Source organism: Cellulosilyticum ruminicola JCM 14822 (assembly GCF_001311925.1).
Lineage (GTDB): Bacteria > Bacillota > Clostridia > Lachnospirales > Cellulosilyticaceae > Cellulosilyticum > Cellulosilyticum ruminicola.
Genome location: NZ_BBCG01000008.1, coordinates 1 through 57,671, shown reverse-complemented (window position 1 = coordinate 57,671; position 57,671 = coordinate 1). Strand labels below are relative to the sequence as shown.

61 protein-coding genes, 1 pseudogene, 1 riboswitch and 1 other annotated feature (1 of these 64 running past the window's edge) are annotated in these 57,671 nt (G+C 32.3%); of the genes and pseudogenes, 16 read left to right on the top strand and 46 right to left on the bottom strand.

Annotated elements, in window-relative coordinates:
- Positions 1 to 816 carry the 5' portion of a S66 family peptidase gene (locus tag JCM14822_RS04495; protein ID WP_054740067.1) on the bottom strand. It extends 69 nt beyond the left edge of the window, so the window shows 816 of its 885 coding nt (coding positions 1-816); its start codon is at positions 814 to 816; its stop codon lies beyond the left edge, outside the window.
- Positions 817 to 938: 122 nt separating this feature from the next.
- Between JCM14822_RS04495 and JCM14822_RS19970 the strand changes: the two genes are divergently transcribed.
- The gene (locus tag JCM14822_RS19970; RefSeq protein ID WP_157047623.1) at positions 939 to 1,598 is read left to right on the top strand and encodes a hypothetical protein; all 660 of its coding nucleotides are present in this window, start codon (positions 939 to 941) and stop codon (positions 1,596 to 1,598) included.
- A gap of 57 nt (positions 1,599 to 1,655) precedes the next feature.
- Here the strand turns inward: JCM14822_RS19970 and JCM14822_RS04490 are convergent, their stop codons facing one another.
- The 19 genes from JCM14822_RS04490 to JCM14822_RS04405 form a co-directional block, all read right to left on the bottom strand.
- Positions 1,656 to 3,386, bottom strand: a complete 1,731-nt coding sequence (locus tag JCM14822_RS04490; protein WP_054740065.1) for an ABC transporter ATP-binding protein — start codon at positions 3,384 to 3,386, stop codon at positions 1,656 to 1,658.
- Positions 3,387 to 3,902: 516 nt separating this feature from the next.
- Complete coding sequence (locus tag JCM14822_RS04480; protein ID WP_054740061.1) at positions 3,903 to 4,919, bottom strand: 3D domain-containing protein; 1,017 nt, start codon at positions 4,917 to 4,919, stop codon at positions 3,903 to 3,905.
- Between the two features lie 582 nt (positions 4,920 to 5,501).
- Positions 5,502 to 6,263 carry a TatD family hydrolase gene (locus JCM14822_RS04475; protein ID WP_054740060.1) on the bottom strand — a complete coding sequence of 254 codons (762 nt, stop codon included), beginning with the start codon at positions 6,261 to 6,263 and terminating at the stop codon, positions 5,502 to 5,504.
- Positions 6,264 to 6,282: 19 nt separating this feature from the next.
- The gene (locus JCM14822_RS04470) at positions 6,283 to 8,121 is read right to left on the bottom strand and encodes a copper amine oxidase N-terminal domain-containing protein (RefSeq protein ID WP_054740058.1); all 1,839 of its coding nucleotides are present in this window, start codon (positions 8,119 to 8,121) and stop codon (positions 6,283 to 6,285) included.
- Positions 8,122 to 8,254: 133 nt separating this feature from the next.
- A complete protein-coding gene (locus tag JCM14822_RS04465) occupies positions 8,255 to 8,569 on the bottom strand; it encodes a hypothetical protein (RefSeq protein WP_054740057.1) in 315 nt (104 codons plus the stop codon).
- A 136-nt stretch (positions 8,570 to 8,705) separates the two neighbouring features.
- Positions 8,706 to 9,272 carry a 5' nucleotidase, NT5C type gene (locus tag JCM14822_RS04460; protein WP_054740055.1) on the bottom strand — a complete coding sequence of 189 codons (567 nt, stop codon included), beginning with the start codon at positions 9,270 to 9,272 and terminating at the stop codon, positions 8,706 to 8,708.
- A 131-nt stretch (positions 9,273 to 9,403) separates the two neighbouring features.
- The gene (locus JCM14822_RS04455) at positions 9,404 to 11,089 is read right to left on the bottom strand and encodes a phospholipid carrier-dependent glycosyltransferase (protein ID WP_054740052.1); all 1,686 of its coding nucleotides are present in this window, start codon (positions 11,087 to 11,089) and stop codon (positions 9,404 to 9,406) included.
- A gap of 107 nt (positions 11,090 to 11,196) precedes the next feature.
- The gene (locus tag JCM14822_RS04450; RefSeq protein ID WP_054740051.1) at positions 11,197 to 11,787 is read right to left on the bottom strand and encodes a cyclase family protein; all 591 of its coding nucleotides are present in this window, start codon (positions 11,785 to 11,787) and stop codon (positions 11,197 to 11,199) included.
- 266 nt (positions 11,788 to 12,053) lie between these two features.
- Entirely contained in the window at positions 12,054 to 12,521 is a 468-nt protein-coding gene (locus tag JCM14822_RS04445; protein WP_054740049.1) for an ATP-binding protein, read from the bottom strand.
- Positions 12,522 to 12,811: 290 nt separating this feature from the next.
- Positions 12,812 to 13,405 carry a LytR/AlgR family response regulator transcription factor gene (locus JCM14822_RS04440; protein ID WP_083461256.1) on the bottom strand — a complete coding sequence of 198 codons (594 nt, stop codon included), beginning with the start codon at positions 13,403 to 13,405 and terminating at the stop codon, positions 12,812 to 12,814.
- Positions 13,406 to 13,604: 199 nt separating this feature from the next.
- Complete coding sequence (locus tag JCM14822_RS04435; RefSeq protein WP_054740047.1) at positions 13,605 to 14,957, bottom strand: MATE family efflux transporter; 1,353 nt, start codon at positions 14,955 to 14,957, stop codon at positions 13,605 to 13,607.
- Between the two features lie 273 nt (positions 14,958 to 15,230).
- Positions 15,231 to 17,210, bottom strand: a complete 1,980-nt coding sequence (gene metG, locus JCM14822_RS04430) for a methionine--tRNA ligase (protein ID WP_054740045.1) — start codon at positions 17,208 to 17,210, stop codon at positions 15,231 to 15,233.
- A gap of 106 nt (positions 17,211 to 17,316) precedes the next feature.
- Positions 17,317 to 17,599, bottom strand: a binding site (T-box leader).
- Positions 17,600 to 17,681: 82 nt separating this feature from the next.
- A complete protein-coding gene (locus JCM14822_RS04425) occupies positions 17,682 to 18,257 on the bottom strand; it encodes a hypothetical protein (RefSeq protein WP_054740043.1) in 576 nt (191 codons plus the stop codon).
- An 85-nt stretch (positions 18,258 to 18,342) separates the two neighbouring features.
- Positions 18,343 to 18,663 carry a DUF1540 domain-containing protein gene (locus JCM14822_RS04420; protein ID WP_054740041.1) on the bottom strand — a complete coding sequence of 107 codons (321 nt, stop codon included), beginning with the start codon at positions 18,661 to 18,663 and terminating at the stop codon, positions 18,343 to 18,345.
- A 20-nt stretch (positions 18,664 to 18,683) separates the two neighbouring features.
- Positions 18,684 to 19,226, bottom strand: coding sequence for an NADH peroxidase (locus tag JCM14822_RS04415; protein ID WP_054740144.1), 543 nt, complete (start codon positions 19,224 to 19,226; stop codon positions 18,684 to 18,686).
- A 140-nt stretch (positions 19,227 to 19,366) separates the two neighbouring features.
- On the bottom strand, positions 19,367 to 19,678 hold the full coding sequence (locus tag JCM14822_RS21530) for a DUF5680 domain-containing protein (protein WP_242861401.1): 312 nt from the start codon (positions 19,676 to 19,678) through the stop codon (positions 19,367 to 19,369).
- 5 nt (positions 19,679 to 19,683) lie between these two features.
- Entirely contained in the window at positions 19,684 to 19,815 is a 132-nt protein-coding gene (locus JCM14822_RS22445; RefSeq protein ID WP_278287172.1) for a hypothetical protein, read from the bottom strand.
- 243 nt (positions 19,816 to 20,058) lie between these two features.
- Positions 20,059 to 21,240: an SAM-dependent methyltransferase gene (locus tag JCM14822_RS04410; RefSeq protein WP_054740039.1), complete on the bottom strand. Its 1,182-nt coding sequence runs from the start codon at positions 21,238 to 21,240 to the stop codon at positions 20,059 to 20,061.
- 201 nt (positions 21,241 to 21,441) lie between these two features.
- Positions 21,442 to 22,008, bottom strand: a complete 567-nt coding sequence (locus JCM14822_RS04405) for a hypothetical protein (protein ID WP_054740036.1) — start codon at positions 22,006 to 22,008, stop codon at positions 21,442 to 21,444.
- Positions 22,009 to 22,145: 137 nt separating this feature from the next.
- Here JCM14822_RS04405 and JCM14822_RS04400 point away from each other — a divergent pair, with 137 nt between their 5' ends.
- Complete coding sequence (locus JCM14822_RS04400; protein WP_172674764.1) at positions 22,146 to 22,640, top strand: MATE family efflux transporter; 495 nt, start codon at positions 22,146 to 22,148, stop codon at positions 22,638 to 22,640.
- Positions 22,616 to 23,485 (top strand): MATE family efflux transporter, encoded by an 870-nt coding sequence (locus JCM14822_RS04395; protein WP_054740033.1) that lies wholly within the window; start codon positions 22,616 to 22,618, stop codon positions 23,483 to 23,485. The genes JCM14822_RS04400 and JCM14822_RS04395 overlap by 25 nt, the downstream gene beginning before the upstream one ends.
- 260 nt (positions 23,486 to 23,745) lie before the next feature.
- Here the strand turns inward: JCM14822_RS04395 and JCM14822_RS04390 are convergent, their stop codons facing one another.
- Entirely contained in the window at positions 23,746 to 25,035 is a 1,290-nt protein-coding gene (locus JCM14822_RS04390; RefSeq protein WP_054740031.1) for an aminotransferase class V-fold PLP-dependent enzyme, read from the bottom strand.
- Between the two features lie 305 nt (positions 25,036 to 25,340).
- Between JCM14822_RS04390 and JCM14822_RS04385 the strand changes: the two are divergent.
- Positions 25,341 to 27,003: pseudogene (locus JCM14822_RS04385) on the top strand (phosphoenolpyruvate carboxykinase (ATP)).
- A gap of 130 nt (positions 27,004 to 27,133) precedes the next feature.
- Here the strand turns inward: JCM14822_RS04385 and JCM14822_RS04380 are convergent.
- Both JCM14822_RS04380 and JCM14822_RS04375 read right to left on the bottom strand, forming a co-directional pair.
- Positions 27,134 to 28,303, bottom strand: coding sequence for an iron-containing alcohol dehydrogenase (locus JCM14822_RS04380; protein ID WP_054740029.1), 1,170 nt, complete (start codon positions 28,301 to 28,303; stop codon positions 27,134 to 27,136).
- A gap of 184 nt (positions 28,304 to 28,487) precedes the next feature.
- Positions 28,488 to 29,099 (bottom strand): DUF1836 domain-containing protein, encoded by a 612-nt coding sequence (locus tag JCM14822_RS04375; protein ID WP_054740027.1) that lies wholly within the window; start codon positions 29,097 to 29,099, stop codon positions 28,488 to 28,490.
- Positions 29,100 to 29,268: 169 nt separating this feature from the next.
- Here JCM14822_RS04375 and trhA point away from each other — a divergent pair, with 169 nt between their 5' ends.
- Positions 29,269 to 29,916, top strand: a complete 648-nt coding sequence (trhA, locus tag JCM14822_RS04370) for a PAQR family membrane homeostasis protein TrhA (RefSeq protein WP_054740024.1) — start codon at positions 29,269 to 29,271, stop codon at positions 29,914 to 29,916.
- A gap of 285 nt (positions 29,917 to 30,201) precedes the next feature.
- On the opposite strand, the gene cspD is transcribed toward trhA, so the two are convergent.
- Complete coding sequence (gene cspD, locus JCM14822_RS04365; RefSeq protein WP_054740022.1) at positions 30,202 to 30,399, bottom strand: cold-shock protein CspD; 198 nt, start codon at positions 30,397 to 30,399, stop codon at positions 30,202 to 30,204.
- A gap of 404 nt (positions 30,400 to 30,803) precedes the next feature.
- On the opposite strand from cspD, the gene JCM14822_RS04360 reads away from it, so the two are divergent.
- From JCM14822_RS04360 to JCM14822_RS04345, 4 genes are read left to right on the top strand one after another with little or no spacing between them, the layout of a single operon-like run.
- Complete coding sequence (locus tag JCM14822_RS04360) at positions 30,804 to 31,766, top strand: thymidylate synthase (RefSeq protein WP_054740020.1); 963 nt, start codon at positions 30,804 to 30,806, stop codon at positions 31,764 to 31,766.
- Positions 31,767 to 31,791: 25 nt separating this feature from the next.
- Positions 31,792 to 32,271 carry a dihydrofolate reductase gene (locus JCM14822_RS04355; RefSeq protein ID WP_054740018.1) on the top strand — a complete coding sequence of 160 codons (480 nt, stop codon included), beginning with the start codon at positions 31,792 to 31,794 and terminating at the stop codon, positions 32,269 to 32,271.
- A gap of 23 nt (positions 32,272 to 32,294) precedes the next feature.
- On the top strand, positions 32,295 to 32,639 hold the full coding sequence (locus tag JCM14822_RS04350; RefSeq protein WP_054740017.1) for a zinc-binding metallopeptidase family protein: 345 nt from the start codon (positions 32,295 to 32,297) through the stop codon (positions 32,637 to 32,639).
- A gap of 2 nt (positions 32,640 to 32,641) precedes the next feature.
- A complete protein-coding gene (locus JCM14822_RS04345) occupies positions 32,642 to 33,451 on the top strand; it encodes a M20/M25/M40 family metallo-hydrolase (protein WP_330377316.1) in 810 nt (269 codons plus the stop codon).
- 45 nt (positions 33,452 to 33,496) lie between these two features.
- Here JCM14822_RS04345 and JCM14822_RS04340 read toward each other — a convergent pair whose 3' ends face one another.
- Both JCM14822_RS04340 and JCM14822_RS04335 read right to left on the bottom strand, forming a co-directional pair.
- Positions 33,497 to 33,718 carry a hypothetical protein gene (locus JCM14822_RS04340; protein WP_054740013.1) on the bottom strand — a complete coding sequence of 74 codons (222 nt, stop codon included), beginning with the start codon at positions 33,716 to 33,718 and terminating at the stop codon, positions 33,497 to 33,499.
- Between the two features lie 43 nt (positions 33,719 to 33,761).
- Positions 33,762 to 35,480: a DEAD/DEAH box helicase gene (locus tag JCM14822_RS04335; protein WP_242861395.1), complete on the bottom strand. Its 1,719-nt coding sequence runs from the start codon at positions 35,478 to 35,480 to the stop codon at positions 33,762 to 33,764.
- Positions 35,481 to 35,812: 332 nt separating this feature from the next.
- A riboswitch (TPP riboswitch) is annotated at positions 35,813 to 35,909 on the top strand.
- 142 nt (positions 35,910 to 36,051) lie between these two features.
- On the opposite strand from JCM14822_RS04335, the gene thiC reads away from it, so the two are divergent.
- The 3 genes from thiC to JCM14822_RS04320 all read left to right on the top strand — a co-directional run bounded on the left by thiC (position 36,052) and on the right by JCM14822_RS04320 (position 38,027).
- Positions 36,052 to 37,356, top strand: coding sequence for a phosphomethylpyrimidine synthase ThiC (gene thiC / locus JCM14822_RS04330; RefSeq protein ID WP_054740012.1), 1,305 nt, complete (start codon positions 36,052 to 36,054; stop codon positions 37,354 to 37,356).
- 85 nt (positions 37,357 to 37,441) lie between these two features.
- Entirely contained in the window at positions 37,442 to 37,720 is a 279-nt protein-coding gene (locus JCM14822_RS04325; RefSeq protein WP_054740010.1) for a hypothetical protein, read from the top strand.
- Complete coding sequence (locus JCM14822_RS04320) at positions 37,704 to 38,027, top strand: methyl-accepting chemotaxis protein (RefSeq protein WP_054740008.1); 324 nt, start codon at positions 37,704 to 37,706, stop codon at positions 38,025 to 38,027. Before JCM14822_RS04325 ends, JCM14822_RS04320 begins: the two co-directional genes overlap by 17 nt.
- 85 nt (positions 38,028 to 38,112) lie before the next feature.
- Here JCM14822_RS04320 and JCM14822_RS04315 read toward each other — a convergent pair whose 3' ends face one another.
- From JCM14822_RS04315 to JCM14822_RS04270, 11 genes are all read right to left on the bottom strand, one after another.
- On the bottom strand, positions 38,113 to 38,358 hold the full coding sequence (locus JCM14822_RS04315) for a hypothetical protein (protein WP_157047621.1): 246 nt from the start codon (positions 38,356 to 38,358) through the stop codon (positions 38,113 to 38,115).
- 263 nt (positions 38,359 to 38,621) lie between these two features.
- Positions 38,622 to 39,275, bottom strand: coding sequence for a fructose-6-phosphate aldolase (gene fsa, locus JCM14822_RS04310; protein WP_054740004.1), 654 nt, complete (start codon positions 39,273 to 39,275; stop codon positions 38,622 to 38,624).
- Positions 39,276 to 39,459: 184 nt separating this feature from the next.
- On the bottom strand, positions 39,460 to 40,194 hold the full coding sequence (locus JCM14822_RS04305; protein ID WP_054740001.1) for a GntR family transcriptional regulator: 735 nt from the start codon (positions 40,192 to 40,194) through the stop codon (positions 39,460 to 39,462).
- Between the two features lie 45 nt (positions 40,195 to 40,239).
- Positions 40,240 to 40,494, bottom strand: coding sequence for a hypothetical protein (locus JCM14822_RS04300; protein WP_054740000.1), 255 nt, complete (start codon positions 40,492 to 40,494; stop codon positions 40,240 to 40,242).
- A gap of 80 nt (positions 40,495 to 40,574) precedes the next feature.
- Complete coding sequence (locus tag JCM14822_RS04295) at positions 40,575 to 40,766, bottom strand: hypothetical protein (protein ID WP_054739998.1); 192 nt, start codon at positions 40,764 to 40,766, stop codon at positions 40,575 to 40,577.
- Positions 40,759 to 41,070, bottom strand: coding sequence for a cytochrome P450 family protein (locus JCM14822_RS04290; protein ID WP_054739996.1), 312 nt, complete (start codon positions 41,068 to 41,070; stop codon positions 40,759 to 40,761). Before JCM14822_RS04290 ends, JCM14822_RS04295 begins: the two co-directional genes overlap by 8 nt.
- A gap of 343 nt (positions 41,071 to 41,413) precedes the next feature.
- Positions 41,414 to 41,878, bottom strand: a complete 465-nt coding sequence (locus JCM14822_RS04285) for a spore coat protein (protein WP_054739994.1) — start codon at positions 41,876 to 41,878, stop codon at positions 41,414 to 41,416.
- 208 nt (positions 41,879 to 42,086) lie between these two features.
- Complete coding sequence (locus JCM14822_RS19045) at positions 42,087 to 42,287, bottom strand: peptide deformylase (protein WP_304502430.1); 201 nt, start codon at positions 42,285 to 42,287, stop codon at positions 42,087 to 42,089.
- A gap of 12 nt (positions 42,288 to 42,299) precedes the next feature.
- A complete protein-coding gene (locus tag JCM14822_RS04280) occupies positions 42,300 to 43,349 on the bottom strand; it encodes an ABC transporter substrate-binding protein (protein ID WP_054739992.1) in 1,050 nt (349 codons plus the stop codon).
- A gap of 119 nt (positions 43,350 to 43,468) precedes the next feature.
- Complete coding sequence (locus tag JCM14822_RS04275) at positions 43,469 to 44,608, bottom strand: cache domain-containing protein (protein WP_054739991.1); 1,140 nt, start codon at positions 44,606 to 44,608, stop codon at positions 43,469 to 43,471.
- Positions 44,609 to 44,721: 113 nt separating this feature from the next.
- On the bottom strand, positions 44,722 to 45,234 hold the full coding sequence (locus JCM14822_RS04270) for a metallophosphoesterase (protein ID WP_054739989.1): 513 nt from the start codon (positions 45,232 to 45,234) through the stop codon (positions 44,722 to 44,724).
- A gap of 316 nt (positions 45,235 to 45,550) precedes the next feature.
- Here JCM14822_RS04270 and JCM14822_RS04265 point away from each other — a divergent pair, with 316 nt between their 5' ends.
- Genes JCM14822_RS04265 through JCM14822_RS24405 form a run of 3 tightly spaced genes read left to right on the top strand, consistent with a single transcriptional unit; the run spans position 45,551 to position 47,349 of the window.
- Positions 45,551 to 46,423: an aminoglycoside 6-adenylyltransferase gene (locus JCM14822_RS04265; protein ID WP_054739987.1), complete on the top strand. Its 873-nt coding sequence runs from the start codon at positions 45,551 to 45,553 to the stop codon at positions 46,421 to 46,423.
- Between the two features lie 39 nt (positions 46,424 to 46,462).
- Complete coding sequence (locus tag JCM14822_RS04260) at positions 46,463 to 46,873, top strand: TraX family protein (protein WP_054739985.1); 411 nt, start codon at positions 46,463 to 46,465, stop codon at positions 46,871 to 46,873.
- Positions 46,819 to 47,349, top strand: coding sequence for a TraX family protein (locus tag JCM14822_RS24405; RefSeq protein WP_083461254.1), 531 nt, complete (start codon positions 46,819 to 46,821; stop codon positions 47,347 to 47,349). Before JCM14822_RS04260 ends, JCM14822_RS24405 begins: the two co-directional genes overlap by 55 nt.
- Positions 47,350 to 47,681: 332 nt before the next feature.
- On the opposite strand, the gene JCM14822_RS04255 is transcribed toward JCM14822_RS24405, so the two are convergent.
- The 7 genes from JCM14822_RS04255 to JCM14822_RS04230 all read right to left on the bottom strand — a co-directional run bounded on the left by JCM14822_RS04255 (position 47,682) and on the right by JCM14822_RS04230 (position 54,033).
- Positions 47,682 to 48,281, bottom strand: coding sequence for a type III toxin-antitoxin system ToxN/AbiQ family toxin (locus JCM14822_RS04255; protein ID WP_054739983.1), 600 nt, complete (start codon positions 48,279 to 48,281; stop codon positions 47,682 to 47,684).
- Positions 48,282 to 48,999: 718 nt separating this feature from the next.
- Positions 49,000 to 50,268 carry an MFS transporter gene (locus tag JCM14822_RS04250; protein WP_054739982.1) on the bottom strand — a complete coding sequence of 423 codons (1,269 nt, stop codon included), beginning with the start codon at positions 50,266 to 50,268 and terminating at the stop codon, positions 49,000 to 49,002.
- On the bottom strand, positions 50,265 to 50,606 hold the full coding sequence (locus JCM14822_RS23525) for an ABC transporter ATP-binding protein (protein WP_330377306.1): 342 nt from the start codon (positions 50,604 to 50,606) through the stop codon (positions 50,265 to 50,267). The genes JCM14822_RS04250 and JCM14822_RS23525 overlap by 4 nt, the downstream gene beginning before the upstream one ends.
- Positions 50,603 to 51,091 carry an ABC transporter ATP-binding protein gene (locus JCM14822_RS23520; RefSeq protein ID WP_330377305.1) on the bottom strand — a complete coding sequence of 163 codons (489 nt, stop codon included), beginning with the start codon at positions 51,089 to 51,091 and terminating at the stop codon, positions 50,603 to 50,605. Before JCM14822_RS23520 ends, JCM14822_RS23525 begins: the two co-directional genes overlap by 4 nt.
- A gap of 5 nt (positions 51,092 to 51,096) precedes the next feature.
- Positions 51,097 to 52,104, bottom strand: a complete 1,008-nt coding sequence (locus JCM14822_RS04240; protein ID WP_054739980.1) for a FecCD family ABC transporter permease — start codon at positions 52,102 to 52,104, stop codon at positions 51,097 to 51,099.
- On the bottom strand, positions 52,104 to 53,099 hold the full coding sequence (locus JCM14822_RS04235) for a FecCD family ABC transporter permease (protein WP_054739978.1): 996 nt from the start codon (positions 53,097 to 53,099) through the stop codon (positions 52,104 to 52,106). The genes JCM14822_RS04240 and JCM14822_RS04235 overlap by 1 nt, the downstream gene beginning before the upstream one ends.
- The gene (locus tag JCM14822_RS04230) at positions 53,083 to 54,033 is read right to left on the bottom strand and encodes an ABC transporter substrate-binding protein (RefSeq protein ID WP_054739976.1); all 951 of its coding nucleotides are present in this window, start codon (positions 54,031 to 54,033) and stop codon (positions 53,083 to 53,085) included. The genes JCM14822_RS04235 and JCM14822_RS04230 overlap by 17 nt, the downstream gene beginning before the upstream one ends.
- A gap of 285 nt (positions 54,034 to 54,318) precedes the next feature.
- Between JCM14822_RS04230 and JCM14822_RS04225 the strand changes: the two genes are divergently transcribed.
- Complete coding sequence (locus tag JCM14822_RS04225) at positions 54,319 to 55,359, top strand: helix-turn-helix domain-containing protein (protein ID WP_054739973.1); 1,041 nt, start codon at positions 54,319 to 54,321, stop codon at positions 55,357 to 55,359.
- 569 nt (positions 55,360 to 55,928) lie between these two features.
- On the opposite strand, the gene JCM14822_RS04215 is transcribed toward JCM14822_RS04225, so the two are convergent.
- Both JCM14822_RS04215 and JCM14822_RS04210 read right to left on the bottom strand, forming a co-directional pair.
- The gene (locus JCM14822_RS04215; RefSeq protein WP_054739969.1) at positions 55,929 to 56,585 is read right to left on the bottom strand and encodes a CatA-like O-acetyltransferase; all 657 of its coding nucleotides are present in this window, start codon (positions 56,583 to 56,585) and stop codon (positions 55,929 to 55,931) included.
- A 109-nt stretch (positions 56,586 to 56,694) separates the two neighbouring features.
- Entirely contained in the window at positions 56,695 to 57,309 is a 615-nt protein-coding gene (locus JCM14822_RS04210) for a transglutaminase-like domain-containing protein (protein ID WP_054739967.1), read from the bottom strand.
- Positions 57,310 to 57,671: the final 362 nt, after the last annotated feature.

Genomic DNA, 57,671 nt, shown 5'->3' with positions numbered 1-57,671 from the left:
TTTTGTCTTAACAATTGGTAAATTTCGTACCCCTTCTAAGTCTGATGACTCTAAAATACGTTTTAATAAGGTTACTACATCTGGCGTACGTTCTTCCTTTTCCATACTTGAAAAGGTACCCAATATAATCCCTTTTATCTTTTCAAATACGCCCAACTGTGCATATTGATTTAAGAAAGTATTCATTTGAGCAGGGCCACCACCCATAGCTTCTAATAAAAGAATCTTATCTGTAAAATTTGGCACATAAGGCGTTCCAGCTAACTTTAAAAAGCATCGAATATTCCCACCTATTACCTCTCCTTCTAAAGTATCACCTTGAATAAATTCATACCCAAAATCTACTAAATCTTTCTTTCCTTCAAATAAAGTATGTTTCACCCACTTCTTTTGAAGTTCACTTTCTTCCCTTACTATATTTCGAATCTGATATAACCCTGCCTTATTTCCTGTCTTGGCATAGATACCATTTACAATAGTCGTTAAATCACTATAACCAAAAAACATTTTTTGAGTATCTTTAATAATTTCATAATCCAAATACCCCAATACTTCATTGGCTAAATCCCCACCCGAAATATCAAAAATAGCCTTTACACTTTGAGCTTTATAGAAATCCATAAGTACTTTAGCCTTCTCTTGAGCTGTAGCACTAAATACATCTTCTACTGCATGTAAATAGGGGCTACACACAACCTCAAGTCCCATAGCTTTTAACTCATTTATTAATTCTTCTATCACCGCTTTACTTTGCTTACTCAATCCATTAGAGCATGCTACTAATGCAACTTTATCACCTTGTTTTAATAATTCCATTCTTATCTCCTTATTATTCACTATATTTAAAATCCATTTTTTGTCATGGATTTTTTACTACATCCTTATATAATACCCATTATTATTATTCTAACAGATATCTAAAGAGGCTTTATAAAATTATGAAAAAACAAATGGCAACATTTAGTTTAACTTTTTTATCTTTATCTACTACTACCCTTGCAAAAGGACGTTCTCATTCTAGAAGTAGCAGTCGTCATGTCAGTTCTACACACAAATCTTCTAGTTCCCATAAATCTTCTAACACTCATACCTTTTCTAGTAGTTCTTCTCATTCTACAAATAACTCTGCACCAAGCCATACTTCTCCTTCTATGAATAGCACAGTTAACACTACTCCAACTTCTACTAGTAATACTTCAGCAAATAAAGCTAACTCTACTAAAAATGCTACTACTAATAATAAAGCAGCTTCTTCTGTAAATACTTATTCTAAAGAAGACTATGATACCAATTACTCTTCAGATTCTTATTATACCTATTCTGATAGCATCTTTGCCTCTACTCACACAAACACTATGCCTTTTAAATCCTATAAAAATAAAATATCTAATTATGATCATTGGTCACCTTACTACCATTCAACTTATAGTTCTACTTCAAACTTCTTGCTTTTTAATAGGCATTATGGTACAAATGCTTTACTAACTTTTCCACCTTTTATAAGACCATATAACCCCTCTCATTTATTCTCAATATTAATCCTTCTTATAATTATTCTCTTTATTATTAAACGTATTATAAAATCAAAACACAAATAAAAACCTATATATCAGCTTACATATACTGATATATAGGTTTTTAAAACAGCTTCTTACTTATGCAAACTGCATATTATAAAGTTTTGCATAAACATTATCTGCTTTCATAAGTTCTTTATGACTACCGCGTTCTGCAATGCCATCTTGCGTTAAAACTATGATTTCATCAGCATTACGAATTGTACTTAATCTATGTGCAATTACAAGTGTTGTTCTATTTTTAGCAAGTTCATCTAATGAACCTTGAATATATCTTTCACTTTCATTATCTAGAGCTGATGTAGCCTCATCTAAGATTAGAATAGGTGGATTTTTAAGAAATACCCTAGCAATAGAGATTCTTTGCTTTTGACCGCCTGAAAGCCTTACACCACGTTCACCTACATAAGTTTCATAACCTTCTGGCAGACTCATAATGAAATCATGGATATTGGCTTTTTTAGCTGCCTCAACAATTTCCTCATCTGTGGCATCTGGATTGCCATATGCAATGTTTTGTTTGATGTTACCATAGAATAAATACACATCTTGTTGTACAATACCGATAGCATCTCTAAGTGAAGTTTGTTTTAAACCTCTAATGTCTTTTCCATCTACCTTAATACGGCCTGATGTTGCTTCGTAAAATCTAGGAATCAATGAACAGAAAGTTGTCTTTCCGCCACCTGAAGGCCCTACTAAAGCTACTGTTTTCCCTGCTGGAATATAGATATTTACATCTTTTAAAACATCCTTTTCATCATTGTAACTAAAGCACACATTTTCAAATTCTATTTCACCTTTTACATCTTTTAAGGCTTTAGCACCTTTAATATCTTGAATTTCAGGTTCTGTATCAATAATTCTTAAGAAACGTTCAAAACCAGAAAAACCTTTTTGGAACTGTTCTGTAAAGTTAACAAGTTTCTCAATAGGATTTAAGAAAGTATTGATATATAAAATATAAACTGTAACATCTGCTACACCCATTTCACCTGTTGTAATGAAATATCCACCTACTAAAACTACCGCTAAATATAATAAGTTTTTAAAGAATCCATTTCCACTAAAGTAGCGTCCCATAATCTCATAACTTTTACATTTAGTAGATACAAACTCCTCATTTCCTTCATCAAACTTATTCATCTCGATATGTTCATTAGCAAATGATTTTACAACACGAATACCGCCCAAAGCATCTTGTGTAATCGCATTTACCTTAGCAATCTTCTCACGATTCTTTCTAAATACCGCTTTCATCTTACGGTTATAATATATTCCAAAGAATAACATGAGTCCTGTAAAGAAAATCAAGATCATTGCCATCTTAAGATTAATCATACTTAAAACAATGAAGCTTCCTATAATCTTAATAATCGAAATAAATATATCTTCAGGCCCATGATGTGCAAGCTCTGAAATATCAAATAAATCATTTACAATACAAGACATTAATTTTCCTGTATTTACTTCATCATAATATGAAAATGAAAGTTTCTCTAAATGTCCAAATAGTTCTCTTCGCATATCGGATTCCATTCTGGCACCCATGATATGTCCCCACGAAGTAATGAAATATTGACAGAAGTATGTAATCACATACATCCCCAATAATGCTGCACCAATTAATCCAATGTATTTTAGGATAGTTGATTTATCATGTAATATATAAATATCATTCATCAAATAACGTACTAAAAGCGGGAAGACCAAATCAATTCCTGATAAAGTCAACGCACATCCCATATCCGCCCAGAACAACGTTCTATGCGGCTTATAATAACTTATAAATCGCTTTAAAGTCTGCATTCTCTTCTCCTTATTATTCCATTATAATATTTTTCATATCCCTTAGTTATATCACACTCTCTCTTAAATTTAAAGTTTTGTCTCAATTTTCCATTTATTTCCTTAAATAAAAAAGCCTCTAAGGAAAATCCCCTCAGAGACTTAAATTCACACTCTATGTATACCGGAGAGTCTCTAGAATCCTCTCCGGAGTGACTTACTGTTATAGCTAAAAGCTTTCCTAGAAACATTTCTAGCACAAAACTTTAATAAGCTTAGCTCTCGGGCACCACCCGCCTAATCCTATTATTTCCATTTTCCCATCTAATATACCTCCAATTTTCCAACTCATCCTCAATCTATCCTCAAAGCCCTCTATCATACTCTAAAAAGAGTTTTCTTCCACTCCTTATTTTCTACAAAATCCCATGCTACGCCTTCCATCCCCACTCTAAGGCATTTTTGAACTTATCCACACATCCCCATGCACCAAACACAAAAAAAGAAGCCCCCGCACCCAAGTGCAAGAGCTCCTCACTATCTTCTAATATCTGACAATGCTATGTCCTGGTCTTTTAACACATACACTGTTGTGTTTTGACGACCAAAATTTGTACACTCACTTGATGTATTAAAGAATAAATCAATTCTATTCCCTTTAATTGCACCGCCAGTATCTCCAGCTACTGCTAAGCCGTAACCTTCGACATATAATCTTGTTCCTAGTGGAATCACACTAGGGTCTACAGCTATGACTCCAACTGCCGTTGTCATTCCGCTAGCTGTTTTATTACCCCAACCATCTCCGTTATATGCTGTATACGCTGTAGCTTCTACGTTGATAGCTTTTGTATACGCATATTTTGTACCAGTTGTAGTATCTTTTACAGTATTCTTAATGCCTTTTAACACGATTTTGTTTACAGGTTCTTCAATAACCTCAACATTTGTAATTTCTTTATTTGTTAATTCACCACCGACATAAGTTTCCTGTATTGTTACTTTCTTAAGTCCATTTTGTCCTTCTTGTGTAACTTTTGTTTCACCTGCTTCTAAATCCATTGTTTCTTTTACAACAGTTTCAAAGCTCATTGGTTTTTCTTCTGTAATTGTTTTAAATTCTTTAGTTTTCACGACGATTTCCATACCATCTTTAATAGCTGTACTTTCTTCAGGCTCTACTGAAATGCCCTTTTCCTCGTTTAAACCTTTAGCTTTAACGATGTCTCCTACTGTTTTAAAGTCTGTATTAAATTCTACGCTTTCGCCATTTAAAACGAATTTAACTGTTGGTTTCCATCTGTCTATAGTAATTCTTAAATTGTCTTCTATTTTTGTATTTAATTCTGGTTTTACAGTGTCTTTTTCATTTAATGTAATTTCCAACTGTGTGAGTAGCTCTTGTACGCTACTTGCATCTGTTTCATATCGAGTCACTTTCCCGTCATCGACTAAAGTAATAATCTTTGACATGGATTGATAGGCTGTGATACTAACCGCTCCTAGCATAAACAACACTACAATCAATAAAGCGATCCTACTTCGATTCTTCATGATATCCTCCTTAAAATAATTGCTTAACAAATAAAAGTTTAGTTTTACTTCTACTTATTTAAACAATCGGTTTTTCTCACTTGATCTGGTGAATCGTGCTTTACTACAACATTTTGGTAATAAATGTAATTGCCTGTTTATTGCAACTACAAATAGAATTGTAATATATCTCAACGAGTTTTTCAAGCCTTTTGTAATAATTTTAAAAAATAAAACTCTAAAAAACACAATTTTTTATCAAAACACTACGTATTTTCAAGGGGTTAGAGCACACTTTTTTTAATTTCTAAAAAAAAGTCATTTTAATAATTATGTAACAATTGCTTAATAATAATTTTCTAACATTTTAACAACTTTATACTCCAGTTTTAAACTTATCCCATCTTCTTTATTTAGGCTTCGTTTTTTTATACAATTTTCCTTTTCGCTAAAAAAATTTATTAGATATTTTTATGTGATACCCCTTATTTTTATTTAACTACAATAACCTTAAAGTTTAGTTATACTATACAAAAATAAAAAAGCAACTTTTACAAAAGCTGCTTTTTTATTTTTATTTATTTTCTTTTTCTACATCCAAACCTACTTTATTCTAAAGAGATTTTTAGCATTTTGACAAGTCACCTCATTTATTTCATCTACGCTTATCCCTTTAATTTCAGCGATTTTAGCCACTACATGTTCTAAATAAGAAGAATCATTACGTTTGCCGCGATGTGGCACTGGTGTTAAGTATGGTGCATCTGTTTCGATCAAAATATTTTCAAGTCCAATAGTTTCTACTACTTCTACTGCTTTTCTAGCATTTTTGAAAGTTAGACTACCTCCTACGCCAATATAAAATCCACGCTTAACATATTCTTTCGCAAGCTCCGCACTTCCAGAGAAGCAATGAATAACTCCTTCTTTTACCCCACTGGCCATAATTGTATCGAAGGTTTCCTGACAAGCTTCTCGGCTATGAATAATAACAGGTAAATCCAATTCTTTTGCTAAAGCTAATTGTGCTTTAAACCATTTACGTTGGTCTTCTCTTGGTGATGAATCATAATAATAGTCTAATCCAATCTCACCAATAGCCACTACTTTATCTTCTCCAGCCAATTTCTTAAGCTCTGCTAACTTTTCATCATTTAAGCTTTTACTATCATGTGGGTGTACTCCAATGCTACAATATACAAAAGGATATTTATGTGCTAAAGCTAAGCTTGTATAGCAAGATGGTATATCTGCTGCCACATTAACAATATAATCTACACCTTCCTCATGAATACGCTCAATAAATTCATAACGATCCTCATCAAATCTTTCATCATCATAATGTGCATGTGAATCAAAATACATTTCCTTCTCTCCTTATTTTCTAGTATTCAAAAGTAGCTGTCTTCGTATTTTTATCCCAGCCTACTGTTAAATCTAATATTTTAGCAATCTCAGAAATAGGCACATAAGTTCTACCATTTACTGATTTAGCTGCTGTAATCATTGTACTTTCTTTCCCATCAACTGTCACTGTACTACTGCCTAATGTCATTTTAATAAGCTTACTTGCCGGTATTGTAATAATACTATTAGAAAATTCCACATCATCAGGATTTACCCCTGCTGCCGCTACAGCATAACGAAGCGGTACCATAGTACGCCCACTTTCTACATATGGCATACCATCCATGACACGACTTTCTTCATTAATAGTATAAGTTGAACTTCCTAATATAAACTGAGTAATTGTCTTTTTATTATTTACAGGACGTATATTACTTCCACCGTTATTATTGTTATTTCCACTACTTATATTGCCATTCGCACTATTAGTAGCAGGTTCTTCATATTTTGTTGTAAGAAAATCTTTAAATTCTAGTGTACCTTCTCCTTCTGGCGAAATAGCATTACCACCTATTTTTAAACTATAAGTCCCATCTGGTACACTTTCACTTACATTTACTTTGAAATTACTAATTTCTATAGTAGATGGCTCTGTAGATCTTTGTGTTACACGTAATTTAAATATATTGGGATTTTCTTTATCCCACCCCACTACACTGACCTTCATATTTCCTTCTGTTACTTCTACATCAGGTTCACTTCTAAAGTTGATGCCATCTTGCTGTTCGATTTCTAATGTAATATACCCCTTCTCAAACATTGCTTTCTCTGTTTCACTAATTGTTACATGTCCACCTATTTGACCTTTCACCCCTACTTTAGCCTGAAAGCCTTTTACACTAGTAGTAGCAGGCGCCTTAATTTCACCAATTACTAATCTATCTCCTTTATCTACGCCTCTTCCTTCCATATTAAGAATTACTTCACCTTTTTGCATCACATCTGCATAAATGAGTACATTTCTAAAAGTAATCGTATTACTTGTAGTTCTATCTAGTTCTGGAACAACAAACTCAAATCCTGTAACACGCCCATTTTCATCCTCAATCTTATTAAGTTTAGCGTTAATATCTCTACCATTTAACGATATTGCACCCACACATAATTCTTTTTTACTATCCATGTAAAAATATCCCCTATTTAAAGTAAACTCAATAGTACGCCCAGGCACTAAACTATCCGGCATCCCTTCTGTTAAACTAAAGCTTACTCTACTTGTATCACCAGCAGTAATATCTTCTATGTTCTTGCCTACTCTTTCTAACTTAGCACCATAAGATTTCACCTCTGCTACTACAATATTAGTGGTCTCTTCTAGTGCACCGCTTATTTGAAGTTCTAATTTACCTTCTTTTATAGAATCTGCCACTACCTTTAAATTATTAATTTCAAGTATTCCTGTATTTTTTATTCCTTTATCATATGGTAAGACAATCTTTAAAATTTGAGGATCTTCTTTTCCATTCGTTTTTCCGTAGCTAATATCTACTTCATCCATGTTTTTAAATCCACCAAGATATGTAATCTTTGGTTTATCAGTCGCAAAATTATATCTTGTCCCTTTTAATGATAAGGTAATTGTACGATCTGCTTCTGATTTACTTGTGGTTAATATGCCACTATATCTTTCACTAATCTTAATAGCTGCTAGTGTTCCTTCTTTTTCAATACTAGGGATATCCCCTGTTACCACTCTTACTTCTGCATCATTTGTTAAATATATCGCTGAATAGGTCGCTGCCATAACTGGTACTGCATTAAAAACCAAAGCTGTTGCTATTCCACCTATTAAAATAGCCTTTTGTATATTTTTCATGGCTTTCCTCCATTTATTTCACATTGTATAAGTTGTCATTTTTATACAACTCTATACTTATCCCAATTATATCAGATAAAACATTTCATTTGTGTTACTTTTCTAGATCAAATTCCAACAAAAAAGGGCTTACTTATCGCCCTTCTTTATGATTTTGTACAATACTCTTCATTAACATAACAATGATAAATATATTTAAAATGGGTAGTCCACATAATAAGAATAAAAATGCATATCCTAATGCTTTATTTTCTATTGACCTCTCTAAAAAGCTTGATATAAGATGCTTTAATTTCTCATCTTCCATACTATTAAGCATTTCATTCATACTATCCATTAATTCAAAGGGGTCCATATCTGAATTCCTACTCATCATATTATCTAACATCATCAAACATACAGCACTTACTACACTTATATAATATAGATTAAGTATCTCTTGTAACATAATTTTCCTCCTTTAAATTTATTCTTATATACTATTACAACACTTAACACATCTTATTGCAATACCTTCTATGATTATGTAGCCATCATTTAACGAAAAAGGAGTCATCTAAATAACATAGACAACTCCTTTTCTGTTATGCCATCTTTTCATTTATGTTGCATTCTGCAAGTATATATTCTTCAAATTCTAGCCAATTAGATACCCTAGGATAGTTATGTGATTTACTTGTATTATGTGGCCTATCAAACACTACAACTTTTCCTCCTGCATTAGCGAAATTTTCTATATTATGCATGCCATCATCTAACAAATAGTCACCCTTAATCATAAATTTGTTACTTGCCACAATGATATTGCATTTAGGAAAGAATGGTAAATATTTTTCAATCCATTCATATTTAGCTTCTACAGTTCTTGGATCTGCTGCCGTTACAATATACATTTCAAATAAACCACTATGATATAGTCTCTCAAATACTTCTAATGCATAAGGTGCCGGTTGCAAGTTCCTAAATAAATCCGGATCATGCATTACTGTTTCTATTTCTTGACCAAAGAATTCATATATATCCCAATTAGTACATTGCTCTACCTTGATGTCTGTATGATACTTTTCATTATAAGTCTTAGTAACTAAATCCATATATTCTACAATTACATCATCTTGGTCAATAAGTAAGGTTATTTTATTATTCTTCATTTTCTCACCTCTTTTTTGCTTTAAGCTCTATTATTTTTGAAAACAAGGGGGTTGAAATGACTATCCTAGTTAATACATTGTATTATTTGTCTTATAATTTTGTGCCTATTTTCATCTTTCTCATACCACTGTTAATTAAAGAAATGCCACCAACCCGGAATCCATTGTGTCATTGCTGCATACCATCTCGGAATTGTAACTCCTGCATAAACAGGATAGAAGAATGTAAATATCAAAATAGCTATACCACTAAACCATTTGATTACACTAAACTTTTTAGCTTTCTCTTCTAATTCACTCAACAAACCTACAAGGGTTAAAATCATCAAAGGCACTACAGGAAAATAATGATATAAAAACATAATACGTGAAACAGATACATAAGGTAAATACACTGATAAAATAGCTATTATTAAAAAGGCATAACGCTTATCTCTTTCTACACTTACTTCTTTCACAGCATAAAGCATACCTACTATACTACTCCACCATATAATCGGATTACCAAAAGCCACTATACTTGCAATAAATCCTTCTTTTACAGCTCCTTGATAATACCAAACAGGTTTAATATCTAATGGCCATAAATACCATGGTGATGTAAATGGATGGGTTACATTTAACTGTGAATGATATCTATACATTCGAAGCTGTAATGCCACAAAATCTTTGATACTTGTATTTTCAGTTCTTAAGAAGAATGGAATATAACTCACTAAATAAATTACTATAGGAATCACAATAAAAAATCCTACACAGCTACCAATTATAATAGGTACCTGTTCTTTAAACTGATTATGATAACTTACTGTTTTTAATCTATTATATAAGTTTGCAAAGAAAATAACTGCAAGTCCAAGTGCTATATACATGCCACTCCATTTAGTTGCCATAGCCGCACCTAAAAATATCCCTGAAAAGCACAAATTAACCAGCTTTTTACCAAGACTTTCTTTATTGCCACATTGTACATATTGATACATAAATAATAAAGATAACAATACAAAGAGTACAATAAAACTGTCTACTGTTGCAATACGTGTCTGCACAAAATGCATACCATCTACTGCCAAAAATAAAGCTGCTAAAAAAGCCTCTCTCGTCTTTCCAAAAAGTCTCTTAGCAAAAATATATATAACTGCTAACATAAGTATTCCAGCAATATTCCCCATTAGCCTATAACTCAATGTATTCATACCCCATAATCTAATAGGTATCGAAATAATGAGTTCACCTAATGGTGGATGTGTCCATTCATAAATATCCATACCATGAACATATTCATAAGCTGTTCTTGCATGATAAATTTCATCAAAGTAAGTACTATTTAAATAGCTAATTTCTTTTGGATTAGTATCTGCTTCATCAATCAGTACTTGAGCTATGGCATTAACTGCTACACCTGAAACTATATTCCCATCTGTATCATATAAAACAATTTCGCCTATGATACCTTCCTCTCGTCCCTCAATAGCCAAATACCTAAAGGTATATGGTAAATCCATTTCAGACCAAGCAAACACCTTAGGTTCTTCTAAAGTCGCTACTGCTTCAAAATTCTCACCATCGTTTGATATCAGTATTGTATAGTTTCCAACTCTAGCACCTGTAAAACACCTCATTTTACTTATACTTATTACTTGATTTAAATCAATAACTGCCCTATTCCCCTGTTCTTGTACATTCCAAAATGTCTGTGGATTTTTAAAACTTGCTAAATTAATAAAAGAAATGATACCATATACAATCATAATACATATCATGAGCCCTAAATCTCTCATGGTTAAAGAATAGTTCTTCTCACGCCTATTACTCATTTCCATTCTCCTTTTCTAGGTTATTACTCCTACTTTATTAAATTATAGCAAGCTTGTCCCTAAATTATACAAAAAAAGTCCTCAAATAAAGGACTTTCTTTTATCAATTATATTCCATCTTCATCTGTAGGCTGAACTGCTACTACTCTGCATTTCATACCTGTAGCCTCTGGATCTTCATGCCACATTGTAAGTATTTTACATACTTCCTGTGGTCTGATTTTATCTAGATTTGTAAGGTTCTCTATAACAAAGGTTCCACGACTTAAAAAGATTTTATCTGCTTCTGTGTGTTCTTTTCCTTTTCTAAGATCTGATGCATCGATTCCTATAAATTTAATCTCCTCCATAGCTAACTCTTGAATAAGTTCCCAAGATAAGTTTGGACTATCACTAAAATATAGTCCACTACCATAAGGATGTCTCTCGATTACACCTGTACGAATTAATACAAAATCCCCTGGTTTTACATAATCTAAATCAATGTCATCACAAGTGATTTCTCTATCCTGAATATGACTTACATCAAACAATACCCCTCTTGTCTGCATATAATCCAGTGGCACTTGTATATCTCCATATAAATCAAAATGTGTCCCAACATGTCCCATAACAATATCTTTTTTAAGCTGAGCTTCTGCCATCTTATAAATACGATTTGTCTTCTTTACTTGAAGTGTTAAATCAATGTATTCCACGTGCTACCTCCATAGTTATTACAACATATCTTTTATTTCATTTCTTACTATGACACATGTGAACTATTTATTCAAGTTTTATAACATAAAAAAACAGCCATTCGTTATCTGCACCGAATGACTGTCTTTCTTTGATACCTAGCTCTCCATTACTAAGTATCGCCCCATAATTTATTGCCTCAATATCTATTTCCTACGTATAGTTTACTACACTACCTCTATATTGCATACACTTTTTGTTTAAACAGCTATTTTTATTGTATTAACTACATTTTTACATTTATAGTAATAACTAACTTAAATCGAAAATCATTCATTCCTTCTTTTATAATATATTCACCATTATATCTATCTAATGCTCTCTTAATATTTTTGATGCCTAAGCCATGTAACTTCTTATCTTTCTTTTGTGTAATTAATTGATTATTACACCACTTATTCATATGCTCTTTTGAATTTCTAATCTTAATTACTAAAAAGTCTTGTGTTATTTGACTCTCCATATAAATATACTTCTTAATACCTTCACTATTAATCTTTTCACAAGATTCTATAGCATTATCAATAGCATTTGCAAATATGCTACATAAATCTTTATCTTCTATAAAACCACATGAATTCAAATCCAAATTCACTCTTAACTGAATCTGTTCGTTATCATAAGCCATACTTTTTTGTCTTAAAATTGCATCTACTACAGAGTAACCTGTTTTATAAATCTCTTTTGTAAGCATTACTTCTTTTTCTAAAGCATTAATATATCTTGTAATCTCACCTTGACCTTTTGTAACTTCTTTAATACATGAAATATCATTATTAATATCATGATAACAATGGGTGAAAATATACTCTACCTACTGCTAAAATTATAGCATCTACTCAATCTAATATACTCAAATAGGTTGCACTAATCATTCTTACTCTCCAATTATGTAAGTCAATGCCTTCTTAAATTCTCTTGCTTTAAATCGGCTAATCGGTATTTCTTTATCATCAATACATAAAAAATCCTTTTCTATGTATTCTATTTTTTTAAGTTAACTAAATATCCTCTATGGCATCTAAAAAATACCTCAGGGTCTAGTTTCTTTTCAAGTTCTCCTAAATTTATATGCGTATCATATACTCTTTGCTTTGTATAAATATTAATCTTTCTACCATAAGTTTCAGCATATAGAATATCACTCATCAAAATCTTATATGAAGAATATTGACTCTTTATCCATACATATTCTTCATTTTTCTTTAAAATTTCTTCAATACAAGGGAGCACTTGTCTTCTAAACTCTTTTTCTTCAATAGGCTTTATAATGTAACGTCTTGCACTCACTTCATAGCCTTCTTGCATGTATGAAGTTAAACCAGATACAAAAATAATGTCTACATTCTTATCACGTTCTCTTATTCTTCTAGCAGTTTCCATTCCCGTTAACTCGCCCATCTGTATATCTAAAAAAATAAGTTGTGCTTTCGATACATAATTATTCAGTAACTGTTCACCTGATTCATATTCAATAAATTCATAAAGAACCCCTAATTCTCCTAATATCAAGCTTAAATAGCTTTTTAATTGTTCTCTTTGAGTTTTTTCATCTTCACAAATTACAATTGTAAACATAGCTTCTTCCTCACATTATTCAAGTCTAAATATTGCCTATCAATCTATTCTATTATGTATAATATATTATAATCTCACTTAGAAAATTTAGCAACTATACTCTTTTTTGTAAAAAAAAAAATGCAATCTAAAAATTATACCCCCCACAAACTTTCTTATAATTTTAAGTTTGTAGGGGGTATTTTATTAATTAATCAAATTATGCAATGACATTTTTAAGCCATTTACCTGATTTTAAACGAACAAGTTCAAATGGTATTTTAACAATCTCCTCTGTACATACTAAAAGAAATACAATATGCACTGGTAACTTAAATACTAAAACACCAATGAATGCTAGTGGTACAGAATAAAGCCAAATTGTACCTGCTTGTACAATCATTGAATAAGTTGTATCGCCTCCACCTCTAAATACACCAATAATCATAATCGCATTAAATGTTCGAAGGGGCATTACAACTGCCATAACGCGTAATACTTTAATGGCTGCCAAAGCTGTTTCTGTTTTAATATTAAATAAAGTTACAACACTAGGTGCCGAAAACCACATAGCTATACCTAATATAATCCCAATAAGTGGCGTAAGTTTGCCAACATGTGAAGCATATTGATGTGCGATATCTTCTTCGCCTGCACCAATTTTATTTCCAATCATAATTGCCGCTGCAAAACCTATACCTGTTAAGAAGATAAAGAACATATTAATGATTGTTGTTGAAATCTGCATTGTTGCTGAAGCATCTGTACTGATTTTAGCATAAGCAGTAGCGTATGCTGCTGAACCTACTGAGAAAATTAATTCATTCACAATAACAGACCATGATGTTTTAAAATAAGTTTTGATTGTACCCATATTAAAGTTCATAAGTTCATTAAACTTAGCTGCTACTTTATTTTTACTACAATAAACAACACTTACGATGAAAATTACTTCTATTAAACGTGCAATCATTGTTGCAAATGCCGCACCATTTACACCCATTTGAGGCGCACCAAATTTCCCAAAGATTAATACCCAATTTAAAACAACATTTACTGCTACACCGATGAGACTTGCAAACATTGGTGCTTTAGTTTGCTCCGTACTTCTAAGAGCTGCTGAAAAAGCTTGAGTTACACCCATAAATAAACAGCTGATTGCTACTATTTTAAGATAAATTACACCAATCACAATTACTGCTGGGTCACTTGTTAAGATACCCATTACAATATGTGGTGCAAAAAACGCTACCCCGCCAAATAAAGCTGAAGCACCAAGTCCTACTACTAAATCTATTCCTAAAAATGTTTTAATCCCTTTTAAATCACGGCCGCCCCAGAACTGTGACATAAATACACTTGCCCCTGCATTGATTCCCATAAGACATAGTGTAAACACAAACATATATTGATTAGCAAGTCCTACTGCTGAAATTGCTGTTTCTCCTAATTTTCCTACCATCATTGTATCCACTAAGTTAAGTGATGATGTAATGAAACTTTGAAGTGTAATAGGAATTGCTAACATAAGCAATGTACTTAAAAACGCTTTGTCTTTAAAAACTTTCTTCATACTTTTCCTCCATTAAAACTCTGCCATTTTCCTAAAGTTATGTACCTTTATTTATAATATAAAATCAGCATTCTATATTATGCCAAAATTTAGAATAAAAAAAGAAACAACTAATGGGTAGTCTAGCCGCCCATCTGCTGTTTCATATATTAATGCTATTTTGTTCTAATTTAACCATTTAACATTATGTTATAGTTTGGAATAAATGTCAATGCCTTTTAGAGCATTAACATTTATTCCTAATTACCTATATAAATCCAATAAACGTACAAATTAACGTACAGTTGCACCGCTTACCATTTCGCCAAGTGGTCCTACTGCAACTAAGTTTCCATTGTCATCTGATGCACAAAGAACCATACCTTGAGATAAGATACCACGAAGTTTAACTGGTTTAAGATTAGTAACAACTACTACTTTTTTACCAACGAATTCTTCTGGTGTATAATATGCTGCAATACCAGATACAATTTGTCTTACTTCTTCACCGATTTTAATTTTAGAAACTAAAAGCTTATCAGCTTTTGGTACTTTTTCACATTCGATTACTTCACCAATTTTAAGTTCAACTTTAGCGAAATCATCAATTGTGATTTCAGACACTTCGAGTACCTTTTCTTCTTTAGCAGCTTTTTTATCTGCTTTTTTAGCTTCAGCTTTTGGTTCTTCTTTTTTCTCAATTGTTGGTGCATGAGCTTCTAAGATTTCAAGTTCTTTTTCTTTATCAATACGTGGGAACATATTTTCACCTTTTTTAGCTGCTACAACTTTTGGAAGGCTGCCAAATGTATGAATTGTATCCCAAGCAGTAAGTTCTCCTCTTGTAATACCAAATTGTGTCCAGATTTTTTCTGGTGTTTGTGGCATAAATGGTTCAATCATGATACTTACGATACGGATTACTTCTGATAATGTATAAAGAACACCAGCAAGTTTAGCTTTGTTAACTTCATCTTTAGCAAGTACCCATGGCATTGTTTCATCAATGTATTTGTTCATTCTTCTAATGATTACCCAAATATCTTCAAGAGCGTTGTTGAAGAATAATTTTTCCATATTAGCTTCCATCTTAGCAATTTGTTCTTTTACAACGTTTTGAACGTCAGCATCAAATTCATTGCCTTCTTGTTCTTCTGGAAGTGTACCAAAATATTTTTCAATCATGGCAACTGTTCTAGATGTTAAGTTACCAAGGTCATTTGCAAGATCAGAGTTGATTCTTGAGATAAGTGCTTCATTTGAGAAGTTACCATCTTGACCAAATGCGATTTCACGAAGTAAGAAGTAACGGATTGCATCGCTACCATAACGTCCTACAAGTACGCTTGGATCAACTACTGTTCCTTGAGATTTACTCATTTTACCACCATTGATTACAAGCCATCCATGACCGAATACTTGTTTTGGAAGTGGAAGGTCCATAGCCATAAGCATTGCTGGCCAAATAATAGTATGGAAACGAATGATTTCTTTACCTACTAAATGTACATCTGCTGGCCAGAATTTCTTGAAGTTAGCATCATCTTCTTGTAAATAACCAAGTGCAGAAATGTAGTTTGATAAAGCATCAAGCCATACATATACTACATGACCTGGATCAAATTCTACTGGAATACCCCATTTAAATGATGTACGAGATACACAAAGATCTTCAAGTCCTGGTTTTAAGAAATTATTAATCATTTCGTTTTGTCTTGTTTGAGGCTTTATGAAATCTGGGTGAGATTCAATGTACTCAATAAGACGAGCTTGGTATTTAGAAAGTTTAAAGAAGTAAGATTCCTCTTTTACTTTTTCTACTGGTCTACCACAGTCTGGACATTTGCCATCTACTAATTGGTGTTCTGTGAAGAAACTTTCACATGGTGTACAGTAAAGACCTTCATATTCACTTTTGTAAATGTCACCTTGATCATAAAGTTTTTTGAAGATTTTTTGTACTGTCTCTTTATGTTCCTTGTCTGTTGTACGAATGAATTTATCATAGCTAATGTCCATAGTTTTCCATAAATCTTTAATCCAATCTACGATATTATCTACAAATTGTTGTGATGTAACACCTTCTTCACCAGCACGTCTTTCAATTTTTTGACCGTGTTCATCTGTTCCTGTTAAGAACATTACATCATATCCACGAAGACGTTTATATCTTGCCATAGCATCTGCTGCTACTGTTGTGTATGAATGTCCAATGTGAAGTTTGTTACTTGGATAATAAATAGGTGTTGTGATATAAAATGTTGGTTTACTCATTTTTCGACTCCTTATTATGTTTTATATATTGAACTTTTAAATATACTAATGTGTTTTCAGTCATTAAAAGTCAAAAAAACTCGCCTCTATGACTGTTTACACATTTCATAGAGACGAGGTATTATATACTCTCGTGATACCACTCTAATTCATTTATGCCTCACGGACATAAACCTCAATAAGTACGATTACTGTGCATAAATCATGCTTTGTAATTTATACTCTGTTGCTATAACAGGCAACCCCCGTTGCAGCCTAAACTTCTATATTTAAAAGTTGTCGGTGCACCACTCCAAGACCATCTTCAATCTATTTTCTTTACTTCTTCTCAGCTACCGAAGCTCTCTTAAAAAGATTACTAGACCTACTCTTCTTTTCATTGCGTTTATTTTTATCTTTAGTATTCTATCATAGTATACCCGTTTTTACAATATATCCATACACTCATAAGAAGAAATATCCTAGCTGTATCTAACTATTTAGATTTTCATGTTGCATAAATTTAAAGGTTTTAATAATTAATGGTAAGTTTTCTCGATTAGTCCATATAATGATATATTGATAAGGCACCCCATTTATAATCATAGGGTTCTTATACTGTACAACCAATGCTGCCTCCCTATCTTTAATTAATGTACCTTGATCTTCTGAAGGAATAATTTCTCTAGCAGGTTGACCATCTATTGTGAGTTTTCTAACCATAGGATTACTACCATATGGTTTATAAGCTTCATTAATCTGCTCTTGTATTGCTGAGTCTATATTATTACTATTACCTTCAAAACCAGCTACTTCAAAAAATCCACCAATGCCTTCATATTTATTATCATAACGCGGATTCTTATTCCAACTTGCAGGGTATTTAAAAATAACACCATAATCCTCACTTATAAAATTATCCAATCTTGCATTACTCATATTAGATATCATACCTTGATCTAAAAATTCACTTTCCCTTTTATCATGTTTACTTACTTTAGGACTTGAAGTTAACGTCTTTAAAGCAAGTAAACATAAACCTATTGTAGATATTCTGTCATATTCCATATTGCTACCTCATAAAAAATATATCTCTATAAATATGATATTTTTCTACACTACAATATGTTACCTAAAACTCCTATTTTATACTTTATTTTTTCTTGAAACTGAGGCAATCTGTTTCTGTATAAATATCTACTTCTTCAGCACCTCCCACTTGTATTTGATTAAGTGTACAGTGCTCATTTGCATGATATTCACAAGTATCCACACGACAGAGAATAGCGTCAATATCCCCTCTATTTTCTGTATATTGAGCAAGATTACTATATCCTAAACGATTTAAGAAAGTACCACAGCAAGTATCACATTTATCTTGTGCACCCTTTCCTCCAATATTTACAATATTTGCACAACAATCTTTTTGTTGATTATAAGAACAGTTTTCTACACTACAATTAATTCTTGGCATATTTCTAGTCCTCCTTGATGCTATTTAAAATATCTATCTAATAAACCCTTAAATACGCAGCCATGTCTTGCTTCATCTTTTGCCATTTCATGTACTGTATCATGAATAGCATCTAAATTTTGTTGTTTAGCAAGAGTAGCAAGTTCCTTTTTGCCTTGGCATGCACCATATTCTGCGTCAATTCTTGCTTTCAAATTAGCTTTAGTATCTGCTCGTACAACTTCTCCTAAAAGTTCTGCAAATTTAGAAGCATGATCTGCTTCTTCATATGCAATACGTTTATAAGCTTCAGCAATTTCTGGATATCCTTCTCTATCAGCTTGTCTACCCATAGCAATATACATACCAACTTCAGTACATTCACCCATAAAATCAGCTCTTAAATCTTCTAGAATTTTAGGATCCACCCCTTCTGCTACTGCAATTCTGTGTTCATCTGCCCATTGTAACTCACCTACTTGTTCTTTAAACTTTTCGCTAGATACATTACAAATTGGACATTTTTCTGGAGGTGTATCTCCTTCATAAACATAACCACACACTGTACATATATATTTTTTCATTAAATCATCCCTTTCTGATAAATATTTGCGTATGTATTTATTGTCCCTTTTTTTCTCCTTTTTATTCCCTTCCCCATTACAGTACACAAAAAAGAGACCCCAAAAAATAACTTTTCAGAAGTCTCTTCACTTATTCTCTCTTACTTTATAAAACCGCCTTGGAACATTGCTTCATATACTTTAGTCCCTTTATACATAATTTTTTCGCATCCTACAAACCATCCAAAATCTCCTTCAACACGGCACTTATATGTAAAGTTACCTTTCATAAAGAATTTTGGACCTCTATAAGGATATTCTTCTGTGCTTCTCTTTAATGCTTCTTTCAGAAAATCAATATCAAATTCATCACTTAGGGCCCTGCCTGTATAATTTAATCCCCATATAGGTTGATTATTTTCCCATACAGCTTCTTCTCCTACAAACTGCTCGCTTCCTAAATAAGTATCTATATATTTCAGACTTTCATTTTCATATAAAAATCATGTGAATCCGGCCTTGTTCCATTTACTTCATTTTGTGCTATTGCATAAGTATTTCTCTTGGCTTCACATAAAAATTTAGTTAATTCCTTTTTGCTTGTATTCATAATATAGCCCCCTTTATCTTATTAATTTTCTTCGAAAAGCTTATTCTATTTATTCTATTTTATCATTTCTAAAATAATACCCCTAGCTTTACTTTTTCTTTTACATATAGAATAATTCGCTTTATTTTTATAGAATTTGTTAAAGGATTTTAACATTTAATCTAGTACCTTTATTAATACATAAAAATAGGAGCTATTTTCATATTAAGAAGCTCCTATTTTATCCTTGTTTTTAATCCTCTTTTATTCTTTATAAAGATGTTCTCTTGTAAGTGGCAGATTATTATTAACTCCTTTTGTAAATAAAATCTGATGCAAGTCTACTACACCATTGTTAAAACTAGCTGCACAAGCACATAAATACATACGCCACATACGTATAAATCTTTCATCAAACATTTTCTTAACTTGATCAATATTCTGCTCAAAATTGTCATGCCAATTAAGCAATGTTCTAACATAATGCTGTCTTAAACTTTCAATATCTCTTACATGATATCCATAGTCTGCTGACAAATCTATGATTTCCCTCAGGCTAGGTATAACACCTCCTGGGAAAATATATTTCTTAATCCACGCATCTCCTGGATGTTCCCTCAATCCACTAATATAATGTAATAAAAATACCCCTTTTTCCTTCATAACTGCATCTACACTTTTGAAAAATTGTTCATAATTTTCCCTGCCTACATGTTCCAACATCCCTACACTCACAATGCGGTCAAATTTACGTTCCATATGTTTTAAATCTCTATAATCTATGAGCTGTACATCTAAATAGTCTTCTAGCTTTTCCTCTGCAATACGTTTTTTGAATTCTTTATATTGCTGCTCACTCAATGTAATACCTAAACCATGAATCCTATACTTCTTTGCTGCTTCAATTAATAAAAATCCCCATCCACAACCTATATCCAAAAGACTCATTCCTTGTTGTAAACTTAATTTCTTCAAAATATAACCTACCTTATTAATTTGAGCTTCTTCTAAAGAATTATCATCTTTTTTGAAATAAGCGCAAGAATAACTCAAAGTAGGATCTAACCATAACTTATAAAAATCATTACCTATATCATAATGAGAAGATACTTCTTTCTTTTGATTACTCTTAGTTCCTGATGTATATAAAATCTTCTTCATAGCATGTTTGTCCGTGATGAATTGACTTTGAAATTTAAAGATTTCATCTAATGCCATTACTAAATCGCCTTCTATCTCCATCTCCCCATTCATATAAGCTTCACCTAATGCTAACGATGTGCTTTTCATCAAATCCCTGTATGGTACTGGCTTATGGAAAACCACCTTAAACTTAGAAGGTAATTCACCTATATGAAACTCTTCTCCGGATTCAAACATTACATCAAAGGCTGTCCCATCAAATCTGTTTAAAAACTTCTTCATCAGTATTGCTTGTATACTCATCTATCTCACTCCTTTTATAGAAGTATCTCCTTATTTTCCTAAAGAATACGCAAACATTTACCAATTACTTGAAGTTTTTCTTTAAACTCTCTTCAAGTAGTACTTCATATATAGTTAAAGTCATACTTGAACACTTTACTTAACGTATTCTTCAAGTATCACTTTAATATTCCTTAACGTTTTACTTTAACTCATATTTTCTTAGATTAATTCATTTGCTTTTAAATAAGCATCTGCTTCTTTGTAAGCTCTTGTTAAATTACTTCCACCATAAACAGTTGTTTTCTTACCATTAATAACTCTTTCACACTTTCCAAAGTATACAATTTGTTCTCCATAATACTCATCCATAGAGGCTGTGAAATAGTAATCCTTTGCTTTTTCCTCTCCAAATTTAATGAATAAATCGCTATATATATCTTCTTCTAAATTACCTTCTTCCTCTGCCATCTTTACATGGAATTTATAAACGCAGTAGCAGAAGAATGCTACTTTATCCTTTTCTTCTAAATGATCAAAGATTAAATTATGTAAATATTTATTGCCTACATAATCTGAACACTTAATGCCTTTATTTCTTGCATAAGCAATAAGTCCTCTTACCGCTCTTTCGTCATCATCTAACTCACAATTTATAATTGCTTCCGCATCTCCCCTTGTAATGCCTTCTGGTAATACAAGCCCTATGCTCTTGGCATATTTCTTTTGTCTTTCTGCTACTGGTCCTAAATCTAACCTATTAGGTAATTTTTCTCTTTTTGATCTCATATAATTGTCCTCTTTTATATTTTTTATTTTTATTTTTAATTAACTAGTCCTAAAAAGGATTTGTACACATATACTTTATTTAGAATTAATTTTTTAGACTGACTTCATCTAAATAACTTTTATTGGAGGAGATGATTTTGAAAGAACAAGGTCTTATTACAAGTACTATCATTTTAACCCTTACATCCTTTTTTACACGTACTCTAAATATGATTTCCATCATCTTTTTATCCCATCTATTAGGTACAGAGGGTATGGGGCTTTATCATCTCATTATCACCGTATACATGATTGCCATTGTGTTTGCTTCATCTGGTCTAAGTTCCTCTGTTTCTAAATTAGTTGCTGAAGAACTGGGCCAAAAGCACCTACGTAACGCCGCTCATATTATGAAGATTGCTTTAACCTTTAGTGCTTTTCTAAGTTTACTAGTTGGTGTAAGCTTCTTCTTTTTTGCACCATTTATCGCCAAAAACTTTGTTCAAGATACTCGGGCCATTTTAAGCCTCCGCATTTTATCTATTAGTATCCCCTTTATTGCTTGTTCTTCTTGCTTTAAGGGATACTTTTATGCCACAAAAAAGCAAGTCTTCCAGCTAGTAGCGAAATGCTTGAACAAATCATTAAAGTAAGTCTTACCTTACTTATGCTTACCATAAAAGAAACTTCCAACCAAACTTACACTTATGGACTAATTGGTTTATGCCTTACTATTGGTGAAGTCGTTTCATGGAGCTATTTACTTTCATTATACATATTAAGCCGCAAACATACACCCTATACAACCGAACAACTTGCTTCATCTAAGAGCCTTTTTATAAATCTTATTAAGATTGCCCTGCCTATTGCAGCAATTTCTTATGTTTCTTGTATATTTGTCTCTACAGAGAATATTCTTATTCCTGCCGGACTCAAAAAATACGGTGCTTCATCAACTACTTCTTTAAGTCTATATGGTATGTTAAAAGGTATGGTTATTCCCATTCTTTTCTTCCCTTCCGCATTTCTTACAGCTTTCTGTACGACACTCATTCCAGAAATTGCACGGGCTAATATACTAAACCAAAAAGAACGTGTCCATTCTATTATTAACAAAGTACTTCAATTCACACTGATACTTAGTATTTTTGCTGCAAGTTTATTTATTAACTATGCAGATGAAATAGGCATTGTTTTATATCATAATAATCAAATAGGCAGTATGCTTCGCTGCCTTGCAATTATTGTACCATTTATGTATGTAGAAGTTGTTACTGATGCAATTTTAAAAGGTTTAGGCAAACAAGTAAGTTGCCTAAAATACAGTATTTTTGATACTTTATTTCGTATTACAACAATCTACTTTTTCATACCTATTAAAGGAATTTTTGCTTTTTTAGGTATTATGATTATCAGCAATATCACCACATCATCCTTAACTTCAATAAATTACGAGATACTACCAAACTTAAATTGCAGTTTACCAACTGGGTCCTAAATCCACTTGTTGCTTCACTATCTGGGACTACCTTCTCTAAACTTATATTAAATTTACTCTTTCATTATAATATTGCAACCAGCTTTAGACTCATATTAGGTGTTGGCCTAAGTATTTTTATTTGCTTCTTTATCTTATCTATTATAATGGAATATAAATTTCATCGCATTAACACTTGGCTTCGTGCCTAATGCATAAAAAAAAAAGGCTATCATTAAGTTATTAACTCATACTTTATGATAGCTCTATTTTTATTTCTGTTAATTATAATGGCTTATTATAAATTCTAATGTATCTAAGAATTCATCTACTTCTTCTTCCGTATTATACAAACCAAAACTAGCCCTAATCATACCTGGATGCTGTAATTCTGAATGTTTTAAATAATAATATCTTTCCTCTTCGGAAATCCCCATTAAACGCATGACATAAGGCTGGGCACAGAAACATCCTGTTCTTACTGCGATACCCCTTATTTCTTGCAGTAACCGTCCTACTTCTTTATTATAAATACCTTCTGCATTAAAAGTTACTACCCCTACTCTATTTTCCTCTTTAGGATCACCATATAACTTAATTTGTTTTATATCCCTTAGGCCTTTTATAAGACGCCTTCTCAGAGCATCTTCATGATCTGCAACCTTATCTAAGCCTATAGATTTCAATACTGTCATAGCTGCCACAATAGCCATGCACCCTAAAAAATTTGGTGAACCAGCTTCTTCTGCTTCCCATGAATCTTTATAATACACATCATAGTCAAATACAGCTTTCACTGATCCTCCCCCTTGTAGAAATGGCTTTTTACCTTGTAAAAGTTCTTTTTTTATAATCACTACCCCACTGCCAAAAGGTGCATACATTTTATGTCCTGAAAATACTAAGCCATCTATATCTTCTTCTTCTGTCTGTCCCTTTAAACAAACTACTCTATGGGCCACAACTTGGGCTCCATCCACAATGAGTTTAGCTCCATACTTATGTGCAATCTTAGCAATTTGATGAATATCTGTAATATATCCTGTCACATTACTCGCTGCTGTTATTGATACATATTTAATTGTTCCAATAGCTCTTTCAAGCATATATTCTAATTGTTCTAAGTTAATTTTCCCTTGTTTATTGACATCTATATAAAATACATCCCCAACGTTTCGCCATGGTAAATCATTTGCATGATGCTCCATTCTAGACGTTAAAATTTTATAATTATTTCGATCGCATAACGTACCTGCTAATAAATTAATCCCCTCCGTAGTATTTTTCACATAAATCACTTCATACTTATCTAATTGTGAGACACCAAAAAAGCTTAGTATTTCTTCTTTTGAAAGTTCATAAGCCTTAGTGCAATATTCTGATTTATGCCCACCTCTTCCTACTGAACCATACATAAGTATATTTTCAGCTATAAATTTGTCCACTTCCTTTAAAGGCGGCGTAGTAGCACCGTTGTCAAAATTTATAGGAATAACTTGCCTCCCATCTGCAAGTTCTATGGGTACTTCTATGCCATTAAATAATTCACGATAAATTATTTTTTGTGCCATTATATATCCTCCTCCTAAAAGATATATATTCACGTTTTTATTTTTTATGTTTTTGAGCATTTTGTCCTTACTTTTAACTTCAAAAAATATTTTAGTAGTTACTTTTTACTATTTTTTTAATAATTTATTTTTTATTTTAATATTGTACATTATTATTATTTTTTATATCTTTTTTTATTGACTTTTAATCTGTTATATCCGATAATTAGTTTGAAAGAAATTTAACACTTCTTGTCGTATTAACTAAGTTGTTTATTTTATAATAATTTATCTTAAATCTAATTATTTTTAAGGAGGATTTACTCATGGCAACAAAAGCAAGATTCCCTAGAACTGAAATCGGGGCAAATAACCCAATTTTTTAACTCAATTCGTGCAACAATCGAAACAGCATTCTATGGTAACAACGTAGTTCCTGTAAACTCTTTGAAAGAAGCTTATAAATTAGCAACAGAAGCTCCTGGTACTATTATCACAGACATGCCAGTATATAAACCTGAATTATTAGGTCTTGATGAAGATTCTAAAGTTCTTCTTTTCAATGATGGAGCTGTAACTGGCCGTACAGCAGCTGCTCGTAGAATCATTGGCGAAACTGGTGTAGATGTAAACGAATATAGACTTAAAATTAGTGAAGCTGTATTCCAAGGTAGAACTAAAAAAATGTGCCATGCACAAGCTATCGTAGGTCTTGATAAAGATTTCACAGTAAAAGCTCACCTTTGTACACCTGCTACATATGCTAACAATATGTATTCTTGGTTACTTAACTTCCAAGTTATCAATGAAGAAGTAGCTAAAATGTACAATGACTCTAAAGTATACGATGGTGAAGGAGACCTTTACATCTACTCTGATCCAGACTGGTCACATCCAGATCATCCACTTGGACTTTGTGTATTTGATACAGCTCACAACTGTGCTTGTATCCTTGGTCTTAGATACTTCGGAGAACACAAAAAAGGTACTCTTACTCTTGCTTGGGCTATGGCTAACCGTCACGGATATGCTTCTTGCCACGGTGGACAAAAACGTTACAACTTACCAGGTGGAAAAAGCTTCGTAGCTGGTGTATTTGGACTTTCAGGTTCTGGTAAATCAACACTTACACATGCTCGTCACGATGGAAAATATGATATCACAGTTCTTCACGATGATGCTTTCGTTATTTCTGGAGAAGACGGTTCTTCAATCGCTCTTGAACCAGCATACTTCGATAAAACAGCTGATTACCCACTTACATGTGAAGATAACAAATACCTTGTATCTCTTCAAAACTGTGCAGCTACAATTGATGAAGATGGTAAAATTGTTCCAGTTACAGAAGATATTCGTAACGGTAACGGTCGTGCAGTAAAATCTATCCTTTGGTCACCAAACCGTGTTAACAAATTTGACGAACCAATCAATGCAATCTTCTGGATTATGAAAGACCCTACACTTCCACCAATCGTAAGACTTAGTGGTGCTGAACTTGCTTCAGTTATGGGTGCAACACTTGCTACAAAACGTTCAAGTGCAGAAAGACTTGCTCCTGGTGTAGACCCTAATGCTTTAGTAGTAGAACCATACGCTAACCCATTCAGAACATACCCACTTGCAAACGACTACATTGCATTCAAAAAATTAGTAGCAGACAAAAATGTAGATTGCTACATCATCAACACAGGTGAATTCATGGGCAAAAAAGTAACAAAAGAAATTACTCTTGGTGTTCTTGAAGCTGTTGTTGAAGGTAAAACAGAATTCAAACAATGGGGACCATTCAGCGATATTGAAATCATGGAAATCGAAGGATTCGTTCCAGACTTCGCGGATAGCAATTACGTTGATCAATTACAAAAACGTATGCAAGAACGTGTTGACTTCGTAGCTTCTCGTGAAACAGCTAAAGGTGGTTTCGATAAACTTCCAGCTGATGCATTAGAAGCATTACAAAAAGTAGTAGAAGAATCAAAACGCGCTTAATAATAAATCGTATATAAACAAAGTAACCAAATCGTCGAAAAAAGGACGTAGGGGCGAATCCCTACGTCCTTTTTTCGCATACATCTATAAAAAACAGGCTACATAAAATGCAACCTGTTTTTTCCTTTTATTAAAATGTAACGTCTTCTCCATAGTAGCAGCATGTAAGTACTTTTTTCATAGTAGCTACATCGATTGTACGTGGGTTAGAACCTGTACATGGATCGAGTACTGCTTGCTCTGAAATGAAGTCTGCTGTTTCTTTGAATTTTTCTTCTGTTACACCATATTCTTTATAACTGTTAGGAATATTTAATTTTGTATTTAATGCTTTGATTGCATCAACTAATGAATTGATAAGTTGAGCATCTGTTCTACCTTGAAGCCCCATAATTCTTGCAATATCTGCAAAACGTTCTGGACATTCTTTAGCATTATACTCTATGACATATGGTAACATAATTGCGTTACAGCAACCATGTGGAATTTCATATTGTGCACCAATTTTATGTGCAAGACTATGTACAATACCTAATAATGCATTAGAGAATGCCATACCTGCGATACATTGAGCATAGTGCATTTTACCTCTAGCTTCTTCATCATCATTGTAAGAAGCTACGATGCAATCATAGATATCTGTAATTGCTTTAAGTGCTAAACCATCTGAGAATGGTGAACGAGCTGTAGCTACATATGCTTCAATAGCATGTGTTAAAGCATCCATACCTGTATGTGCTGTTAATTTTTTAGGCATAGTACGTGGAATGTTAGTGTCCAAAATAGCAATATCTGGTGTAATTTCAAAGTCAGCTAATGGATATTTAACATGATTACTATAGTTAGTAATAACTGAGAATGATGTTACTTCTGTAGCTGTACCACTTGTAGATGGAATTGCTACGAAGATAGCTTTATCTCTAAGTTTAGGAAGTCCAAATGGTACTGTTGCTTGTTCGAAAGTCATTTCTGGATGTTCATAGAAAATCCACATAGCTTTTGCAGCATCGATTGGAGAACCTCCACCAATTGCAACGATTACATCTGGTTCGAATTCTTGCATAGCTTTTGCTCCGCGGAAAACTGTTTCTACAGAAGGGTCTGGCTCTACACCTTCAAATAAAAGTACTTCGAGTCCAGTTTCTTTAAGAACATCTTCTACTCTTTGAAGAAATCCTCCTCTTTTCATTGAACTACCACCTGTTACTACTATTGCCTTCTTATGACCTTTAAGATTTGAAAGTTCTGATATTGCATCAGGTCCAAAGTAAAGATCTCTAGGAAGTGTAAATCTTGCCATTATCTATTCCCCCTTAGTATATAAATATATATGCACCAAACATTATTATGTTGACGTCTCATTAGTATTCTAACATTTAATTAAAAGTTATTCAATTAATTTTCAGAATAAAATTTTTATTAAAAATTATTATTTTTTACTATATAAATCCAAAAAAGGATATTCACTTGAATATCCTTTTTCATTATTTTTTACTATTTCCTTTATTTATAATGCTAATTTTCTCATCTATTATCTTTTCAGCTAAACGTTTATAATAATTTGCTTTTTGTGTCAGTAAGATTGCCATTAACATATCTTGAGTAATCTCATCTTCGATTTTGCCTTCTTCTTGTGAAAGTATTCTAATCTCTTCTTTTAAATCACTGTGAATAGTATTTACTTGATTTTCAAAAGCATCTAGACCTATTATCTTCATTTTTAAATATATTTTATAAATTTTATTTAACTTTTTTGAATCTACTTCTCCATCTTTTATAATAGTTCCAAATATCTCTTTAATATCTGCTATTGTTAAGATTTGTTTCATTTCATATAACAGAATCATAAGGATAATATGTTCTTTAGTATACTTTTTCTTTTTAGCAGGCATCAATAATTTATCTTTGGCATAATTATTAATCATTGTCTTAGTCAGTAATTTATCATTTTCATTACGCTTTGTATGAGCTAGTTTTTCTTCAAAAAGTGTAATCACCTGATCCATATATAAATCGATATTAGGAATACTTTCTAATTCTATCAACTCATTTAACTTAAGTGATTCAATCATTTCGTCTATTAATTGTATTTCCATCTATATCTTCCTCCCACTTTATAGTTTTTATAATACACATCACCATTTTAAAAATCAAGTTAAATTATTCCTTTTACTATATTGATTTCTACCCTTGATTTATGATATATTTTATATATAATATTAAATAGTATTAAAAACTACTTATAACAGTATAGGAGATGATTTAATGAAGCAATATATCCGAGAACCTATTAATGCTTTCACACATCTTTTTGGTGCTCTACTTTCACTAATTGGCACATTATTTATTCTTAACTTTAGCCATGTTGCGCACTCACTTACAACGACTGCAACTGTTTGTGTCATTATTTTTGGATTCAGTCTTATTTCATTATATACAACAAGTGGTATTTACCATTTAGTTCAAGCTAAAGATTCTGTTATTTTAAGACTTAAGAAGCTTGATCATTCTATGATTTTCATTTTAATTGCAGGTTCATATACACCATTTGCCTTACTTTCTTTAACAGGTGTTTGGAAATGGTTCATTATTATTACTGTATGGGCATTAGCCTTAATAGGCATTACCACTAAAATGCTTTGGATCGATATGCCCAGATGGCTCTCCACAGCTTTTTATATTGCTATGGGATGGCTTGCACTCTTTGCACTTAATCCACTTTATCATGCACTTTCATTAGCTGGATTTGTACTACTTATACTAGGCGGCCTCATGTATACTATTGGCGGGATTATTTATGGTTTAAAGAAACCTAATATCTCAGAAAAATTTGGTTTCCATGAACTTTTTCATATATTTGTTATGTTAGGTAGTCTTTGTCACTACTTAGTTGTTTTATATTATGTGCTATAATTTAGTAATAATATTCTTATACAAAAAAGAAGTCAGCTTCCTTTACAATGTCATTAAGTTAAGACATTGTTTCTGAGATTTCCTTAAATAACCAAGTACTTATTATAAGTACTTGGTTATTTTTTGCTTGAAAAAGCTTGACAAAGTATTAAAAGTTTACGGCGAAGCTCTCGTTGAGAAGGTATTGTGATAGCAACTTTTTGATTATGTCATCAAAATCAATTTAATTATTTTTAAAATTGCTCAAAAAACTACCCATTTATCATGAGTAGTTTTTATATTTACCTATTTTTTAATAACGTTAGCAGCTTGTGGTCCTCTGTTTCCTTCAACGATATCAAATTCAACTTCTTGACCTTCTTCTAATGTTTTGTATCCTTCTGATTGAATAGCTGAGAAATGTACGAATACGTCATCTCCACCTTCTCTTTCGATGAATCCAAAACCTTTTTCTGCGTTAAACCATTTTACTTTACCTGTCATGTTAACTAGGCCTCCTTAAAAAATACATAATTGCTAAAACACTGTTACCCAAAACGTTCTTCGGTCTTGCTGTTTTAATAAGACAAGAGGCCTACCTATCGTTTCCGTTTCAATATTTTAACTTACTATGTAATATTATCATAAATGTATAGAAAAATCAAGCGATTTCAATCATTATTGGATATTTTATCAAATTTATTATAAGTTTTTATTTATTTAATATACTTTTTTGCACTAATATCTCTAATAATATGGACATTTATACCTATCCCATATTTATACATTTTACTTAAATTATGCATATTCCTATATTTCTATATTCCTATATTTCTATATTCCTATTATGCCTGTACGTCTCCTGAAAATTCCTATATACTTAAAGTATTAAGGAGGTATTTTTTATAATGAATCAAGTTGATAAAGTTTATTTAGACATGTGTAAAGATATATTAGAAAATGGTACTTTTAAAGAAGACCGTACAGGTGTGGGAACTTATAGTACTTTCGGCAGACAACTTCGCTTTGATCTTTCTCAGGGCTTTCCGCTTCTTACAACAAAACGTGTACCATTCCGCTTAATCGCTTCAGAACTTTTATGGTTCTTAAAAGGTGATACAAAGCTTCGTTATTTACTTCAAAACAATAATCATATTTGGGATGAATGGGGATTCAAAAAATGGATTGAATCTGACGATTACAAAGGTCCTGATATGACCAACTTTGGAATCCGCTGTACAACAGACCCTGAATTTAACAAAGTTTACGAAGAACAACTTCATATTTATCAAGAAAAAGTCCTTACTGACGAAGAATTTTCTAATAATTATGGTGACCTTGGTAATGTATACGGTAAACAATGGCGTAATTGGGAAGGCGGCAATGGCAAAGTTTATGATCAAATTAAATGGGTTATTAATGAAATCAAGACAAATCCTACTTCTAGAAGACTCCTTGTAAATGCTTGGGATGTAGCTTCTGTATATGAAGGGCTTATGGAACTTCCACCTTGTCACTTCTGCTTCCAATTCTACGTTTTAAATAACAAATTAAGCTGTATGTTCAATATGCGTTCTAACGATGTATTCTTAGGTTTACCTTTTAATATTGCATCTTATGCATTACTTACTCACCTCATTGCTCATGAATGTGGGCTTGAAGTAGGAGATCTCGTTTATACTGGTGCAGATGTACATCTTTACGCAAATCATATTGAGCAAATCAAAGAGCAGCTTACAAGAGAACCTCGTCCACTTCCAACTCTTAAATTAAATACTACTAAAACAAGTGTATTTGATTTTGATATGGAAGATTTAGAACTTATCGGATATGATCCTCATCCTGCTATTAAAGCACCTGTAGCAGTTTAATATACTATAAAAGAAAGGGTTTAATATGATTAATATAATTGTAGCAACAAGCAAAAATAATCAAATCGGCATTAACAACCAGCTCCCTTGGCATATTTCAGAAGACCTTAAATACTTTAGAACAATTACAAGCGGTAAAACTGTTCTTATGGGACGTAAAACTTTTGAGAGTATCGGCAGACCTCTTCCAAACCGCAAAAATATTGTTTTAACTAGAGATTCTAACTTTGCACCTGAAGGTGTATCTGTAGTTCATAGCTTAGATGAAGCTTTAGAAATTTGTAAAACTGAAGAAGAAATCTTTATTATAGGTGGCGGCGAAATCTATAGTCTCTTCCTTCCTTATGCAGATTATCTCTATATTACTTTAGTTGATAAAGTCATAAATGGTGATACAGATTTTCCGGTATATGAAGATCAATTTGAAATGATTCAAAGTAAGCTAGGTGAAACCCTTACAGAAGATGGGAATAGCTTCGCCTTTACTCTTTGGAAAAGAAAATAAAGTAATTAATCGGAGGCATAATCGTGACGTCTTATATATTACCTAAAGAAATGGAAGATTATATTAATCAAAATATTGATACACTTATTGATTTACTTGTGACACTGTGTAAAATTCCAGCACCTTCTCTTCACGAAGAACATCGTGCTAAGTTTTGTAAAGAATACCTTGAAAGTTTCGACGCACAAAAAGTGCATATAGATGAAGCGCTTAATGTTGTCTATCCGATAGGATGTAGTGAACATGATGAAATCGTTATCTTTATGGCACATACAGATACTGTATTTCCAGATACATCACCAATGCCCGTTACAATTAAAGATAATAAGATTTATTCACCAGGTGTAGGAGATGATACTGCAACTTAGCCATTTTATTATTAATGGCCAAATATGTGACTTTATCAAAGCTTAAACCTAATTGTGGTATCTTATTTGTAGCCAATTCAGGTGAAGAAGGACTTGGAAATCTCAAAGGCTGCAAACAGCTTATTAAGGATTATGGCAAGCGCATACGTGAAGTCATTTCTTTTGATTGTACTTATAATACACTTTGTCAAAAAGCTGTAGGGTCTTCACGTTATAAAATCACAATTCGTACAGAAGGTGGTCATAGCTTCCAAGACTTCGGTAATCGTAATGCTATTTATTATCTCTCCTCATTAATTACTAAACTTTATGATATAGCCATTCCTAAAGTTGGTGAAAGTCAAACGACTTATAATGTAGGTGTTATTGAAGGCGGTACTTCTGTCAATACAATTGCACAAAATGCTTCAGTACTCTATGAATATCGTTCAGATACTCATGAATGTCTTAAGATTATGAAAAATAATTTTACTACAGTTATCAATAACTATCGCGCAAAAGGATTAGACATTGAAATTGAAGAATTAGGTACAAGACCTTGTATGCAGCATACTAATATTGCATTACAGTCCGCACTTACAAAAAAATGTGAAGCACTTCTTACATACTATACTGGCCACAAACCTCAACTAGTATCAGCTTCTACAGATTGTAATATCCCATTTTCATTGGGCATTCCAACAGTATGCTTTGGTCTCTATGAAGGTGCTGGTGCCCATACTAGAGATGAATGGATAGATATTTCAAGCCTTACAACAGGCTTTCATTTAGCTGCTGGCCTTATCTTACAATATTTTGACCCTAATCTTTAAATCATATAAATAAAGAGATGCCTACAATACATTTGTAAGTATCTCTTATTTTATTTCTATAAAATTTTTTAATTTAACCCACTTATCATAGCCCCAGTGAAGTATCACATCTTTTGACCCCTTAAATACTGTGCTAGATGCATCATATGTAATCGTTACTTCTTCTCCTGTAATAGGTTCTGATGGAGAGACTGTTACGTTTTCTCTTCTTGGATAATCATTTAACCATGTTGAATTACCATCTATGCCACTTATCCCCATATCCACGCACAAAAAATCCAGGTTACACCCACGTGCAACCCGGACTACTTTACTGCTCTTTTTTTCTTCTTGGTTTGAAGTTTCTACGTCTATCGCCACCACGCTCTTGACGTCCACCTCTATGACCACCATCTCTTTTGTTAGCCACTTCGATGTTTACTTTTCTACCTTTTAATGTTTCACCAATAAGGCTTGTCATTACATTTTCTAAATGATTTTTTGGTATTTCGAAGAATGAGAATTTCTCAAGCATATCTACACGACCAATTTCTTTTCCTTTGATTTCACAGTTTAATACAATGAATTTAACTAAGTCTGAAACTTGTAAGTTATCTTTTTTACCAAGGTTGATGAAAAGACGAACCATATTACCATCAAATTTAGATGGGGCAATTCCTGAACGAGCTGATAAATCTTCTACAGAAAACTCTGCAGATGCCCCCATTACAAGTTTATCCATAGTCATTTTAAGGAAAGCTGCTGCTACTTCAAGAGAAGTGGCATAGTTTTCTTCTGTAATGTCTCCCACTTCATCTAAAAGTGTTTCAACATATGCTGTATATTTAGAAAGTCCGCCTTCAGTAAGTACTGCTTTAACTTCATCCATAATACCTGTAAGTTTGTTTTCTTGGATATCTTCAATTGAAGGTGCTTTAATAAGTTTAATTTTTGATTTTGTATAACGTTGAATGTCTCTTAATTTAACAAGTTCTTTACCTGCTGCAAATGTATAAGATACACCTTGACGTTTTGCACGACCTGTTCTACCGATGCGGTGAACATAATATTCTTCATCACTTGGTACATCGTAATTGAATACTGCATCTACGTCATCTACATCAATACCACGCGCTGCTACGTCTGTTGCAATAAGAATATCGATAAGACCATTTCTAAAACGAGACATAACATTATCTCTTTGAAGTTGTTTCATATCTCCGTGAAGTGATTCTGCACTATATCCTCTAGCTTGAAGATCTCTACAAAGATCATCTACACGACGTTTTGTGTTACAGAATACTACTGAAAGTTTAAAGTTATTTGCATCGATTAAACGAGATAATACTTCTACTTTATTAGCATCTCTAACTTCTAAATAATATTGTTCAATAGTTGGTACTGTAAGTTCTTTGTGAACTACATTTACTTTCACTGGATCATTTTGATATTTGTTAGCAATATCCAAAATTGCTTTTGCAAGTGTTGCTGAGAATAATACGAATTGACGTTCTTCTGGTACGCTTTCTAAGATAATATCAATATCTTCACGGAATCCCATGTTAAGCATTTCATCAGCTTCATCTAAGATGAGCATATTTAAATCATCAAGTCTAAGTGTTTTTCTTCTGATATGGTCCATTACCCTACCAGGTGTTCCGATAATTACTTGTGGTCTTTTTCTAAGTGCAGAAATTTGACGTTCAATTTGTTGTCCACCATAAATTGGAAGAACTCTTACACCTTTTTTATATTTTGATAAAGCTGTTAATTCTTCAGCTACTTGAATAACTAATTCACGTGTTGGACAAAGGATTAATACTTGTACACTGTCATCACTTGTATCCACTGATTCGATTGCTGGAATACCAAATGCACATGTTTTACCTGTTCCTGTTGGTGCTTGTGCAATAATATCTTTTCCTTCTAAAATAACAGGGATTGCTTTTGCTTGAATAGGAGTTGTCTCCTCAAATCCCATATCTCCAGCCGCTCTAATGATTTCTTCTGATACTTCTAGTTGGTTAAATAATATAGTTTCTATGACCATTACCTCTACAATCTATCTATAATTTTATATTAAGCTCAATGGCTACTATCTTGTTCACTAATAAATTAAAATGATTAGTGCCATATTTCTAAGAGTAAAAATTTGATACTTTTACTCAAAAAAAGACGAATTTGCTTACATACTACCTTGAATAATACTACATATTTGGAAAAACCTCAAGGAGTAAAATGTTCCATGACTATCAAAACAACCTTCACATCTAAAAAAATATCTTCCTTATTGTAAAGTATATAATTAATGATATATTTTTGAATCAATTATATATTCGAAGTTTACTTTTCATTATTTTTGTATTATACTGAATTTATTATTAATATTGCTAGGGGTGCCTATTGGCTGAGAGGATTTTTCCAACTCGTTGAACCTGATATGGTTAATACCATCGTAGGGAAGCAAGTCGATCATAACCAATATCTGTCTAATATTGGTCTCCTTAAAACCAAAACTTTTACCTCTAAATAATTTATTTAGAGGTTTTTTTATACCTACAATGCACCTCTTCCATTTATCAAGTTAGTTTTAGATTTGAATAAAATAGGAGGCATTAAACATGAATTACACAACACAAATGGATGCTGCCAAAAAAGGCATTATTACAAAGGAAATGCAAACTGTCGCACAAAAGGAAAATGTAAATGTAGAACTTATTATGCAAAAGATAGCAGAAGGTAAAATCGCTATTCCTGCTAATAAAAACCATACTTTTTTATCTGCTGAAGGTATTGGAGAAGGGCTTAAGACTAAAATCAATGTTAATCTCGGTATTTCAAGAGACTGTGCAAACATTGATGAAGAATTTAAAAAAGTAACTATGGCTATTAAAATGGGGGCTGAAGCTATTATGGACCTTTCAAACTATGGTCATACAGAAGTATTTAGGAAAAAGTTACTTGAAACCTCTCCTACTATGATTGGTACAGTTCCAATGTATGATGCACTTGGGTTCTTACAAAAAGAAGTAGCTGATATTACAATTGATGAATTCTTCAAGGTTGTTGAAAAACATGCTCAAGATGGCGTAGACTTTATGACCATTCATGCTGGCCTTAATCGTGAAACTGTAGAAACATTTAAACGTAATAAGCGTCTCACAAATATCGTTTCTCGTGGCGGTTCTCTCCTCTTTGCTTGGATGGAAGCAAATCATGCCGAAAACCCATTTTATGAATACTATGACAGGCTTCTTGATATTTGTGAAAAATATGATGTAACTTTAAGTCTCGGAGATGCTTGTAGACCTGGTTCTAATGCAGATGCTACTGATGCTACACAAATCAAAGAACTCATTACACTTGGTGAACTTACTAAACGTGCTTGGGAAAGAAATGTGCAAGTTATGATTGAAGGCCCAGGACATATGATTCTTAATGAAATCGAAGCTAACGTTTTACTTGAGAAAAAACTTTGTCATGGTGCACCATTTTATGTTTTAGGACCACTTGTAACAGATATCGCTCCAGGCTATGATCATATTACAAGTGCTATCGGTGGTGCTATTGCTGCTGCTGCTGGTGTAGATTTCTTATGTTATGTAACACCTGCCGAACATCTTCGCCTTCCTAATTTAGAAGATATGAAAGAAGGTATTATAGCAGCTAAAATCGCTGCTCATGCTGGAGATTTAGCTAAAAATGTGCCTGGTGCAAGAGATTGGGATAATAAAATGAGTAAAGCTCGTGCTGATCTTGATTGGGAGGCAATGTTTGAAGCCTCTCTTGATCCAGAAAAGGCTCGCCGCTATAGAGAAGAATCTAAACCAGAACATCATGATACTTGTACAATGTGTGGTAAAATGTGTGCCGTACGTAATATGAATAAAGTACTTGCTGGTGAAAAAGTAGATATTTATGAATAAATTTCCATTTTAAATAACATATTTTAAAATATCTCTGTAAAAAAAATTTAATATTTTATATATAATATATTTTACAGGGGACATCATGACTGAGGGACATGAATTACAACAAATTAATAAAGCTTATCTCACAATATCTACCATTATATCTTTATGTTTATGTGCAGGTTTTCTTAAAGAATCGACATTAGGTTTTAATTCATCTTTGAAAACAGGTATGATCTTAGGAAGTATATTCATACTTATTTTATCTGTACACATTACTTATTTCAAAAACAAACAAAATAAATCTTTTAAATGGATTGCTACTATTAGCTTTTTAAGTATTTATGCAATTTCTTTATTAAATGCTAAAAGCAGATGACTTAAAACAAAAATCTAAAGAAGTATTTGGTATTACTGAACTTATTAACAATATTTCAGAGCAAACTAACTTATTATCACTTAATGCTGCTATCGAAAGTGCATGTGCTGGAGAAGCTGGTAAGGGTTTCTCTGTAGTAGCCGATGAAATTTCTTCAGTAAGTACACAAACAAGTTCAAATCCAGAAGAGGCAAACTTAATTGCTACAAACAACTTTGAAAACGCTCAAATGGCTCAAGGCTATGTTCAAGAATTAGTAGCTATTTCTAATGAACTAAAAAAAATATATAAACAACTTCAGATATAAAAGAAGCTGTTGTAAAAATATTATTTTTCAACAGCTTCTTTATTTATTATACAGTTTAAAACTATACATATTTCAACTACTCTACTTACTTTTCTAATATATATTCTTTGTGAATCTTCCAAGTTTCATCTTCCCACCTATAAATGCATATATTATCAAACATGCACTTATAATTACATGGATACGTCATTACATAGTCCCATATTGTTTCATAAACAGACTCAAGCTTCTTTGAAGTAACTGTCACATGAAAAACTTTATTTTTCCCATCTTTTTCATCAAAACGAATATATGATATTGGCTCCATCACATCAATTAACCGATCATGCATCTCCTTCCCTTCTCTAGACATTTTCACATCCAATTCACCTTCTCATATTAATCAAATTTTATATTATCTCATCTCCATCCTCCACCTACCATTATACCCCTTCCCCCATCCAAAAAGGCCCCACCTTCTTTTTACGCCCAAAATATAATTTTATCTAACCTTCGACCGAAGGGAGGGTTAAGGAAAATTAGTTGGTGCACTTATCCCCATTTCCACAAAGTAAAAAGGCCCCCGCACTCGCGGAAGCCTATCCTTTATTCACTTTATTGTAATTTTTGTTCTAACCCTTCCCAGTCTTTAAGGAATCTTTCAATTCCGTTATCTGTAAGAGGGTGTTTTGTCATTTGAACAATTACTTTATATGGTACAGTTGCGATATGTGCTCCTGCTTTCGCTGCATCGATTACATGAAGTGGACTACGTACGCTTGCTGCAATGATTTCTGTTTTAATATCATGCATTTTGAAGATGTCTGCAATTTCTTTTACTAAATGCATACCTTCCATGCCAATGTCATCAAGACGTCCAATGAATGGACTTACATATGTTGCACCAGCTCTTGCTGCAAGTAATGCTTGACCTGCTGAGAAGATTAAAGTAACATTTGTACGAATGCCTTTTGCTGTAAGTTGTTTAGTTGCTTTTAACCCTTCTTCTGTCATAGGTAATTTAATAACAATATTTTTATGAATTTTAGCAAGTTCAATAGCTTCCTCTACCATTTTAGGTGCTTCTAGAGAAATAACTTCTGCACTGATAGGTCCATCTACAATTTCTGTAATTTCTTTAATCACTGATTTAAACTCAAGTCCTTCACGTGCAATAAGTGATGGATTAGTTGTTACTCCACAAATTACTCCTAAATCGTTTGCTTTACGAATTTCGTCTGTATTAGCTGTATCTACAAATAATTTCATTACTCTCTTCCTCCTAAAAAAATATATGTAAAGTCGTCTTTTTGTTATGTTGTCATGTTGTACGTACAACCTCATTATACTATTTTCTGAATTTTTTTCAATAGTTTAATTTTAATAATTAATTTTTTCTTATTTTGTAGAGTATATTCATAAATATTATTTGTTTTTAGCTAAAACTTCTAAATTAACGATGTTGCTCAATATAAAATTGAAACTGATCTGAACGATAAATTGCTTCAAAGTATTCTATAGTCACTTCCATTCCCTTATATTCACCATATACTTGTCCTTTAAAGAGCATAACTGGTGCCCCTTCTTTTACTTTGAGCTGTAATGCCACTTCTTCACTCGCTAATATAGCTTCTACAGTTCTTATGGCTCTTGTAATCACAATACCATAATCTTTCTCTAGTACTTTATATAAAGACTCCTTATTAAAATCTACATCTTCAATACCTGGTACTAATGCATATGGTATATGGCTTTTATTTTTATTAATTGGCACATCATCTCCATAAATAACACGTTCCATATAAAATGTGTCTTCTTCTGGGCTAATGTCTAACATTTTAGCTACTCTTTTAGAAGGTTTTTCAATCTGCTCTTGAAGAACATATGGCTTAGGTTCTAATCCATATCGTCTAATATCCTCACTACAGCCTGATAGCTTAATTAACCCCTGTTCAAACCCCCTTCCTTTTACAAAAGTTCCTTTTCCTTGTCTCTTATATAGATAACCTTCATTAACTAGTTCATCAATTGCTTTTCTTACAGTTGTACGACTCAAGTTATATGTCTGCATTAATTTTGGTTCAGATGGAATACATTCGTCTACATTAATTTCTTCATTTTCAATCATATCAATAATGATATTCTTAAGTTGATAATACATAGGTCCTAAATTACTTTTCATCTGCATATGTCATCGTCCCTTATCTATCTTTTTGTTTATTTCTTTTTTCTATTATAGCATACTTATACCTTTGTTATTTTCTTTAATTCTTTCGGCCATTTGTTCAGCAATATTTGAAACATTTACTGTATGTTCCATAGATGTTTCTACTGTACCTGAAATCTCACCAATTTCTATATCCACATGATTCATAGCATGTTGTAAGTTTTCAGTTTGCTTTTTAAATGCATTCATTAACTCCCTAATTGATTTGGCATCCTCGTTATACTCATTTCCAAGTTGTACGAGTTTATCATTATCTGTCATTTTTTAGCTTGAACAAAAGAATTATTAGTTTCTTCCATAGAGTCATATGTTTCTTGCATTGTTAATGAAACCTGTGTAATCTAATCTACAGATTGTTCCATATCACCTGAATCAACTTCGATTTTTTTAGTTAAATCTCCATCACTATAGATAACATCTATAAGTTTTTGATTAACAAGGAACATATTTTTACCTATATGTCTTGCAAGTGCAATATTGATTACGATAATAAGTATTAAACATAATATTCCTATTGTTAATAATTTAAACATTAATGCATTTACTTGTTTTTTGAATTTTAAAAACTTCACAGTCTACAGCCATAAGTCCAACTACTTGATTGCTACTATTATAAATAGGTGCATAAGCTGTATAGAATGTCCCACATTCATCATATAACGGCTCTGCTGTTACAGTTGCTGTTCCTTGATATGCTTCTAACATTTCAGGTTCTAAATCATATGGATTTCCAATTTTACAAGCGTCGCCGACGGGATCAGCTGCTATTTCCGCTAAAGGTATTACATTTTTCTTTGTGGCTGTCTCTAAGTAACCAGATACAATTGTATATGCCACCCCACTTAATAGTATACAAACTACTAGTTCAATTAAGATTCCATTTAAAGCTATAGTAAACTCAATACTTCTAATTTTTAGTCTTAATACGCTTTGATGTTTTTGTCTCTTCCATGCATTACTACTCCTCTAAATTTTATTATCTCAACTATTATTTGATATTCCTAAATACTCCTCTTCTCTCTCATCTCTAGGTTACATCCAATATCACTTATACTTTAATATATTTTTACATTTGTTATCATAATTCCTTAATTTCTTTTAGTTTATTAACTAATTAAATCAAATAATTATTCTATATATAAAAATAACCTTTAAGAGCATCAGCTCCTAAAGGTTATTTTTATGACATTCCATTTACTTGTTTATATTTATAAAGCATTTCTGCATGATTTTGTTCTTCAATTTGAATATCTGCCAGAAGTTTACGTATATCTGAATCTCCAAAAGCAAATACATCTGAGTTATACTCACCAGAAACCATTTTTTCTGTTCCTATACTGTCAGTTGCTAGAAAGCAGTCTTTATCCTTGGAGGTTTGATCTGCACAGCCACATCCATTATAGGTTCCCTTTGGGCTATAATTTCTGCCTTTATCATCATTACAATCACAACTTGGCACTTGTCCATCTAAAACCTGTTGTAATGAATTATAATGTTGTTGTTCATTTTCTTTAAGCTGATTAAACAAATCTTTAAGTTCTGCATCACACGCCTGATTTGCATATGTTTCATACTTTTTGATACATTCTTGTTCTTGAGTTTGTAAGTCTTTAATTGTGGATTTTTCTTTTTCAGTTAATACCATTAAACGTCACCTCATGTCTTAAAGTTAATTACGCTTTTAGTATGGTCACTTTTCACTTTTATATACTTCTGATATTTGCTCCTCAGATATCTTAGCAACTTCACCTTTAAAATATGTATAATAGTATATTTCATTTAAATATAACTTTATTTACACTTTTATAAAATAAAAGAGGTGATGCTTTTTGCGTCACCTCCTTAAATTATATCTAGATTAAAATTCCTTCACAATGATCCATTTCATGTTGAATAACTTGTGCTACGAAACCATTGAATTTTTCTTTTTTCTTTTTGAAGTTTCTATCTTGATAAGCTACTTCAATAGAAACATATTTTTTAGCCATTTTAGTCCCTCCATGTGATAAGCAAGCTTCTTCTTCCTCATATATAGATTGGCTATGGCTTATAATTTTAGGATTAATCTATTTCACTTTTACTTGTGTCCAAACTTCATCATATAACTGTTTATCTTTTAAACTAAAGTTACTATATAACTCACATAAGTCCATAAGATCTTTTGACATATAAGCATTAGGATTATTTCTAATATGCTCATCTTGTGCCATTCTAGCTTCTTTGTTTGGTGTTGTATAACCAATTTCATCAGCTATTCTTAAAGCACTTTCCTTGTCACTTACGAAATTAATGAATTTCTCAGCCGCTTCTACATTTTTCGCATTGCTTGGGATGCATAAACTATCAATCCAGAAATTGGCTCCTTCTTTAGGCACTACATATACAAGATTAGAATCTTCATCTTGTAAATTGAGACCTTCACCAGACCAAATCATATTAATAGCTGTTTCATGATTTGCAATCATACCTGTTCCGTTATCGACACCATAGATTGGATCTACTAATTTTCTTTGTTCTAATAAAGCTTGTTTGGCTGCTTCAAGTTCTTCTGGATTAGTAGAGTTTAAGGAATATCCTAATTTCTTTAAAGCTGCTCCAATTGTATCACGGTATGTGTCAAACATAAAGATTTGGTCTCTATACTTTTCATTCCATAATATATCCCAACTGTCTACTGGCTCATCTACCACTTCTTTATTATAAATAATCCCTACTGTTCCAAACATATAAGGTACTGAATATTTATTATCTGGATCCATGCTTAAATTTAAATAAGCTTCATCCATTTGATTGATATTAGGGATGTTTTCTTTATTTAATTCTTGTATAAGCCCTTCTTCAATCATCCTAGGCATTAATGCATCCGAAACTAAAATAACATCATATTGCACACCACTATTAGAAATCTTTTGATACATTGTATCCATATCATCAAAAGTATTCATATTCACTTTAATGCCATATTGTTTTTCAAATTCATTAATCGTTTCCGTATCTATATTCTCACCATAGTTGAAAAATGTAACTGTTTGCGTATTTTTTCCACAACCAGCTGCTAAAATTGTAGTAAATAATACACAAGTCCCTAGACTTATCCACTTTACTAATTTACGCATAGATTTCTTCACTCCTAGTTAATTCCATTTATTGTAACAATGAACTTATTTCAGGTGTAAAACCTCAATAAACTAATAAAAGGGACTATTGCAAAGTCGTAATAGCACTTTTTATTAGTTTATTTTTTATTATTATACTTCATCTTTTCATTTAAATTATTGATATAATCCATACTCTCTTTAATAGTTTCTAATGTTTCCTGCATTTCACCCTCTAAATTTTTAAGTTCTTTAGCTAGTGTTCCTATTTCATCATCATTTTCTAATAATTCATTGGATATAGAATCCTTAAATTCATTTTTAATATTACGTTCTAGATAATCAATCATTCCTTGCATACGTTTAGACATAGTATTGGCACTAATATATACAAGAATTAATCCTATACAAATCATCAAGCTCATTCCTATAATCATTGCTTTTTTTAAAGCTTCTACATCTGATTGAACCTGTGCTTTACTATTAACTGTCCCTAAAATCCACTTTGTATCTCCAATTAAACTATATCTCACTTCAAGTAGTTCTTTTGTTTTCTTATCTTTTATAACTTTTATATATTCTTTATTTGATACTGGATTTGCTTTAAATAAATTAATCATCTCATTATCAATTATATGCATTGTATTAATATTATTATTTTCTGCAACATCATATATCATTTGACCTTCTTTATTAGCAATAAAACAAACTGTACTACTACTAGCTTGTAAAATCTGTTTAAAAATTGACTCAATAGGACGTACACCTAATAGTACACATCTTACATTTCCTACTTCATCTAAAACGGGGTTAAAGAAAACCAAATAAACTTGTCCTTCATACTTAAGAATACTAACTTTATCTTTCTTTTCTAATAATGCTTCCTCAAAGTCTACTTGACTACTCATATCAAGGGTATGATTGTTTATACTTACCCCTATACCATTTGTATCTAATATAGCTATATCATCAAAGGGTGATGTGTAACCGTTTAATCTTTTTACTTTTTCTTCAACAGATAATTCTTCATTACTTAATGAATTAAAGTTTTCCACATTCCCTAAAATCATTAATGAATTTCTAATTACAAGTTGTATTTGAGTCGTTGCCGCATTGGTTACTACTTTTATTTTGTCTTGTTGCCTTTCATTTAAAATACGTTGATAGACACAACTTATAAAAAAGTAACTAAATATACAAATTCCTATTAAGATTACACCAAAGTCTATAACCAATTTTGCTTTGATGCTCCTTTTTCTTATTCCTTTAATCTTTAGCATAGATATATACTCCGTATTTCTTTATGTCCCCTATATCTATTCTATAATATCACATACAATACAATTTGTATTTAGGTATCAAAATTCCAAATTAAGTAGAAATATATTTTTTATTACCCCTCTATATTAAATAGCTTTTCTTTAATATTTTTATCTAATGGTACATCTTTTATCCCCTGATTGTTTATAATTAATTCTTGTAGCGTACAAGGCATAAAATTGTTCACCTCTACACAAGCATTTAAAGCATATCCTTCATTTCTAAGCCACTGTGCTTCCTTGCCCTTTTTTTCATCATGTAAATGACCATAAATATGAAAAGCCCCTTTATTTTTACGATACCACCTTAATATTGGATAGTGAAATAATTGAATCCATCTATCTTGATCTTTAATGAGTTTTGCTTCATCTATACTTTCAAACCTTTTAAAAAATGCATTATCCTCTATATATTTATAATCATGATTTCCAAGTATCAAATGTAAATGTCCATTTAAATGATCCACAGTCTCTGCTAGACATTGCTCTATCTCCATTTCCTTACATACAACTACATCGCCTAAGATAAATACATGATCCTGCGGTTTTACCTTTTGATTGTGACGATAAATCATTTCTGCATTCATATGCTCAATACTTGTAAAATAAGCTGATCTACTTCTCCTTAATGATAATTCATGAAAAAATGATAATCTGATACATAATAAATTTTCTCGCTCATATTCTTATCTCCACCTCCTCTAGCTATCCTATAACGATTCTACTATCTTTGATAACTTTTTCAACGTTCTATTAATTGCTTCTTAATAATATAAGTATATTTTTTGCTTTTCATACTTATTCCCCGTAGCAACTTACACATTATCCATTACCTCTAACTGATTAAAGTCATTTTATATGTTATGATTAATCTAATATATAAATCTTATAGGGGTGATAAGCATGCGCAGTGAAAAAGAAATGTATGAATTAATTTTAAATATTGCTAATGATGACTCACGTATTCAAGCCGTATATATGAATGGTTCTAGAACAAATCCCAATGCATTAAAGGATTTATTTCAAGATTATGATATCGTCTATGTGGTAAATGAAACGCTCAGCTTTATTGAGGATAAAGACTGGATAAAAAACTTCGGTGAAATTCTCTATATGCAGTATCCTGATGAATCACCAAATTGTGAAAGTGATAAAGCTAACTGTTATGGCTGGCTTATGCAATTTACAGATGGGAATCGAATAGATTTACATGTCGTAACGCTTGAATATGCTAAAAAAGATGTTTTAGCTGATAAACTCTGCCAAATATTATTAGACAAAAACAATATTTTACCTATTATTCCACCTGCTACAGATGAAGATCATCATATAAAAAAGCCTAATGAAGCCCAATACTTAGCTGTCTGTAATGAATTTTGGTGGTGTACCAATAATCTAGCTAAAGGCCTTTGGCGAAAGGAATTGCCTTATGTTCAAGATATGACCAACTTTTGTGTCCGTAAACAATTAGAAAAGATGTTAAGCTTTAAAATAGGGCTCCTCACTAATTTCTCAGTAAGCATTGGTAAGTCCGGCAAATATATGCACAGATGGCTCACTGAAAAGGAATGGCAAACTTATCTTGCGACCTACTTTGGTAGTAATACAGAAGAGGCCTTCAAAGCTATTATAACTATGTGTGACCTTTTTGAAGAAACAGCCCTATTTGTCGGTTCAAAGTTAGGTTACACCTACAATATTAAAGAAGCCAAAGCTGCTAGAAGCTTCTTAGAACACGTTTATAACTTGCCTAGTGATGCCAATGAAATATATTAGTACATCAACTTATGTTTTCAATCGAAAAGGAGCTTACTCATGTCCACTACAGCTTTAAAGTTATTTGCACTTATCATTATGGTCATAGATCATATTGGTGAATTCATTCCATCTACGCCTATTTACCTGCGCTGGATAGGGCGTATATCAGCCCCTATATTTATCTTTTGTTTAGTATGGGGTTTTCATTACACACATAGTAGAAAGTACTACTTAATAAGATTGTATACTGCCTCTGTATTAATGTCTCTTGTCGACTTATTACTTAACTCTTTTCATGTATCAAGTTACGACGTTTATGTAGGCAATAATATCTTTGGCACCTTATTTGCTATATGTATGCTTATTGCACTTATTGAATATACTAAGCAAAATCCAAGGACAGGAAAAAATATATCCTATACTTTAGTATTTGGCAGCTTATTTCTATTGCTATTAGTATTATTCTAGATGGATTTTGTGATCGAGTTACTCCTATTTTTCAAGCACTATCTGGTAATGTATTCTATAACGAGGGTGGCTTACCATTTGTATTATTAGGCGTTTTTCTTTATCTCTATAAAAATCATAAAAAGTCTCTATCTATTACCTATATTGTATTTTGCATAAGCTATTTTAGCATTTCTTATTTCAGCATTCTGACACGTATTACACGAAGAATATGTTATTATCTCCACATGGGTGAATATGAATATATACTTTACATACCACTCTCATTATTAGGCTTTGATTATATTTTTATTACACCTATATCCATGGAATATCTTCTAAATTACAACTATCAGTGTGCCATGATATTTGCACTTCCATTTATGCTCTTATATAACAATCAAAAAGGAAAAGGATTAAAGTATTTCTTCTATCTTTTCTACCCACTACATATCATTATCCTTTTTTATTTAGGTAACTTACTTGCTATAAAATAAAAGATGTATACTAAATAAAATGGTCCGCTGAGGCTATAGTTTATAATAGTCTATTTTCTATTAATACCTATAGTTTCGGCGGACCATTTTTTATATTTTACACGTTTCTTACATTCTATTTTATAAACATAACCATACCAATGTTAGCAAGTCCGCATTGGCAAATTCAGTAATTTAATTTTTAAATTTACAAAGTATATCCTAAATCAATATTAAGTTCTAATCAAATATATCTCATTAACAAAGAAGCCATCCACAAATATTAGCTATTCGTAGATGACTTCTTAAATATAATATCGCTTAATTAAATACTTTACTCTTTCTAATATGTACTACCCTTTATGAGACTCTTCCCATTCGGTACATTTTTCTTCTAACAAGTTAAAGTCAGGTGTTGCATGTTTAATATACCCAAGAGACATATTATTCTTCTTTCTATTTATATATACAGGATTTATATGTTTTTTTAATATTCTATCACTATTCTTACGTAAGAATTGAAGTTGCTTTTGTAATAATGTTCTATAAGCAATATCTGATATACTATTAACATCAAAAGTAATTAATTCACTTTCTGGAACTGGTAACATATTATTACATTGTAATTTTCCAAAGAAATCAATACTTTCATCTCCGTTCTTATCATACATAAATACAACAGGAACTGTTGTATCCTTTAAAAGAACTATTCTATCTGCATATGCTATAAAAGAAAAATCCTCTGGTAGTTTTTCCCCAGTGTAATCTTTTATTGAATAGTCCTTTAAATATTTAGGTGAACTCAATGGAATAACGTAATTATATCCATTCTTCTGAGTTACAATTCCTAAAAATTTACGTGTTCCTTTTTCATCTTTGTTTGATAATATTTTTTTGGGTTCAAATTCTCTTAAGTATTCAACATAATCTACAGTAACTTCATATAGTTCCATATTACTCCATTCAAATAAAAAAGGAGCAAAGAAAACACTTTACCCCTTCCTCCACACTTAACGGCAGTGACTCTCCGAATATTTTAATCTCACACTTAACGGCAGTGACTCTCCAAATATTTTAGTCTCACACTTAACGGTAGTGACTCTCCAATATAAGAAGAAAAGCTTTTTTCTTTACTTCTTATATTTATAGTATATGTAATTTTCTTTAAAATATCAACACTTATTTTATATTTTTATCACTTACTTAGTCTTCACGCTTAAATACTCTTGCAGCCTACAATCCAAAAAGCAACACGTTCCTTTGTCGCTTTTTGAATTGTAGTATATTTTTTCTAAAAAGTCAATATTTTCTCACCGCGTTTCAATCATCTTCTATAAATAAAAAGAATACTGTAATATTACTAAGTTTCAAACCAATTTATTTACTAACACCCTTCCACTATTATACTAAGCAAGATGAAAAAATTAACTTTTTTCTTTCCTCCCGGTATTAAAAATAAAGCTGAGGCCGTAGGTGGTACTAGTCTACCTCTGGAGTAATTTTCTGCTGCTCTTAGCAAAGATAATAAAAGAGGTTTTAGGCGAAGTGTCCGAAGCGGAGCAAGTTTTTCGCCGTTTCTTTCATTATCGAGCTTAGAGCAGCAAAAATTACGTAAGGTGTAGCTAGTAGCACCTACGGCCTCAGCGGACCATTTTCTAATACCCTACTACTTTATATGTTTCTTACATTCCATCTTACAAACATCACTACACCAATATTAGCAAGTGCTGTTATAAGTAAAATAATCCCTATTGGCATACCTGTCTCTATAATTTGACCAAATAATAATTGACCTGGTGCAACGCTAACTGTTGCTACTGCTGTTGATAAGGCTGATACACGTCCTAGCATTTCTGCTGGGATTTCCTTTTGAATAAATGTAAGTGTAAGGACATTTGAAAGTGATAGTGAAAGCATAATTGCAAGTCCACTAAATGCAAATAGTCCTGCTAATACATAAGCATTTAAATGCATAAATCCTATAGCTGACATCATAAATACGCCCACAATCATTGGGAAGTATGTATAATGTGCTTTTTCTATTTTAAATAACTTTGGTTTCACGCTAATCCAGAAGCCACCTAAAATCATTCCTAATACACAAATGCCTTCTACAAACCCATAAACTTGTGATGGTAAACCTAATTTCACATTAATGAAAAATGGGGCTACAATTGATAAGATTGGTACTAAGAAAATATTACCTAATGCGTATGAAATGATAATTCCAAGAATGACTTGTTTTTCTTTCTTTAAATACTTAAAGCTTTCTTTCATATCTACAAAGGAATCCTTCACAAATTTAATGTTAGCTGCACCTTTTTTCTCTTGAGCTTCTATAATTACTTCTGTTTCCACTGCTTTTTCTGCTCCTACTATATCTGGAATCTTCAGGAATAACTCCATAATTGCTGAAGCTAAGAAACTTACTGCATTAATGACAACGATTAATTTAATACCCATTAAACCATATAGCACACCCGCAAGTATTGGTCCTGCAAAGTTAACAATAGCCCCAACTTGATTTACAATCCCATTGGCTGATGTTAACTTTTCTTCTGATACAACTTGAGGAATAGAAGCCGCTACGGCTGGGCCGTAAAGTGTGGCACTTACTGAAAGTAAAAACATAACTACAGCTACTATGCCTACATGATCCTTTCCCTCAAATAATACGAAGGCATAAGCCCCTATTAATAAGGAGCACAAGAAATCTAACCAAACCATAATTTTCTTACGGTTCATACGGTCTGTAAGTCTTCCTGCAATTGGTGCAAATAGAATATATGGCAGTGTTGAAATAGCTAATATATTTGCAAAGGTTGCTGTACTTCCTGTGAATTCAAGTAAATATAGTGACATACTAAATCTTTGAATGGCGCTCCCAAACAAAGAAATAATTTGTCCTAATACGATAATAAGAAAATTTCGATTAATCATACCTGCTCCTTATTTAATTCATACTCTACGCAGATTGGATAATCACCAGTTTCACTAGGTTTAAGGTCAGCTTCAATCCCATAGATTTCTCTTAAAGCTTCTTTTGTAATGACATCTGATGGTTTCCCCTGACATACAATTTTGCCTTTTTTAAGACCTACAATATTGTGGGCAAATTTAAAGGCATTATTGATTTCATGAAGTACAATAACAACTGTTGTATTTTTTTCTTTATTAAGTCTTTGAAGTATTTCTAATACTTCTAGTTGATAAGCAAGGTCTAAGTAAGTTGTTGGCTCATCTAACATGATGGTTTCTGTTTCTTGAGCAAGTGTCATGCAATCCAAGCACGTTGTCTTTGCCCACCTGATAAATTCTCGATTTCTCTATCAGTAAAGTCTCTAAGACCTGTTTGCTCAATAGCCCAATCAATTACTTCTTTATCGTGACTATTAAGTCCCCCAATCATTTTTTGATGAGGGAATCTGCCATATGCCACAAGCTGTCTTACAGTAAGTCCATTTGGACAAACTGGGCCTTGTGGTAAGAATGCAACTTCCTTGGCAATATCTTTTTGTTTGATATTTTTAATGTTTTTTCCATGAATAAAAATATCCCCTTTTACAGGTTTATTAATTCTTGAGATTGTCTTTAATAAAGTGGATTTTCCACAACCATTTCCACCGATAATAATACTAATCTTACCTTTTGGGAGAGATAAGCTTAAATCTTCAATGATTACATTGTTTTCATAGGCTACTTTTAAGTTTTCTACACGAATTGCTTCTCCATTTAAGCCATTATTATTTACTGCTTTGTTCATAGCTTCTAGCTCTCCTTCATCATTAAGTAAATGAAATATGGTACCCCAAAGATGGATACTGTGATTCCTACTGGAATCTCAAGTGGTGAGAATAAGTTTCTTGAAACTGCATCAGCAACCACAATAATAATCACACTAATCATAGCAGACACTGTCACATATTTTTTATGGAAAGGCCCTACTAATTTTCTTGCCATATGTGGTGCTATTAATCCAAGGAAGCTAATATTCCCTGCAAAAGCTGTTGCTGTTCCCGCTAAAATAACTGCGTATGTCAAAAACTTCTTTCTCTCTTTATCAATGTTTAAGCCTAATGCTAATGCACTTTCATCTGATAAATTGAAAACATCGAGTTTCTTATGATTTAATAAAACTACGATAAACATAATTGTTACAAGTGGCACGATTACCTTGACGTAACTCCACCCTGAACCCCATAAACTTCCTGAAGTCCAAGTCAGTACACGGTTATAATCCCCTACGCCACCTCTAAATGTGACGAAAGAAATGAACGCATTAAGTCCTGCATTTAGACCAATCCCAATAAGTAAAAGTCTCTTAGGCTTAATCCCATTTCTACTTGATAACATATACATCATAAAGGCTGTAAGTGAAGCCCCTACAATGGCCATAAATGGCAATACAAATATTGAAAGTGAACCCAGTTCACTATAGTAATTAGTTGTTTGATATTTAATAAATAATACTGCGGCTACTGCTGCCCCTGCATTAATCCCGATAATCCCTGTATCTGCTAAATCATTTTTAATTACAGTTTGAAGTATAGCCCCTGCTGTTGAAAGCGCCACACCTACAAATAAACCTACTAAAAGTCTAGGAATACGAATACTAAATACAGCTACATTTTGCATTTTAGTACCTTTTCCAAGTAATGTATTAATCACATCTCCCGCTGAAATACTATAACTTCCCCAGCCTAATGAAATAAGACAGGTGATAACGACTAATGCTATTAAAACAGCTACTATTATTGGTATTTTTCTTTTTTTCATTATCCCCTCTCCTTTCTAGCTACTGCGATGAAGAATGGCACCCCAATTAAGGCGGTGAAAATACCAATTGGCATTTCATATGGTGCAAATAACATTCTAGCTGCAATATCAGCATAAGTTAAAAGTACTGCCCCTAATAAGAATGAACATGGGATTCCTATGCGGTAATCCTCTCCTAAGATCTTCTTAACAATTTGAGGAACGATAAGTCCTACAAAAACAATATTTTTTCCTACTGCTACAGCTACTGCTACCATTGGAATCATTAAACCTAAAGTCATAAATCTAATCTTCTCTGGATTTTGACCAAGTCCAATAGCTACATCATCACCAAGATTTAAAATATTAATTTTAGGAGATAGTATAATGGCTAAAATAAGCCCCACTGTTCCTATAATAAATACTAAAACAAAGTCATTCCATCCTGCATTTCTAAAGCCACCAGACACCCAGAAACCTATCATTTGTGCTTGGTTTGAAAGAAGTCCTACAACTGTCGTTAGAGAAACAAAGAATGTGCTCATAGCTGTTCCAGCTAAGAGGATTTTTGTAATCGACTGATTGTTAGCTTTCTTAGTTAGAAAAGCTAGTACAATAAGCCCTGTACAAAGTGCACCAATTAAAGATGCTATTAAAACATTGGTTGTTGTAATACCAATTCCCATCGCATAAAAAATAGCAATAACTAGCGTTGCTCCTTGGCTTACACCTAAAATAGATGGTTCTGCAATAGGGTTTCTTGTTACGCCTTGAATCATACTACCTGTTACTCCTAATATACCGCCTGTAAATACTACAGCTAAGCCCCTTGGAATACGTACATCTCTTACAAGCATCATTTCTAATGTTGGCTCATAGTCAAAGATACTATCCCATATGTCTTTAAACGCAATATGGACTGGTCCTAGCCTAACGGCTAAAACCAATCCTATCATTAGAAGTAATAAACTTAAAACGGCAAAAATGCCTGTCGATTTATTACTTTGTTGTTTCATTTAACATGTCACCTATTTCATTTACTAATAATTCTTTACCGATTGGGCTGTACCCTTGGTTGAAGTATGGAGATGCTGGTAATGTTACCACATGTCCTTCTTTAACCGCTGGTAAGTTATTCCAAACTGCATTTTCTTCAAGTTTAGCTAAATCTGCATCTGTTGCCATTAAGAAAATGTAATCTGTATCAATAGCTGCTAATCCTTCATATGTTACAACTGGTAAGCTAATATCACTTTGTTCTGGCATACCTTGTGGTTTTACAAGATCCATATCGTTATATAATACATCTCCAAATCCTGCACCATCAAATACATAGAATTGGCCGCCACTTGCTAAGAATGAAAGGTAGCTTGTATCTTCACCATATTCAGCTCTTACTTTCTCTCCAGCTGCATCAGCTTTTACTTCATATTCTGTAAGCCATGTTTGTGCTTCATTTCCTTTATTAAATACTTTAGCGAATGCTTCAAGGTCAGATTTCCAGTTTAAAGCTTCTAATTGAACCATTACTGTTGGTGCGATTTCGCTTAATTGATCATACATTTTTTCTTGAACTGTTGAGATAACGATTAAATCTGGATTAAGATTCATGATTTTTTCGATATCCATAGTATCTTGCATGCTGTATCCTACAATTTCAGCACCTTGCAATGTTTCTTCTAAATAAGTAGGGAACTTTGTATAGTCATACGCATCACTATTTGCTGTTCCTACTACTTTATAGCCTAAAATTGATAACATATCACTGTTGCCACTTAAATCTACGATTCTCTGTGGCACTGCTGGAATTTCAACTTCACCTTTTGCATCTGTTACTGTAACCATCTCTACTTGTGTATTTTCAGCTGTGTTTGTACTACTTCCACAACCTGTAAACATTGTACCCATTAAACCACAAGCAAGAATTGCTGCTAATAATCTCTTTTTCATTTAATCTATCCTCCGTGGATTTTTATCCCATTCTTTCATTTTTACATAAACACATTCTATATGAGACTGATTATCATTTCAATATTTTCACCTAATATAATAATTTTATCATCTAATCGGATAATTTCTGTTATACTATCTATACTTACTTAAGTAATCACTCTCTTTACTTCTATACTAAAAGTATTTCCTTCACTTATAAGAGTTATTACTTGAAATCATACATTTTAATATGTACATGCTAGCCAAAAACTTTACTACATAATAGAAACAGAGGATACATTCATGACAGCTACGACAACTAGAGATTTTCAGCAACAAGTCTTACAACATATGACGTTTACACCTCATAGCAAGACTTACTATACACTTTATAAAAATGATAAACGACCAGAATTAGGGTACTTTATGCTCTATGGCCGAGAAGATTATTATGATTTCAGCATAGGTGATTATACTATCGCCAGTAACTTTTCACTTGCCTTCGACCATCAAGAAGAACTTATGCGTTTTGGAACGGTTTATACTGGTGAAACTCAGTTTACAATAGAAGATTCTCCTGTTTCTTCTTTTACACCTTCTTCTTTCTTTATCATCGAACAAGGATTAAGAGGAACGCAAAATTGGACTAAAGGCACACATTTTCATGGCGCTGAAATTACCATTCATCAGAAATACTTTGATGAAATTATTAAGCCAGCCTTCCCGGAAATTAAAGATTTTAAGCAGTTGATAACGAATTATACTTATCGTTATTTACCTTTAGAAATCGCAACCATTATTCAAACCCTTAGAAACAAAGCCGAGACAAATACACTAACCTCACTTTATTTAGAAAGTAAAATCTTAGAATGCATTGCCCTACTTCATCATGAAATACATTTATCGCCACAAAATGTTTTTACCAATCAATTAGATTACGGAGAAATAAAAATAGGTACCAATCGTTTCATTAGTTTAACAGCTACAGATATTGCTGCCATTCAAAAGGCCCATGCTATCTTAACGGAAGAAGCCTTTAAACCACCTACTATTAAGGATTTAAGTCAGAGGGTACTACTTAATGAGCAAAAACTAAAAGCAGGATTTTCTGCTAAGTATCATATGTCTATTAGTCAGTACACCTCTTCACTTCGCATGACAAAAGCAGCCAATCTCCTTTCTACCACAGAACTCAGTGTAGAAGAAATTGCAAAACAAGTAGGCTATCACTATAGTGGGAACTTTGTAAAAATGTTCAAAAAAGTACATGGAAAAACGCCTCTCGCCTTTCGAAAAAATAAAACTTTAAAATTATTGAACAACGGTCTCCCTGCTCCTCGTTAAAACACCTTAGGCGTAAGGCGAAAATATTAATTATTCCATTTTGATTAATAAAAAAACTACGATTAGATTCATTTGAATCTGGTCGTAGCTTGTTTTACTTTATTAGTATTCTAGTCCAAAATTATTGGCAACTTATTTAGCAATTTGATTTATGCTTTGAGTGCTGTCTATAATTATGGAGTTGTAGTTTACTATTTTACATTGTTGGAATATTTCTAGGGCGAATCGAGCGTCTCTATCCATCCAGTTTTTGAAGGCTGTTTCTTTGTCTCTACAACCTTCTAGGACATATGGAACCCATTCTCTTTGTTTATAATGAAGTACTTGAAATTCTTTTGTAGGTACTAAAGCTATATAACGCTTTGGTGAAATCCTTATGGATTTCATAAGTTCCGGTAAGTGTACCATAAACTTATCTTGTTGCACCATAACCCATGTAAACCTTAGGCCTACTAATGCAGCATAAATAAAAAAGGCAGGAATGGCACAAGTATTCCCACCAAAATTTGAATAAAAATTACCTTTATCTTTCTTAGTATAGTTAGTATGGACATAATATAATTATTTTATTAGCTCCATGTTTCTGGTGCGTTCATGGCATTCTGTAAGGCTTCTAAATACTCACTTACTCCATATCCATCCACTACGGCATGAGACACTGTAATTGAAAATGGCATGAGAATCTTTTCATCCGTTTTCTTAAACTTTCCTGATTCTAACACAGGGAAAAATTGTGTAGGTGCGGCATAAGGCACCGGTGAATAACTTGTAAAAGAAGTCCATGGCAATACCCCTACCATACAACTATTTTCAGGTGGCATTTCTGGTTTTGCTATGATGCCATGTACATCTTTATACTTGGCTTCCTCTTCTAAATACCCTTTATTAAATACTTCGAAAGTTTCTTTGTAATCTACCCACATCACACTCGTTGTTTGATCATCTTCATGAAAGTTTGTGTAGGATGGAATTAAATAATCATAGTACCCTAGCTTTTCATCTTTATAAGCAATTCTAAAGTATTCCCTTTCATTAATGAGCTTCATTGTAATGTAACGATATCCACTAGCAAACTTATACCCCTTTTGTTGAAAGTAGTGATACATCTTAGTCACATCTAAGTCCACACATACATTAAATCCAGTTGGAATCATTTTTGTATAAAGCCCAAAGTAAGGCGCCCTCTTCCATTCATCTAAATTAATCTCATAAAATATTGCTGCCATTTCATATCTCCCCTTTCTTCGCTATGAGTATACTCTCTATATTACTCATAAACCATCTACGAACCGTAGAGTTTGGTGATATAAGATGATGTTCTAACTATTTCTCCGCCTATTTATAAAGCCCTGTAGGTAGATTCGCCCATAAATCTTCTAATGTTTTGTAAGTAGTCAAAGCCCTTACAACATTTTCATCCGGCACAGCAAAAATAATAGGTATATCTTCCTCTCCTTCTTCAGGATTTATAGGAAAAGCGATTTGCTCTTTGTCTAATGAAAACTGTGCATTTACACCTTCCTTATTTCCTCGTGCATCTAGCCTGATCCACTTATTTATTTCTTCAATATAAACCCCATTGAGTCCATGTAAAATAAGATAAGGTGATGTCTTAGAATTTAAAATAAGCTTTTGATAACAAAAACCTGTAGGTACGCCCTTATAACGTAATAAGGCTGCCAGTAAATGTGACTTTGCAAAACATATTCCCGTTCTTGCTGCTAAAACATCTGATGCCTTACATGTAACAATGTTTCCCTTAATATCTCTTGTATGCCCAATCTCATCCCTTATATATTCAAAGGCATTTTTTATATAATCTAATTGATTCTCTGAACGTTTCCAAATCTCATCCCCTAAATTTCGTATATTCTCCCCTGTATCCTTATCAAAATCAATAATGTCACTAGATTGTAAATATAAATTTATATCCTCATACTGTAATTTCATTTTATCCCCTGCTTTCTTTATTTAACTAATCCAACGGCCACTCTTTTTCGTAATCTGCCATGTATTATTTTCTTTTTCTAATAGCATTTTCTTATATCCAGTAACCCCTAAACAACTTTCCCACTTGTAAATGTCTAATATAAGTTTGTCTTTCTTTTATTCGTATTATAATTGTAACGTTACTAAAATTCAAATAAACTAAAATAAAAAGGCGGTATTACAAGAACACAAACTATCTCACAATGTCGTCTTTTATTAATTATTTTTTACTTCTAATGCTATTTATAATAACTCCGTTGCCATTTGTAGCATTTCATCAGCTGTCATATCTGTATCAAATGCTAAAAGATCATAGAATACCC

What these genes read in the sequence shown, in the direction of transcription:
- JCM14822_RS04230 (WP_054739976.1), bottom strand. Translation starts at nt 54,033, where the DNA reads ATGAAAAAGAGATTATTAGCAGCAATTCTTGCTTGTGGTTTAATGGGT.
- metG (WP_054740045.1), bottom strand. Translation starts at nt 17,210, where the DNA reads ATGAGTAAACCAACATTTTATATCACAACACCTATTTATTATCCAAGT.
- JCM14822_RS04420 (WP_054740041.1), bottom strand. Translation starts at nt 18,663, where the DNA reads ATGCCAAGAATTAATTGTAGTGTAGAAAACTGTTCTTATAATCAACAA.
- JCM14822_RS04390 (WP_054740031.1), bottom strand. Translation starts at nt 25,035, where the DNA reads ATGGCACAAAAAATAATTTATCGTGAATTATTTAATGGCATAGAAGTA.
- cspD (WP_054740022.1), bottom strand. Translation starts at nt 30,399, where the DNA reads ATGACAGGTAAAGTAAAATGGTTTAACGCAGAAAAAGGTTTTGGATTC.
- JCM14822_RS04360 (WP_054740020.1), top strand. Translation starts at nt 30,804, where the DNA reads ATGAATCAAGTTGATAAAGTTTATTTAGACATGTGTAAAGATATATTA.
- JCM14822_RS04475 (WP_054740060.1), bottom strand. Translation starts at nt 6,263, where the DNA reads ATGTATTTTGATTCACATGCACATTATGATGATGAAAGATTTGATGAG.
- thiC (WP_054740012.1), top strand. Translation starts at nt 36,052, where the DNA reads ATGAATTACACAACACAAATGGATGCTGCCAAAAAAGGCATTATTACA.
- JCM14822_RS04490 (WP_054740065.1), bottom strand. Translation starts at nt 3,386, where the DNA reads ATGCAGACTTTAAAGCGATTTATAAGTTATTATAAGCCGCATAGAACG.
- JCM14822_RS19970 (WP_157047623.1), top strand. Translation starts at nt 939, where the DNA reads ATGAAAAAACAAATGGCAACATTTAGTTTAACTTTTTTATCTTTATCT.
- JCM14822_RS23520 (WP_330377305.1), bottom strand. Translation starts at nt 51,091, where the DNA reads ATGAACAAAGCAGTAAATAATAATGGCTTAAATGGAGAAGCAATTCGT.
- JCM14822_RS04300 (WP_054740000.1), bottom strand. Translation starts at nt 40,494, where the DNA reads ATGACAGATAATGATAAACTCGTACAACTTGGAAATGAGTATAACGAG.
- JCM14822_RS04320 (WP_054740008.1), top strand. Translation starts at nt 37,704, where the DNA reads ATGCTAAAAGCAGATGACTTAAAACAAAAATCTAAAGAAGTATTTGGT.
- JCM14822_RS04465 (WP_054740057.1), bottom strand. Translation starts at nt 8,569, where the DNA reads ATGTTACAAGAGATACTTAATCTATATTATATAAGTGTAGTAAGTGCT.
- JCM14822_RS04425 (WP_054740043.1), bottom strand. Translation starts at nt 18,257, where the DNA reads ATGGAATATGACAGAATATCTACAATAGGTTTATGTTTACTTGCTTTA.
- JCM14822_RS04240 (WP_054739980.1), bottom strand. Translation starts at nt 52,104, where the DNA reads ATGAAAAAAAGAAAAATACCAATAATAGTAGCTGTTTTAATAGCATTA.
- JCM14822_RS04445 (WP_054740049.1), bottom strand. Translation starts at nt 12,521, where the DNA reads ATGCTTACAAAAGAGATTTATAAAACAGGTTACTCTGTAGTAGATGCA.
- JCM14822_RS04455 (WP_054740052.1), bottom strand. Translation starts at nt 11,089, where the DNA reads ATGAGTAATAGGCGTGAGAAGAACTATTCTTTAACCATGAGAGATTTA.
- JCM14822_RS04410 (WP_054740039.1), bottom strand. Translation starts at nt 21,240, where the DNA reads ATGAGTATACAAGCAATACTGATGAAGAAGTTTTTAAACAGATTTGAT.
- JCM14822_RS04480 (WP_054740061.1), bottom strand. Translation starts at nt 4,919, where the DNA reads ATGAAGAATCGAAGTAGGATCGCTTTATTGATTGTAGTGTTGTTTATG.
- JCM14822_RS04235 (WP_054739978.1), bottom strand. Translation starts at nt 53,099, where the DNA reads ATGAAACAACAAAGTAATAAATCGACAGGCATTTTTGCCGTTTTAAGT.
- JCM14822_RS22445 (WP_278287172.1), bottom strand. Translation starts at nt 19,815, where the DNA reads ATGAATACAAGCAAAAAGGAATTAACTAAATTTTTATGTGAAGCCAAG.
- JCM14822_RS04255 (WP_054739983.1), bottom strand. Translation starts at nt 48,281, where the DNA reads ATGGAACTATATGAAGTTACTGTAGATTATGTTGAATACTTAAGAGAA.
- JCM14822_RS04395 (WP_054740033.1), top strand. Translation starts at nt 22,616, where the DNA reads ATGCTTGAACAAATCATTAAAGTAAGTCTTACCTTACTTATGCTTACC.
- JCM14822_RS04265 (WP_054739987.1), top strand. Translation starts at nt 45,551, where the DNA reads ATGCGCAGTGAAAAAGAAATGTATGAATTAATTTTAAATATTGCTAAT.
- JCM14822_RS04260 (WP_054739985.1), top strand. Translation starts at nt 46,463, where the DNA reads ATGTCCACTACAGCTTTAAAGTTATTTGCACTTATCATTATGGTCATA.
- JCM14822_RS04415 (WP_054740144.1), bottom strand. Translation starts at nt 19,226, where the DNA reads ATGAAAAAATATATATGTACAGTGTGTGGTTATGTTTATGAAGGAGAT.
- JCM14822_RS04215 (WP_054739969.1), bottom strand. Translation starts at nt 56,585, where the DNA reads ATGGCAGCAATATTTTATGAGATTAATTTAGATGAATGGAAGAGGGCG.
- JCM14822_RS04295 (WP_054739998.1), bottom strand. Translation starts at nt 40,766, where the DNA reads ATGTTTAAATTATTAACAATAGGAATATTATGTTTAATACTTATTATC.
- JCM14822_RS04275 (WP_054739991.1), bottom strand. Translation starts at nt 44,608, where the DNA reads ATGCTAAAGATTAAAGGAATAAGAAAAAGGAGCATCAAAGCAAAATTG.
- JCM14822_RS04355 (WP_054740018.1), top strand. Translation starts at nt 31,792, where the DNA reads ATGATTAATATAATTGTAGCAACAAGCAAAAATAATCAAATCGGCATT.
- JCM14822_RS04250 (WP_054739982.1), bottom strand. Translation starts at nt 50,268, where the DNA reads ATGATTAATCGAAATTTTCTTATTATCGTATTAGGACAAATTATTTCT.
- JCM14822_RS04435 (WP_054740047.1), bottom strand. Translation starts at nt 14,957, where the DNA reads ATGAAGAAAGTTTTTAAAGACAAAGCGTTTTTAAGTACATTGCTTATG.
- JCM14822_RS04225 (WP_054739973.1), top strand. Translation starts at nt 54,319, where the DNA reads ATGACAGCTACGACAACTAGAGATTTTCAGCAACAAGTCTTACAACAT.
- JCM14822_RS04380 (WP_054740029.1), bottom strand. Translation starts at nt 28,303, where the DNA reads ATGGCAAGATTTACACTTCCTAGAGATCTTTACTTTGGACCTGATGCA.
- trhA (WP_054740024.1), top strand. Translation starts at nt 29,269, where the DNA reads ATGAAGCAATATATCCGAGAACCTATTAATGCTTTCACACATCTTTTT.
- JCM14822_RS04335 (WP_242861395.1), bottom strand. Translation starts at nt 35,480, where the DNA reads ATGGTCATAGAAACTATATTATTTAACCAACTAGAAGTATCAGAAGAA.
- JCM14822_RS04405 (WP_054740036.1), bottom strand. Translation starts at nt 22,008, where the DNA reads ATGAGATCAAAAAGAGAAAAATTACCTAATAGGTTAGATTTAGGACCA.
- JCM14822_RS04285 (WP_054739994.1), bottom strand. Translation starts at nt 41,878, where the DNA reads ATGGTATTAACTGAAAAAGAAAAATCCACAATTAAAGACTTACAAACT.
- JCM14822_RS04460 (WP_054740055.1), bottom strand. Translation starts at nt 9,272, where the DNA reads ATGAAGAATAATAAAATAACCTTACTTATTGACCAAGATGATGTAATT.
- JCM14822_RS04375 (WP_054740027.1), bottom strand. Translation starts at nt 29,099, where the DNA reads ATGGAAATACAATTAATAGACGAAATGATTGAATCACTTAAGTTAAAT.
- fsa (WP_054740004.1), bottom strand. Translation starts at nt 39,275, where the DNA reads ATGAAATTATTTGTAGATACAGCTAATACAGACGAAATTCGTAAAGCA.
- JCM14822_RS04305 (WP_054740001.1), bottom strand. Translation starts at nt 40,194, where the DNA reads ATGCAGATGAAAAGTAATTTAGGACCTATGTATTATCAACTTAAGAAT.
- JCM14822_RS04270 (WP_054739989.1), bottom strand. Translation starts at nt 45,234, where the DNA reads ATGAATGCAGAAATGATTTATCGTCACAATCAAAAGGTAAAACCGCAG.
- JCM14822_RS04440 (WP_083461256.1), bottom strand. Translation starts at nt 13,405, where the DNA reads ATGTTTACAATTGTAATTTGTGAAGATGAAAAAACTCAAAGAGAACAA.
- JCM14822_RS04470 (WP_054740058.1), bottom strand. Translation starts at nt 8,121, where the DNA reads ATGAAAAATATACAAAAGGCTATTTTAATAGGTGGAATAGCAACAGCT.
- JCM14822_RS04315 (WP_157047621.1), bottom strand. Translation starts at nt 38,358, where the DNA reads ATGCATGATCGGTTAATTGATGTGATGGAGCCAATATCATATATTCGT.
- JCM14822_RS04280 (WP_054739992.1), bottom strand. Translation starts at nt 43,349, where the DNA reads ATGCGTAAATTAGTAAAGTGGATAAGTCTAGGGACTTGTGTATTATTT.
- JCM14822_RS04210 (WP_054739967.1), bottom strand. Translation starts at nt 57,309, where the DNA reads ATGAAATTACAGTATGAGGATATAAATTTATATTTACAATCTAGTGAC.
- JCM14822_RS23525 (WP_330377306.1), bottom strand. Translation starts at nt 50,606, where the DNA reads ATGACACTTGCTCAAGAAACAGAAACCATCATGTTAGATGAGCCAACA.
- JCM14822_RS04325 (WP_054740010.1), top strand. Translation starts at nt 37,442, where the DNA reads ATGACTGAGGGACATGAATTACAACAAATTAATAAAGCTTATCTCACA.